At 36.7% G+C, this 57,671-nt stretch carries 61 protein-coding genes, 3 pseudogenes and 1 riboswitch (2 of these 65 running past the window's edge); of the genes and pseudogenes, 43 read left to right on the top strand and 21 right to left on the bottom strand.

What is annotated here, in order from left to right:
- The 10 genes and pseudogenes from CS937_RS01605 to CS937_RS01560 all read left to right on the top strand — a co-directional run.
- Positions 1 to 116, top strand: the final stretch of a protein-coding gene (locus CS937_RS01605) for a hypothetical protein (protein WP_099156734.1). The gene continues 469 nt to the left of window position 1, outside the view; 116 of the gene's 585 nt are visible here — the last part of the coding sequence; its start codon lies beyond the left edge, outside the window; the stop codon is at positions 114 to 116.
- A 166-nt stretch (positions 117 to 282) separates the two neighbouring features.
- Positions 283 to 498 (top strand): PF20097 family protein, encoded by a 216-nt coding sequence (locus CS937_RS01600; RefSeq protein ID WP_099156733.1) that lies wholly within the window; start codon positions 283 to 285, stop codon positions 496 to 498.
- A 189-nt stretch (positions 499 to 687) separates the two neighbouring features.
- On the top strand, positions 688 to 870 hold the full coding sequence (locus CS937_RS01595; RefSeq protein ID WP_245835672.1) for a hypothetical protein: 183 nt from the start codon (positions 688 to 690) through the stop codon (positions 868 to 870).
- 580 nt (positions 871 to 1,450) lie between these two features.
- The gene (vanR, locus tag CS937_RS01590; RefSeq protein ID WP_099156732.1) at positions 1,451 to 2,152 is read left to right on the top strand and encodes a vancomycin resistance response regulator transcription factor, VanR-F/VanR-M family; all 702 of its coding nucleotides are present in this window, start codon (positions 1,451 to 1,453) and stop codon (positions 2,150 to 2,152) included.
- A complete protein-coding gene (locus CS937_RS01585; RefSeq protein WP_099156731.1) occupies positions 2,145 to 3,242 on the top strand; it encodes a sensor histidine kinase in 1,098 nt (365 codons plus the stop codon). The genes vanR and CS937_RS01585 overlap by 8 nt, the downstream gene beginning before the upstream one ends.
- Positions 3,243 to 3,365: 123 nt before the next feature.
- Positions 3,366 to 4,259: a VanY-A/VanY-F/VanY-M family D-Ala-D-Ala carboxypeptidase gene (gene vanY / locus CS937_RS01580; protein WP_099156730.1), complete on the top strand. Its 894-nt coding sequence runs from the start codon at positions 3,366 to 3,368 to the stop codon at positions 4,257 to 4,259.
- Positions 4,260 to 4,664: 405 nt separating this feature from the next.
- A complete protein-coding gene (locus tag CS937_RS01575; RefSeq protein WP_425445444.1) occupies positions 4,665 to 4,940 on the top strand; it encodes a PadR family transcriptional regulator in 276 nt (91 codons plus the stop codon).
- A 139-nt stretch (positions 4,941 to 5,079) separates the two neighbouring features.
- A pseudogene (locus tag CS937_RS01570) lies at positions 5,080 to 5,406 on the top strand (DUF1048 domain-containing protein); the annotation flags it as partial.
- Positions 5,394 to 5,699, top strand: a pseudogene (locus CS937_RS01565) (DUF1048 domain-containing protein); the annotation flags it as partial. The pseudogenes CS937_RS01570 and CS937_RS01565, both read left to right, overlap by 13 nt.
- A gap of 549 nt (positions 5,700 to 6,248) precedes the next feature.
- A complete protein-coding gene (locus tag CS937_RS01560) occupies positions 6,249 to 6,380 on the top strand; it encodes a MerR family DNA-binding transcriptional regulator (protein WP_099156728.1) in 132 nt (43 codons plus the stop codon).
- 415 nt (positions 6,381 to 6,795) lie between these two features.
- Here CS937_RS01560 and CS937_RS01550 read toward each other — a convergent pair whose 3' ends face one another.
- From CS937_RS01550 to CS937_RS01525, 6 genes and pseudogenes are all read right to left on the bottom strand, one after another.
- Positions 6,796 to 7,545 carry an ABC transporter permease gene (locus tag CS937_RS01550; RefSeq protein ID WP_099156727.1) on the bottom strand — a complete coding sequence of 250 codons (750 nt, stop codon included), beginning with the start codon at positions 7,543 to 7,545 and terminating at the stop codon, positions 6,796 to 6,798.
- Entirely contained in the window at positions 7,546 to 8,307 is a 762-nt protein-coding gene (locus tag CS937_RS01545; RefSeq protein WP_099156726.1) for an ABC transporter ATP-binding protein, read from the bottom strand. It abuts the gene before it with no gap.
- A gap of 494 nt (positions 8,308 to 8,801) precedes the next feature.
- Positions 8,802 to 9,134, bottom strand: a pseudogene (locus tag CS937_RS01540) (DUF1048 domain-containing protein).
- A complete protein-coding gene (locus CS937_RS01535; RefSeq protein WP_099156725.1) occupies positions 9,131 to 9,484 on the bottom strand; it encodes a DUF1048 domain-containing protein in 354 nt (117 codons plus the stop codon). Before CS937_RS01535 ends, CS937_RS01540 begins: the two are co-directional and overlap by 4 nt.
- A gap of 42 nt (positions 9,485 to 9,526) precedes the next feature.
- Positions 9,527 to 9,859, bottom strand: a complete 333-nt coding sequence (locus tag CS937_RS01530) for a DUF1048 domain-containing protein (RefSeq protein ID WP_099156724.1) — start codon at positions 9,857 to 9,859, stop codon at positions 9,527 to 9,529.
- Between the two features lie 19 nt (positions 9,860 to 9,878).
- The gene (locus tag CS937_RS01525; RefSeq protein WP_099156723.1) at positions 9,879 to 10,199 is read right to left on the bottom strand and encodes a PadR family transcriptional regulator; all 321 of its coding nucleotides are present in this window, start codon (positions 10,197 to 10,199) and stop codon (positions 9,879 to 9,881) included.
- Positions 10,200 to 10,556: 357 nt separating this feature from the next.
- On the opposite strand from CS937_RS01525, the gene CS937_RS01520 reads away from it, so the two are divergent.
- Positions 10,557 to 10,967 (top strand): GNAT family N-acetyltransferase, encoded by a 411-nt coding sequence (locus tag CS937_RS01520; protein ID WP_099156722.1) that lies wholly within the window; start codon positions 10,557 to 10,559, stop codon positions 10,965 to 10,967.
- Between the two features lie 109 nt (positions 10,968 to 11,076).
- Here the strand turns inward: CS937_RS01520 and CS937_RS01515 are convergent, their stop codons facing one another.
- Positions 11,077 to 11,883, bottom strand: a complete 807-nt coding sequence (locus tag CS937_RS01515) for a YihY/virulence factor BrkB family protein (protein WP_099156721.1) — start codon at positions 11,881 to 11,883, stop codon at positions 11,077 to 11,079.
- A gap of 195 nt (positions 11,884 to 12,078) precedes the next feature.
- Between CS937_RS01515 and CS937_RS01510 the strand changes: the two genes are divergently transcribed.
- The 8 genes from CS937_RS01510 to CS937_RS01475 all read left to right on the top strand — a co-directional run bounded on the left by CS937_RS01510 (position 12,079) and on the right by CS937_RS01475 (position 21,752).
- Positions 12,079 to 12,606 (top strand): sigma-70 family RNA polymerase sigma factor, encoded by a 528-nt coding sequence (locus tag CS937_RS01510; RefSeq protein WP_099156720.1) that lies wholly within the window; start codon positions 12,079 to 12,081, stop codon positions 12,604 to 12,606.
- Entirely contained in the window at positions 12,599 to 13,639 is a 1,041-nt protein-coding gene (locus CS937_RS01505) for a DUF4179 domain-containing protein (RefSeq protein ID WP_099156719.1), read from the top strand. Before CS937_RS01510 ends, CS937_RS01505 begins: the two co-directional genes overlap by 8 nt.
- Before the next feature lie 299 nt (positions 13,640 to 13,938).
- Positions 13,939 to 14,253 (top strand): PadR family transcriptional regulator, encoded by a 315-nt coding sequence (locus CS937_RS01500; protein ID WP_099156718.1) that lies wholly within the window; start codon positions 13,939 to 13,941, stop codon positions 14,251 to 14,253.
- A 12-nt stretch (positions 14,254 to 14,265) separates the two neighbouring features.
- Positions 14,266 to 14,901 carry a hypothetical protein gene (locus CS937_RS01495; protein WP_099156717.1) on the top strand — a complete coding sequence of 212 codons (636 nt, stop codon included), beginning with the start codon at positions 14,266 to 14,268 and terminating at the stop codon, positions 14,899 to 14,901.
- A gap of 28 nt (positions 14,902 to 14,929) precedes the next feature.
- Positions 14,930 to 15,556, top strand: coding sequence for an undecaprenyl-diphosphatase (locus tag CS937_RS01490; RefSeq protein ID WP_099156716.1), 627 nt, complete (start codon positions 14,930 to 14,932; stop codon positions 15,554 to 15,556).
- Between the two features lie 195 nt (positions 15,557 to 15,751).
- On the top strand, positions 15,752 to 18,052 hold the full coding sequence (helD, locus tag CS937_RS01485; protein WP_099156715.1) for an RNA polymerase recycling motor HelD: 2,301 nt from the start codon (positions 15,752 to 15,754) through the stop codon (positions 18,050 to 18,052).
- A gap of 123 nt (positions 18,053 to 18,175) precedes the next feature.
- Positions 18,176 to 20,926, top strand: coding sequence for a UPF0182 family membrane protein (locus CS937_RS01480; RefSeq protein ID WP_245835671.1), 2,751 nt, complete (start codon positions 18,176 to 18,178; stop codon positions 20,924 to 20,926).
- 268 nt (positions 20,927 to 21,194) lie between these two features.
- Positions 21,195 to 21,752, top strand: coding sequence for an NADPH-dependent FMN reductase (locus CS937_RS01475; protein ID WP_099156713.1), 558 nt, complete (start codon positions 21,195 to 21,197; stop codon positions 21,750 to 21,752).
- Positions 21,753 to 21,794: 42 nt separating this feature from the next.
- Here the strand turns inward: CS937_RS01475 and pdxK are convergent, their stop codons facing one another.
- Positions 21,795 to 22,613 carry a pyridoxine/pyridoxal/pyridoxamine kinase gene (pdxK, locus tag CS937_RS01470; RefSeq protein WP_099156712.1) on the bottom strand — a complete coding sequence of 273 codons (819 nt, stop codon included), beginning with the start codon at positions 22,611 to 22,613 and terminating at the stop codon, positions 21,795 to 21,797.
- A 149-nt stretch (positions 22,614 to 22,762) separates the two neighbouring features.
- On the opposite strand from pdxK, the gene CS937_RS01465 reads away from it, so the two are divergent.
- Both CS937_RS01465 and brnQ read left to right on the top strand, forming a co-directional pair.
- Positions 22,763 to 23,527, top strand: coding sequence for a GNAT family N-acetyltransferase (locus tag CS937_RS01465; protein WP_099156847.1), 765 nt, complete (start codon positions 22,763 to 22,765; stop codon positions 23,525 to 23,527).
- A 192-nt stretch (positions 23,528 to 23,719) separates the two neighbouring features.
- A complete protein-coding gene (gene brnQ / locus CS937_RS01460) occupies positions 23,720 to 25,075 on the top strand; it encodes a branched-chain amino acid transport system II carrier protein (protein ID WP_099156711.1) in 1,356 nt (451 codons plus the stop codon).
- Positions 25,076 to 25,110: 35 nt separating this feature from the next.
- Here the strand turns inward: brnQ and CS937_RS01455 are convergent, their stop codons facing one another.
- On the bottom strand, positions 25,111 to 25,770 hold the full coding sequence (locus CS937_RS01455; protein ID WP_099156710.1) for a GntR family transcriptional regulator: 660 nt from the start codon (positions 25,768 to 25,770) through the stop codon (positions 25,111 to 25,113).
- A 207-nt stretch (positions 25,771 to 25,977) separates the two neighbouring features.
- On the opposite strand from CS937_RS01455, the gene CS937_RS01450 reads away from it, so the two are divergent.
- Entirely contained in the window at positions 25,978 to 26,274 is a 297-nt protein-coding gene (locus CS937_RS01450) for a heme biosynthesis protein HemY (protein WP_099156709.1), read from the top strand.
- 48 nt (positions 26,275 to 26,322) lie between these two features.
- On the opposite strand, the gene CS937_RS01445 is transcribed toward CS937_RS01450, so the two are convergent.
- Positions 26,323 to 27,909, bottom strand: a complete 1,587-nt coding sequence (locus CS937_RS01445; protein ID WP_099156708.1) for a catalase — start codon at positions 27,907 to 27,909, stop codon at positions 26,323 to 26,325.
- A gap of 178 nt (positions 27,910 to 28,087) precedes the next feature.
- Between CS937_RS01445 and CS937_RS01440 the strand changes: the two genes are divergently transcribed.
- The 8 genes from CS937_RS01440 to yfkAB all read left to right on the top strand — a co-directional run bounded on the left by CS937_RS01440 (position 28,088) and on the right by yfkAB (position 36,629).
- Entirely contained in the window at positions 28,088 to 28,678 is a 591-nt protein-coding gene (locus tag CS937_RS01440; protein ID WP_099156846.1) for a lysophospholipid acyltransferase family protein, read from the top strand.
- Positions 28,679 to 29,206: 528 nt separating this feature from the next.
- The gene (locus CS937_RS01435; protein ID WP_099156707.1) at positions 29,207 to 29,530 is read left to right on the top strand and encodes a PadR family transcriptional regulator; all 324 of its coding nucleotides are present in this window, start codon (positions 29,207 to 29,209) and stop codon (positions 29,528 to 29,530) included.
- A complete protein-coding gene (locus CS937_RS01430; RefSeq protein ID WP_099156706.1) occupies positions 29,523 to 30,083 on the top strand; it encodes an HAAS signaling domain-containing protein in 561 nt (186 codons plus the stop codon). Before CS937_RS01435 ends, CS937_RS01430 begins: the two co-directional genes overlap by 8 nt.
- Positions 30,076 to 30,876, top strand: coding sequence for a DUF4097 family beta strand repeat-containing protein (locus CS937_RS01425; RefSeq protein ID WP_099156705.1), 801 nt, complete (start codon positions 30,076 to 30,078; stop codon positions 30,874 to 30,876). Before CS937_RS01430 ends, CS937_RS01425 begins: the two co-directional genes overlap by 8 nt.
- Positions 30,877 to 31,065: 189 nt before the next feature.
- Positions 31,066 to 31,554 (top strand): MarR family winged helix-turn-helix transcriptional regulator, encoded by a 489-nt coding sequence (locus CS937_RS01420; protein WP_099156845.1) that lies wholly within the window; start codon positions 31,066 to 31,068, stop codon positions 31,552 to 31,554.
- Complete coding sequence (locus tag CS937_RS01415) at positions 31,547 to 33,271, top strand: ABC transporter ATP-binding protein (protein WP_099156704.1); 1,725 nt, start codon at positions 31,547 to 31,549, stop codon at positions 33,269 to 33,271. The genes CS937_RS01420 and CS937_RS01415 overlap by 8 nt, the downstream gene beginning before the upstream one ends.
- A complete protein-coding gene (locus tag CS937_RS01410) occupies positions 33,268 to 35,109 on the top strand; it encodes an ABC transporter ATP-binding protein (protein WP_099156703.1) in 1,842 nt (613 codons plus the stop codon). The genes CS937_RS01415 and CS937_RS01410 overlap by 4 nt, the downstream gene beginning before the upstream one ends.
- 395 nt (positions 35,110 to 35,504) lie before the next feature.
- Positions 35,505 to 36,629 (top strand): radical SAM/CxCxxxxC motif protein YfkAB, encoded by a 1,125-nt coding sequence (gene yfkAB, locus CS937_RS01405; RefSeq protein WP_099156702.1) that lies wholly within the window; start codon positions 35,505 to 35,507, stop codon positions 36,627 to 36,629.
- Positions 36,630 to 36,990: 361 nt separating this feature from the next.
- On the opposite strand, the gene uvrA is transcribed toward yfkAB, so the two are convergent.
- Positions 36,991 to 39,462, bottom strand: coding sequence for an excinuclease ABC subunit UvrA (gene uvrA / locus CS937_RS01400; protein ID WP_099156701.1), 2,472 nt, complete (start codon positions 39,460 to 39,462; stop codon positions 36,991 to 36,993).
- Between the two features lie 177 nt (positions 39,463 to 39,639).
- Between uvrA and CS937_RS01395 the strand changes: the two genes are divergently transcribed.
- The gene (locus tag CS937_RS01395) at positions 39,640 to 40,335 is read left to right on the top strand and encodes a MerR family transcriptional regulator (protein ID WP_099156700.1); all 696 of its coding nucleotides are present in this window, start codon (positions 39,640 to 39,642) and stop codon (positions 40,333 to 40,335) included.
- A 146-nt stretch (positions 40,336 to 40,481) separates the two neighbouring features.
- Here the strand turns inward: CS937_RS01395 and CS937_RS01390 are convergent, their stop codons facing one another.
- Positions 40,482 to 41,213 carry a pentapeptide repeat-containing protein gene (locus CS937_RS01390; RefSeq protein ID WP_099156699.1) on the bottom strand — a complete coding sequence of 244 codons (732 nt, stop codon included), beginning with the start codon at positions 41,211 to 41,213 and terminating at the stop codon, positions 40,482 to 40,484.
- A gap of 17 nt (positions 41,214 to 41,230) precedes the next feature.
- Complete coding sequence (locus CS937_RS01385) at positions 41,231 to 41,560, bottom strand: PadR family transcriptional regulator (protein ID WP_099156698.1); 330 nt, start codon at positions 41,558 to 41,560, stop codon at positions 41,231 to 41,233.
- Positions 41,561 to 41,777: 217 nt separating this feature from the next.
- Here CS937_RS01385 and CS937_RS19300 point away from each other — a divergent pair, with 217 nt between their 5' ends.
- Positions 41,778 to 41,918 (top strand): hypothetical protein, encoded by a 141-nt coding sequence (locus CS937_RS19300; RefSeq protein ID WP_176555706.1) that lies wholly within the window; start codon positions 41,778 to 41,780, stop codon positions 41,916 to 41,918.
- A gap of 36 nt (positions 41,919 to 41,954) precedes the next feature.
- Here the strand turns inward: CS937_RS19300 and CS937_RS01380 are convergent, their stop codons facing one another.
- The 3 genes from CS937_RS01380 to CS937_RS01370 all read right to left on the bottom strand — a co-directional run bounded on the left by CS937_RS01380 (position 41,955) and on the right by CS937_RS01370 (position 44,124).
- Positions 41,955 to 42,722: a TerC family protein gene (locus CS937_RS01380; protein WP_099156697.1), complete on the bottom strand. Its 768-nt coding sequence runs from the start codon at positions 42,720 to 42,722 to the stop codon at positions 41,955 to 41,957.
- Between the two features lie 293 nt (positions 42,723 to 43,015).
- Entirely contained in the window at positions 43,016 to 43,792 is a 777-nt protein-coding gene (locus CS937_RS01375; protein ID WP_099156696.1) for a DUF3891 family protein, read from the bottom strand.
- Between the two features lie 125 nt (positions 43,793 to 43,917).
- On the bottom strand, positions 43,918 to 44,124 hold the full coding sequence (locus CS937_RS01370; protein WP_099156695.1) for a CDGSH iron-sulfur domain-containing protein: 207 nt from the start codon (positions 44,122 to 44,124) through the stop codon (positions 43,918 to 43,920).
- Positions 44,125 to 44,236: 112 nt separating this feature from the next.
- Between CS937_RS01370 and CS937_RS01365 the strand changes: the two genes are divergently transcribed.
- The 4 genes from CS937_RS01365 (at position 44,237) to CS937_RS01350 (ending at position 49,517) form a co-directional block, all read left to right on the top strand.
- Positions 44,237 to 45,871: an acetolactate synthase large subunit gene (locus CS937_RS01365; protein WP_099156694.1), complete on the top strand. Its 1,635-nt coding sequence runs from the start codon at positions 44,237 to 44,239 to the stop codon at positions 45,869 to 45,871.
- Positions 45,872 to 45,904: 33 nt separating this feature from the next.
- Entirely contained in the window at positions 45,905 to 47,338 is a 1,434-nt protein-coding gene (locus CS937_RS01360; RefSeq protein WP_099156693.1) for an aldehyde dehydrogenase family protein, read from the top strand.
- A gap of 283 nt (positions 47,339 to 47,621) precedes the next feature.
- Entirely contained in the window at positions 47,622 to 49,034 is a 1,413-nt protein-coding gene (locus CS937_RS01355) for a glycoside hydrolase family 18 protein (RefSeq protein WP_099156692.1), read from the top strand.
- 117 nt (positions 49,035 to 49,151) lie between these two features.
- Positions 49,152 to 49,517 (top strand): VOC family protein, encoded by a 366-nt coding sequence (locus tag CS937_RS01350; RefSeq protein WP_099156691.1) that lies wholly within the window; start codon positions 49,152 to 49,154, stop codon positions 49,515 to 49,517.
- A 33-nt stretch (positions 49,518 to 49,550) separates the two neighbouring features.
- Here CS937_RS01350 and CS937_RS01345 read toward each other — a convergent pair whose 3' ends face one another.
- The 4 genes from CS937_RS01345 to CS937_RS01330 form a co-directional block, all read right to left on the bottom strand.
- Positions 49,551 to 50,375, bottom strand: coding sequence for a GNAT family N-acetyltransferase (locus tag CS937_RS01345; RefSeq protein ID WP_099156690.1), 825 nt, complete (start codon positions 50,373 to 50,375; stop codon positions 49,551 to 49,553).
- A 26-nt stretch (positions 50,376 to 50,401) separates the two neighbouring features.
- Positions 50,402 to 51,103, bottom strand: a complete 702-nt coding sequence (locus CS937_RS01340; RefSeq protein WP_099156689.1) for an MBL fold metallo-hydrolase — start codon at positions 51,101 to 51,103, stop codon at positions 50,402 to 50,404.
- A gap of 94 nt (positions 51,104 to 51,197) precedes the next feature.
- On the bottom strand, positions 51,198 to 52,418 hold the full coding sequence (locus tag CS937_RS01335; protein ID WP_099156688.1) for an MFS transporter: 1,221 nt from the start codon (positions 52,416 to 52,418) through the stop codon (positions 51,198 to 51,200).
- A gap of 69 nt (positions 52,419 to 52,487) precedes the next feature.
- The gene (locus tag CS937_RS01330) at positions 52,488 to 53,060 is read right to left on the bottom strand and encodes a DUF2087 domain-containing protein (protein ID WP_099156687.1); all 573 of its coding nucleotides are present in this window, start codon (positions 53,058 to 53,060) and stop codon (positions 52,488 to 52,490) included.
- A gap of 110 nt (positions 53,061 to 53,170) precedes the next feature.
- Positions 53,171 to 53,352: riboswitch (cobalamin riboswitch) on the top strand.
- Between the two features lie 130 nt (positions 53,353 to 53,482).
- Here CS937_RS01330 and CS937_RS01325 point away from each other — a divergent pair.
- Together CS937_RS01325 and CS937_RS01320 are read left to right on the top strand one after the other, a co-directional pair.
- Positions 53,483 to 53,953, top strand: coding sequence for an acyl-CoA thioesterase (locus CS937_RS01325; protein WP_099156686.1), 471 nt, complete (start codon positions 53,483 to 53,485; stop codon positions 53,951 to 53,953).
- Between the two features lie 52 nt (positions 53,954 to 54,005).
- A complete protein-coding gene (locus CS937_RS01320) occupies positions 54,006 to 54,602 on the top strand; it encodes an AAA family ATPase (protein WP_099156685.1) in 597 nt (198 codons plus the stop codon).
- Between the two features lie 15 nt (positions 54,603 to 54,617).
- Here the strand turns inward: CS937_RS01320 and CS937_RS01315 are convergent, their stop codons facing one another.
- A complete protein-coding gene (locus CS937_RS01315) occupies positions 54,618 to 55,070 on the bottom strand; it encodes a YaiI/YqxD family protein (RefSeq protein ID WP_099156684.1) in 453 nt (150 codons plus the stop codon).
- A gap of 172 nt (positions 55,071 to 55,242) precedes the next feature.
- Between CS937_RS01315 and CS937_RS01310 the strand changes: the two genes are divergently transcribed.
- The 5 genes from CS937_RS01310 to CS937_RS01290 form a co-directional block, all read left to right on the top strand.
- On the top strand, positions 55,243 to 55,605 hold the full coding sequence (locus tag CS937_RS01310) for a PadR family transcriptional regulator (RefSeq protein WP_099156683.1): 363 nt from the start codon (positions 55,243 to 55,245) through the stop codon (positions 55,603 to 55,605).
- Positions 55,592 to 56,596 (top strand): HAAS signaling domain-containing protein, encoded by a 1,005-nt coding sequence (locus CS937_RS01305; RefSeq protein ID WP_099156682.1) that lies wholly within the window; start codon positions 55,592 to 55,594, stop codon positions 56,594 to 56,596. Before CS937_RS01310 ends, CS937_RS01305 begins: the two co-directional genes overlap by 14 nt.
- A gap of 80 nt (positions 56,597 to 56,676) precedes the next feature.
- The gene (locus CS937_RS01300) at positions 56,677 to 57,177 is read left to right on the top strand and encodes a GNAT family N-acetyltransferase (protein ID WP_099156681.1); all 501 of its coding nucleotides are present in this window, start codon (positions 56,677 to 56,679) and stop codon (positions 57,175 to 57,177) included.
- A 22-nt stretch (positions 57,178 to 57,199) separates the two neighbouring features.
- The gene (locus CS937_RS01295; protein ID WP_099156680.1) at positions 57,200 to 57,448 is read left to right on the top strand and encodes a GNAT family N-acetyltransferase; all 249 of its coding nucleotides are present in this window, start codon (positions 57,200 to 57,202) and stop codon (positions 57,446 to 57,448) included.
- Position 57,449: 1 nt separating this feature from the next.
- Positions 57,450 to 57,671, top strand: partial view of a GNAT family N-acetyltransferase gene (locus tag CS937_RS01290; RefSeq protein ID WP_176555705.1) — the beginning only. It continues 273 nt past the right edge of the window; 222 of the gene's 495 nt are visible here — the first part of the coding sequence; the start codon lies at positions 57,450 to 57,452; the stop codon falls past the right edge of the window.

Below are 57,671 nucleotides of genomic sequence, written 5' to 3'. Positions count from 1 at the left end.
ATCCGGACGCATTTGGGTTTTCTGTTTTTCTTTATTTATTAGCCATTCTATTTTTATTTCTTACACCAATATTTTTAATTAAGCCTAAACGATTTAAAGAAATAGAAGACCGTTAATTATAGCCACTAGTTTTCGCCTGTAGAATGGATATGTTAAAAAAATCCACATACACAGGTTCATATTCTTGTATTCGAGGGGATTCTGTGCCTACTTGTGTTCGTTATGGAAGGTGCTTTATGTAGTGGGTTGTAAAGGGAAATGCGAAAGGTGGGGTGCCTAAATATGAACGATACTGTAAGATGTCCTGAATGCTGTAATGAGTTGAGGCAGGGGTATATTTTTTCTTCTCGCAGAATTTGTTGGTCAGAATCGGCTGATTCAATCTTCGCTGATTTTGGAAGTGAAGAAGTATTAATAGATGATGCAATTTTTAAAATAAGTAAAATCCCAGCATTTAGATGTGAAAAATGTAATTTAGTTATTTTTAAACACAAATAAATTATTAATATAAAAAAGTAGTTTGTTAAAGACTCACCTTATTAAACAATCGAAAGGGATTATGATATAAACTTCCCTTTAATTCTTCAACAATAGGTCGCGAATGTTTAATATGTGTATTCGCACCATTAAGGGGTAGAATAGGTTATATTTAGGAGGGATAAATTGCTTTCAAACATTCTTTGAGGGTTGTTTTTAGTTTTATTTGTTGCTCTAATAATATTTATAGATAAACGAAAACAAAAAAAGAAATTTCATACTCCTTATCGTGATAAAACAGAACAAGAAAAAGAAGTTGAAAGAGCTATTGAAAAAGAAAAGTCACATAGGAATGGTCCCCCAACAGGTGGAGGGTTTGGGAAAGGAATGTGACTTTACATAGCGGGAGTTTTAGTTCAACAAGACATAGTGAATAAGATCTTAGACAATCGAGTGCGATTGTTAGGTAGGAAAATGATCAAACTTTTTTATAAAAATATAATGAATTCACAAGAAAAAGAAACGGGGATGAACAACTCAGTTTAAATATCAGAATATTCTATAAAAAAAGATGGGTTATTTCGGGTGTTTTGGGTACAAACTTAGTTCTATTGTCACCAGGCGTAAAAATTTGGTCATTTTTTCGTAAGAGGTATGTGTAACTTCGAAATAAGGTTTGATAATTTTAAAATTAATATTGATCATTAAATTTAAAGTTCGATAATTTATAAAAAATTTTGATACAATTACGTTAATAAGTTGGATTGTGGAGGAACATTTTAAAATTGAAATTAGGTATTTATTGATGATATTGTAAAAGATTGTACTTAGAATTATGAGAAGCTTAAGTAGAAGAGTAGTGTTAATTTTATGTGCAACGATGAGACCGTATTTTTGAATAAGAGAAGAAAATAATAGAAAATAAATAGAACTTGATATATAGCTGTATGTTAACTTACTTAGGAGTGGGAAGATGAGGAATATTTCGATATTAATTGCTGATGATGAGGAGGAAATTGCTGATCTGATTGCTATTCATTTGGAAAATGAAGGGTACCATGTTTATAAGGTATCAGATGGACAAGAGGCTATTCGTGCTGTCGAGACTCAGGTCTTTGATTTGCTGATTTTGGATATTATGATGCCGAAAATGGATGGATATGAAGTAACCCGCCACATTCGTGAACAGCATAATATGCCTATTATATTTTTGAGTGCTAAAACATCTGATTTCGATAAAGTACAGGGACTGGTAATTGGAGCAGATGATTATATGACTAAACCATTCACCCCAATAGAATTGGTTGCTCGTGTAAATGCTCAACTCCGACGTTTTATGAAGCTAAATCAACATAAAACAGATACAGATAATACAACATACGTGGAGTATGGTGGATTAGTTATTTCTCCTGAGCAACGTACAGTTACTCTATATGGTAAAAACATTGAGCTAACACCGAAAGAGTTTGATATTTTGTATTTACTAGCGTGTAATCCAAAGAAAGTTTTTAATGTGGAAAATATTTTCAGGCAGGTGTGGGGTGAAGCATACTTTGAAGGTGGAAATACCGTTATGGTTCATGTACGTACGCTTCGGAAAAAGCTTGAAGAAGATACACGGAAAGACAAATGGATTAAGACAGTATGGGGAGTAGGATATACATTCAATGGTTAAAATGATGCACAGTTTTCGTTCAAAGATGGTTTTGTTTTTGGGTTTGAGTATGATTCTGGCTGGTACTATAACATATATAATCTTTAAAATACTTCAATATTATTATTATACTTGGGTTGATTATGGCGATTTATTAGCTCACTTCCGATTAATTATGAACAAAATTGGAGATATTAATTTCTTTTTACTTATCTTTATTCCACTTTCGATATTGTTTTTCTTTCTTCTTACGAAACGCTATTCCATTTATTTCAATGAGATTTCAAGTGGAATTCACTACCTTGCTCATGGCGACTTTCAACATCAGGTTGAAATCCATTCAAATGATGAGTTTGACGATATTGCGAAAGACATCAATCTCGCAAGTAAAACGTTAAAAGAGGCCATAGACAGAGGTGATTTTTCAGAAAGCAGTAAGGATCAGCTAGTAATAAACCTGGCACATGATCTCCGTACACCGCTGACTTCTGTTTTGGGTTATTTAGATTTAATCCTTAAAGATGAGAATTTGACAAAGGAACAAGTCCGACATTTTTTAACGATTGCCTTTACTAAATCTCAGACGTTAGAAAAGCTAATTGATGAATTATTTGAGATAACTAGAATGAATTATGGAATGCTGTCAGTTGAAAAAAAGAGAATAAATTTAACTGATCTGCTTAACCAATTAAAAGAAGAATTATATCCTGTCTTCGAAAACAATCATTTGATTGCAAGGATGAGTAGTACAATCCATTTACCCGTTTTGGGTGATGGAGATTTACTAGCACGTCTGTTTGAAAATCTTATCACCAATGCAATTCGTTATGGATATGACGGTCAGTATGTCGATATTAACGGTTTTATTGATGCAGATGAAGTGGTAGCTCAGATTGTGAATTATGGAGATAGCATTCCTCCGGATGAACTCCCGCATCTCTTTGATATGTTCTATACTGGAGACAAAGCACGAACCCATAGAGAGGATAGTACAGGGCTTGGCTTGTTCATTGCAAAAAATATTGTTGAGCAGCATAATGGATCAATTACTGCCGAAAGTAGCGTCATACAGACAATTTTTGAAGTCCGATTACCAAGGGAAAGTGAATAAAGTAGTTAAGAAAGATTAACCTAAAGTACATCATTTAAGAAAAATTTAAGATTTACCCCACTCTTTTTTTAAATAGTTTTAGTTATTCTTTTAAGCAAAGAAGAATAAGGAGGAAACTGACAAATGAAGAAGTGGGGATTTTTATTATTATTACTATTGTGCTTGTGTTTAACTTTCATATATATTAGGGCGTTTTTTGAACCAAAAGCAGATCTGCCAAATGTAGAAGTACAAGTACATGATCAATATAAAAATGATAAAGAAGAGAACAGAAGAGTTTCCGAAAATACCAAAAAAATAGAGATTGCAGTAGAACAAATCTATCAAGGAAATTTGCTTTTGGTTAACAGTGAGTATCCGGTTCACCAAGAAAGTATTAAATCAGATGTCGTCAATCTATTTACGCACAATGAATTGGTAAAAGGATATGGATTGTTAAATAACAAAACCTATTTGTCAAAGGATTTAGCGCGTAAATTTTCAGATATGGTGACTGCTGCAGGAAAAGATGGAGTTTCTAATTTCTTCATTACTAGCGGTTTTCGCAATTTTGATGAGCAAAGTAAACTTTATCAAGAAAAGGGATCTACCTATGCCTTACCGGCTGGCTATAGTGAACACAATTTGGGTTTATCGCTTGATGTCGGGTCTACTCAAATGAAAATGGCTGAAGCACCTGAAGGAAAGTGGATAGAAAAAAATGCTTGGAAATACGGATTCATTTTACGCTATCCAGAGGATAAATCGGACATAACAGGAATTCAATATGAACCTTGGCATATTCGCTATGTTGGTTTACCGCATAGTGCGATTATGAAAGAAAAGAATTTTGTTTTAGAAGAGTATTTGGATTATCTCAAGAGAAAAAAGAAAGTTTCTGTTGAGGTTGAAGGTGAAAAATATACTGTTTTTTATTACCCTTTTTCCGAAAACATGACCATTAAAATACAGGAAAATCACGTGTATGAGATTTCAGGCAACAATATGGATGGAGTAATTGTGACTGTGTACGAATAATAAGTAAAAAAGAAAATTTAATTTATATCCTAATCAAATGAATATAAGGATAAGATCATAGGTAATCATACTATATTGTAAAACATTTCACTAAAGCGAACGAGCAGTATTGTTGATTATAATTGTATAGGGGATTGAATAATGAATAGACAGATAACTCTTTTCTTTAGGAGTTATTATTACTTATTCATATTCCGGTCTACACAGGTTTTTTAGCGGAAAGTCCTATTGTTGACATGCGGCGCTATTCTGCGTTACTATATACCTGTATTTAGTAATACAAAATACCTGTGATACAGAGTACTAAAAAATATAAGTGAAATGCAAGTCGAGGAAAATAGTTGGAAAATATCACAGAAATGCTGAAAGGGGTACTTGAGGATTGTGTGCTTGAGATTATCAGCCATGGTGATTTATGGTTATGAAATCATGAAGCAGCTATGTGCACTGGACTTTAGCAACATTGTGGAGGGAACTGTTTACACCCTCATCATGCGGCTCGAAGAAAATAAACTCGTGGATATTGATTTCACGAGGGGCCCACCGCGCAAATTTTATCGGCTCAATGAAGCTGTCTCAGCAAGAACTGGCAAATTTCTTGGTCAAATAGAACTTTATCTCAAGCAAACTAAACGAATTAAAAGCAAAATAAAGAGTAATAAACATGAGTATTTTTGCTAAAGCTTTTGGGCAACCTTCTGTGGATTTCTCAACATTAATGCAAAATCGTGGGTTGATAAGCAACGACCATAAACTCAACGATGCGATTAAATAATAGAACTTTGCTGAACAGCTTAGTACCTTAAAGGAGGAGACTACAATGAACTTTTTGGAAAAAATTACCGGCAGCGATATGACTAAAGAAATGAAAGCTTTTGAAGCACGAGCAAAAGTCTTGCCAGCTGAATATCAAACTGCTTGGAAAGAAATTATAAGTAATCTTTGGGTACACGGAGATTTCACCGGTCGTAATCTGATGTCGATTCTTGACAGTGCTCTTGAACTGCTTGAAGTTACATCAGCAGACGACCAGAGCATCAAAGAAGTACTGGGAGATGATATTAAAGGCTTCTGCGCAGCACTTGTTGGTGACGAAGGTGCAAAAACTTATAGAGATAAATGGCGTGACCAACTCAACAAGAATGTAGAGCCCATGTTTCACGTGTCAAGGCGCTTTCACAAGATTACCAAATTGTCTATAAAGAAATCCAAAAATATCTCTTCAAAGTCGGTCCTGTTGAGCTAAACGAAGGTATAGGACTGCTCTCGGAAATTCTCAGCTTCTTTGAAGAAGGCGCAGCTACTGGGAAAGGTGTGCTTGAAGTCACAGGAACAGATGTTGCTGCTTTCTGTGATGCGCTGATTGAGGATTCAACAACTTACGCTGATCTCTATCAAGAATCGGTCAATCAAAAAGTCGATAAAGCTATGAAAAAATAGAAGGAACGTAGTACAGTGGATTTAAGAAAAGTGCGTACGAACCAATATGAATTCAGCATCTTAGAATCAATACAAACCAAGGCTGGATCCAATAGTAATCCAGCTTTTTTCCTTTTATCAGGGATCCCTTAACCCCTTGTCGAATAAGGGTTTCGGTTGTTTCTCAATACATAAATCCGTAATGCCTTGCAATAAAAATTCCCTTCCTTAGATAAAATATATTCCAGTTCCAAAGGTATTTCTCCAGCATTTTTTCGATTTTTTATGCTAAAATCAACAAGGCCCAATCGAAACTCAACGTTTTTCTCTTATGGTTATGATAATCTAGTTAATCTTGTATAGGATAATTAAGAAAAGCTGAAATATACAATCTTCTAACGGTTATATTTCAGCCTTCTTTTATTTTAGAGATTCTAAATGATGTAACAACACCTCTTCGATTACAGAGGGAGTAATCTTCTCTGGTATCATTGTTGACCCTAACGTTTGGTTTGCGTAAGGTTTTATATATATGTCTTGATGCAAAAGCTATACCGCCAGAGGGGATAGATGTATTTAGTAGGTGATCTTTCTAAGATTACAAATGTAAGTATAAGGCTCCTTCACTATTATGATGAAATTGGAATATTAAAACCGTCAGAAAAAACTGAAGCAGGGTACCGATACTATACAAAAGATTAGTATCAGGGTTATATTAAAAATAACGAGTTTGCTGCCTTAATATTTTTTCCATCAATCCAAAAAAACTATGAATCACATTGCAACTGAAATGTAATCCATAGTTCCATAAGTTAATGAGATTGATGACCAAAGTGATTTAGCTTTGAATCTACTTTTTACTGTCAATTGTATCTAATGGGCTTTATTCTTTTAATACCTCCTCCTGCGAAAGAGCACTACCCGCAGTAAATTCTTTTAAAGCATGTATGGGAAACCTAGCGTTGGGATAAGTGATCGAGCTGCCACCAATCACACCAATTTTGAAGGTTTCCATAGTTTGATCGATGGTTGCACCGACATTTAAGCTGCCTTCCATGTGATAGCAAATTCATCGTAGTGGCTAACTATTAATATGGCGAATCCCATAACGGTGTACTTACCCTAACTGGCGTTTGAATTTTTTACTGGCGAAAAAGTAAGCGATGACCATGATGCCGACGCACCAGGCAAGCGCGGTCCAGATACCATTGCCAACAGACCCTTCATATAAGAGGGCGCGAATCGCATTCACGATTGAAGTCACGGGCTGGTTCTCAGCGAACGCACGGACAATTTTAGGCATGGTTTCGGTAGGGACAAAAGCCGAACTGATAAACGGTAGGAAAATCAGCGGGTACGAGTATGCTGTCGCCCCTTCCATAGATCCTGCTGTTAATCCGGGGATGACCGCCACCCATGTCAGTGCCAGTGTAAACAGCCCAAGTATTCCAGCTACCGCGAGCCAATCCAGGATACCGGCACTGGAACGGAAGCCCATCACGAGTGCGACTAGGATAACCACCCCGACAGTAAGTGCATTGGAAACAAGCGAGGTCAACACGTGAGCCCACAATACCGAAGAGCGCTTAATGGGCATGGTAACGAAGCGCGCCATCAGCCCGCTCTTTACATCCGTGAACAGCCGCAAGGAAGTGTAAGCGACGCCGGATGCGATGGCCATCAGTAAGATTCCTGGTAATAAATAATTGACGTAGTTGTCCGTGCCTGTCTCTATGGCGCCGCCAAATACGTAGACAAACAACAGCATCATCATAATCGGCGTAATTGCCACCGTGATAATCGTATCCGGGCTGCGCATGATGTTGCGCATTAAACGCCCTAGTAATACCCCTGTTTTACTTTTCATTTACTTCTCCTCCTTGTTGCCGATGATCGCGAGGAAAATTTCCTCCAATGTCGGCTGCTTCTCGATGTACTCCACTTTCGCTGGCGGGAACTTCTCTTTGAGTTCGGTAAGTGTACCGGTTGTGATGATTTTACCGTCATGCAGGATGGCGATACGGTCCGCAAGTTGTTCTGCTTCCTCTAGGTACTGGGTCGTTAGCAAGATGGTTGTGCCACCTCCAGCAAGCTCCTTGACGGTGTCCCAGACTTCAATCCGTGCTTCCGGGTCAAGCCCTGTCGTCGGTTCATCGAGAAAAATGACTGCTGGTTTCCCGATCAGGCTCATGGCAATGTCAAGCCGGCGCTTCATCCCACCGGAATATTTGTCGGCTCGGCGGTTGGCTGCATCGGTTAGGCTGAATCTTGCTAATAGATCATCGGCGACTTGAGCGGGATTAGAAACTCCCCGCAACTTGGCGATGAGCAACAGATTTTCCCGCCCGGTGAGCATAGCGTCTAAAGCTGCGAACTGTCCTGTCAGGCTGATGCTTTGGCGAACATGATCCGATTGACGCTGGACGTCAAAACCGCGAATACCTACCTCACCGCCATCGGGCTTCATCAGCGTCGAGAGGATGTTGACAGTTGTCGTCTTTCCCGCTCCGTTTGAACCCAGCAGTGCGAATATTTCACCACTCCGCACCTCAAAATCGACCCCCTTTAAGACTTCCTTGTCTTTAAAGGATTTTTTTAACCCTTTTACTGAAATCGCTATATTGCTCATACTTGTTTCCTCCTTATAAAAAGTGCAGCAAGGCCGCTTGTGATATCCGGAAATTAGCGGGATTTGTCTGAGAAGCGAGTTGGGTTGCTCACCTTCTAACAAAGCGGGTAATTATCCTGCCGAGTGCCTTGCGGAGCCAGATTATCTATATTCCACTACTTAGTAAGACCGGTAACCTGTATAACCAACTACTAAGTTAAAATAAAACTGAATAGTAATGGTGGAAATTCACATTTGTAACCAGCTATTCAGTCGGTATCATCTATTGAATTCAGATTTGGAGGGTTATTTCACCCTATCGCTTTTCTGCCTCTGAGAGCTTTCTTTTCTTTGAAAGATTTTTTAATTCTTCAATTTTTTATTGTTTCCATTTTGATTCTTTCTTTCGCATCCGACACTTCTTGAACTCAAACGATACTTTCGAGTTTGGGATGTTAGCGCAGTACTTAGGCAAAAGTTATAATAGATTTTTGTCATCAAGTACTACGTTCCTTCTATTTTTTCATTGCCTTATCGACTTTTTGATTGACCGATTCCTGATAGAGATCAGCGTAAGTTTTTGAATCTTCAATGAGCGCATCGCAGAAAGCAGCAACGTCTGTTCCTGTGACTTCAAGCACACCTTTCCCAGCTTCTGCGCCTTCTTCAAAAAAGCTGATAATTTCCGAGAGCAGTCCGATACCTTCGTTTAACTCAACAGGACCGACTTTGAAGAGATATTTTTGGATCTCTTTATAGACAATTTGGTACTCTTGTGGAAGCGCTTTGACACGCGAAACATGTGCTCTCCATTCTTTTTAGCCTTCAATGATTTTTTTGATACTCATTTCAGTCCTCCTAGTTTTCTTGCTACGTTATTGTTGAGTTGGTCACGCCATTTATCTCTATAATTTTTTGCGCTCTCGTCACCAACAAGCGCTGTGCAGAAGCCTTTGATATCATCCCCTAGTACTTCTTCGACACTCTGTCCGTCTGCTGATGTAACTTCAAGCAGTTCAAGAGCACTGTCAAGAATAGGCATTAGATTACGACCGCTGAAATCCCCGTGAATCCACAGATTACTTGTAATTTCTTTCCAAGCAGTTTGATATTCACCTGGCAAGACCTTTGCTCGTGCTTCAAAACCTTTCATTTCTCTAGTCATATCGCTGCCGGTAATTTTTTCTAAAAAGTTCATTGTAGTCTCCTTTAAGATACTAAGCTGTTCAGCAAAGTTCTATTATTTAATCGTATCGTTCAACTTCGTGCGATATTTGTCTTTCCAAGTTTTCGCGTCCTTCACTAGTTCGTCGCAGAAATCGGCCACGTCCTCACCCGTTAGGTCAGTGACATTCTTGCCTTCTGCTGCACCTTCCTCGAAAAGGTCGAGAATGCCGCCAAAGATACGGCTAATGTCCTTCCAGTCGGAGGGACCACCAGCGGTCCAGATATATTTTTTGATAGCGTTGTAAGCGTTGCAGTACTCACTTGGAAGTGCCTTGGCACGTGCCTCCATTGCCTTCCATTCCCGCTTGTCATCCAGATTTCCGATAATTTTTTCAAAAATACTCATATTTCTTCTCCTTTTGATTTTATTTTAGTTTGAGTTCATTAAGTTTACTTGAGACGAATTCCCATTTTTCCCAAAAAAATTCAAGATGCTCTTGACCTGCTGCGTTGAGTGTGTAAAATTTTCTCGGCGGTCCCTTAGTGGACGGCTTTTTCTTGATGTCCACCAGATTGTTTTTCTCAAGCCGCATGGTAATCGTATAAACTGTGCCCTCAACCACATCAGTGAAGCCAAGTTCTCGCAGCTGTTGCGTGATTTCATAGCCGTAAGTTTCGCCGCGGCTGATGATCTCAAGCACACAACCCTCAAGCACCCCTTTCAGCATTTCTGTGATATTTTCCAAAGTTATCCTCCATTTGTATTTCACTATATTTTTCTCAGTATTTTGTGATACCGATACTAAGTAATACTGATTACTAGTATATAGTATCGCAGAATAGTATCATTTGTCAAGAATAAAAATTTTCGTCAAAATCCTGTTATTATGGATTAAAGCAAAAATCAAAGCAGGAAGTGACGAAGATATAGTTTTGGGTGATAATGGGGGGAGACTGAAAATAGACTAGGAGGGGTTCTATTATGCAGTGAAACTCACTTCAAAATTCTGCGTGAGGTTTGTTCGCTAGACAATAATGGATTACAGAATTTAGAATAAGAAATCTTGAAAACAATAAACCTGTTAAAACGGAGGAAAATAAGAATGAATGACAATTTCACAATTATCAATGAACCGCCGAATCCTAAAAAATATAATGATTTGCGATTAGAAGGTGGAATAAGCGGGAAGTCACAGGAAGCAGCAGTTGTTGGTTTGAAAAATTCATTGTTTGCAGTGAGTATTTACGATAAAACAACCTTAATCGGGATGGGGAGAGTTATCGGTGATGGCGGGGCCTTTTTTCAAATAGTCGATATCGTTGTAAAGCCAAGCTATCAAGGTCGAGGTCTAGGAAAGATGATTATGAAAGAACTCATGAAATATCTAGATGAACATACATATTCTGGTTCCTATGTAAGTCTGATAGCTGATGACCCAGCCAACAAACTTTATGAACAATTTGGATTTAGGTATACCTATCCTAGATCTCATGGTATGTGTAGAATGTATTAAGCTAACGAGGGTTCCGCAAATCGGGACCCTTTTAATGACGTAGAAGGACTTGTACACCATAATAGTAGTTCAAGTGACTGCCGATTCATTAACAAGAGAGACACCTCAATTATTTTCTTAGAACAGATGCATTAATTAGTCCTCCTATTAATAAAACAACAGCTGTTAGATAAAACCAGACCATTAATGCGACAATACTTCCGAGCTGACCGTAGAATTCAGTGTAGTTACTAATGCCGACATATTTTGAAAAGCCAATCGATACAACCTGCCAGCCAATTGCAGCAAAAATTGCCCCGGGAAAAACCATTTTCCATGGTACTCGAATACTGGGAACAACTTTGTATAAGGTTGTAAAGAAAAGGAGTAAAAATAATGTTCCTATTCCCCATCTTGTTAAAAACCATAAACGGTACCATAATTCATCAATTGTTACTTTAGTTAGTACAAAATTACGTACAATATCCTCCAGTATCGGAACTAGTAATGATAAAGACAAAATAATCATTAATCCTAGGGTGAGCAATAAATCACTAATAATTCCATGCAAAAAGAACAACTGCTTTCGTTTGATTTTATAAGCTTTGTTTAATGATCGGACAAGCGATTGGATAGCCATCGATGCTAACCAAAAGGTAGCTATCAGACTAAAAGATAATAACTCTCCTCGTCCCTTATCCAGTATGTTTTCCAATGTACTGCGGACGATCATATATGTATCATGAGGAGCAAATGGTTCGATCATTACTAGAATATTCTCCGGATTTACGTGCAGATAGCCAATAAGAGAAAAGAGAAAAATGAGGAAAGGAAACAATGACAACATTAGGTAATATGCCATTTGGGCTGATTGGTCATAAAAACGCTCGGTAAAAAATCGAATAAGTATGTGTTTGGTGCTTTTTATAACATTCACGAAAAATCCCCCTAATCTTGTTGACACCTTTATGCTTGTCCATTCAGTTTAATACTATGATTAAAAATTTTTTTTATCCATTACATTTAACCTAATAAGGAACAGCTTTGCATGTTTATAAGGTTTATTCCGTTTGCTTTTATTGAAACGTTTTACATATGTCGGTTGTCTAAGAGGATAGAAGGGAGGATGAGAATGGACTCGAAAAAAATCTTCAGGGCAGTCAAGGGAAACGATAAAGTTTTTCAGGAATTGATTCAACTAGAAAAAAACAAACTTTACCGTATCGCTTATCTGTATGTGAAAAACGAAAATGATGCATTAGATATTGTGCAGGAAACGATATACAAAGCGTTTCGGTCTAAGCAAAAGTTGAAGAACGCCGAATATTTTTCAACTTGGCTGACACGAATATTAATTAATAATGCTCTAAATTTTATTAAAAAGAATAAAAAAGTCATTCCGTTTGCAGAGGAAGAAATGGAAAGATTGCATGAAAGTCCTGAACATCCGTCAATTGAAAACCGGATTGATTTAGTGAATGCAATTGATTGTCTAGAAGAATCGTATAAAACAGTGATTATACTTAGATACTACAAAGATTTTACGATTAGGCAGATTGCAGAGTTTTTGAATTGTCCCGAGGGTACGGTGAAAACAAAAATACATCGGGCTACAAACCAATTAAAAAGAAATATTAAGGAGGATTGCTTCTATGAATGATTCGGATTTTAAAAAAGATATCGATCGTATTGAAGTACCCGAAGAACGACTGGATAAGGTAATTAAAACCGCAATGAAAGGTGAAAAGCCAAAAAGGAGTTTAGGTAAGAGAATTATCTATTTTACTAGTGCTGCTGCCATATTCGTTTGTTTGTTATTTGGTTCTGCACTTGTTTCACCAGCTTGGGCAGATACGTTATCAAAAATCCCTATCCTTGGATCAGTCTTTCAGCTTGGGGAGCCTGGGGAAGATATATTAAATAAATTAAATGAACAGGGGTACGATGTCAAAGATGTTAGTTTCACCTATCAACCGGAAAAGTCTGTTGAAATACGTGTTGGTGGATCAAAAGATTATTTGGCTGAAGTAAAAGATGATGTAAAAGGTATTGCAGAACGAATTTTACAAACAAAGCACTACGACGCATATAATGTAAAGATTATGGAATCATGGGAAGTTGATCCTGAAGAGGGTGACAAACTTGAGCCTGTAAGTAAGGAAGAGAAGGAAGAACAATTAATAGTACCTAACAAAATCATGGAAGCCTTGAAAAAAATTAATTACAAGAGTGAATTTTCTTTAATAGGATATTATTCTTCTAAAACCATTGAAATCCCTATTGAAGGCTCTGAAGCATACTACAATAAGATGAAAGATGTTGTGAAAAGTACCGTAAGTGAAGTGTTGCAAGAATCAAATATAGAAGGGTATACCGTGAAAGTTCCTCATCGACCTATAAAATTGATGAAAAAGGAAAGGTGGAAGGTTGATCTCATGCCCGTTGTTAATCAGGAATTGATGGGTAAAAAAGGTTACCATGTTACAAAGATCAAATCATCGATGGAAGAGAATCTCATGCAGTTGAATATTACATTGTCACTAAAAAGATCAGATTCCTCTATAAAAGAACTTGCTGAAGGTATAAAAGAAAATGTGACTAAAATCCTAGAATCGGATAGATTTAAACAAATAACTAGAGATTTTCCTTATGAAATTAACATCTATAGTAATGATGGTGAGAAAGTTAAATAAGTGATGTGAATGAATTAAAGAAGTCCATATCATGTTGCACCCAAATAGTTAGAGTGAAAAATCAAAGTGAAATATGGGTGCCTGTTTGGAAAAAGGTAACATCTGAAGCTATAAAACAATATAGTTATATTTAATTAGGGGCTAGATTCAATTGGATTTAGTCCCTTTTACCTATTTTGGGATATGATATGTTGTGTTTAAAAATTTTAGTTTTAATAATTACCTTGTATTATTAAGTAAAATATATTATTATTACATAGTACTTAATAATATTAAGTAATGTGGTTGGGGGTCCTAAATTGAATAAAGAAATGTTAAAAGGAAATATAGACTTACTTATTCTTTCGGTTTTGAAGAATAAAGAGAATTATGGCTATGAAATTTCCAAAACAATAAAGGAAAAAACAGAAGGTACGTTTGAAATACAGGAAGGTACCTTATATTTATCATTGAAGCGATTAGAGAAACAGAAAGCTATTTCATCTTTTTGGGGAACAGAAAGCCAAGGCGGCCGTCGAAAATACTATGCTATAACAGAAGATGGTTCCCAACAGTTAGAAAAGATTATTAACGATTGGAAGACTATGACGGAAATGGTTAAACGATTCATTTGAGGAGGAGCTGAAATGCAACATTTTATTAGGAAAGTTTTTAGTTTAAAGGATCTAAAATATAGTTGGTTATTACTGATTTCTGTTATCAGTTTTTATATAACGTATTATCTTGATCTCTTATATAATCCAGCACATGTTCCTATCATTGCTTTGATAGGTTATGGGGTTGCCTTTATTATTGCTGCTATATGGGGTGGGTTTAATTATATTGGACATATAAAAGTTAATGCGCTATATCAAAAACACAATGATATCCATGCTTTTGTCAGTCAGCTGGCCATGAGTTATGAAGAGAAAATGGAACTTCAAGCGTATCTGGAAGATTACACAACAGATCAAATAAACCAGGGAAAGTCGGAAAATGAAGCTGCCAGAGAAGCGATTAATCAGTTTAAGATAAAAGAATTCTCTTCTTTATTAAAAAATACAATGATTTTTAATTTACACGCTCATTATTATTTAGGTGGATATGTATTTATTGCAGTGATAACAGGTTTAATCTTGAAATTAATAAGTGTATTTTGTCCGTTTCTACCTTTACTTGTTATAGCATATACGTTATTTACCTTTGGGTTTGGTTTTATTGGCATGTTCTTTATTTATAAGTTGCTTGATGCTGTTTTATATAAAAAATTACGTGGCGAGTAATCGTTATCTTGAATAAGGAGAAATTTCAATGAGTTTGTCAGATTTAAATAGTTCTTTTTTTAGAGTAATTAATGATTTAGGGAAAGACTACACGGGATTAAACCCTATTTTTGTTTTCATTGCTGAATATATGGTATATTTTTTGGCTTTGGGTGTGGTCATATATTGGTTTACTCGAAGTAATAGGAATAGAATGATGATCATTTGTGGAACGATCACGTTTATTTTAGCAGAGATAATTGGAGAAATAGCTGGAAAAATTCATTCAAATAACCAGCCATTTGCTGAATTGGCAAATGTAAATAAATTAATTGATCATGCGGTAGATAATTCATTTCCAAGTGATCATACAATGTTGTTTTTTGCTTTTTGTTTGACTTTCTTGTTGTTTAAAAAACGGCTTGGTTTATTTTGGCTTGTTCTAGCATTTCTTGTTGCTTTTGCCCGTGTTTGGGTAGGTGTACATTTTCCTGGAGATGTCATTATGGGAGCAATTATAAGTTTCATTTCTGCTATAATTGTTTACCGATTTTTACCTCATTGGGGTTTTATTCATAAATTGATAGCTTTTTATGACGGGGTAGAACAACATATTCTTCCGGCAAAAAATAAGACAAAAATGCTAAACGAAAGAGATCAATCTAATTATTTATAAAAAGGGACGGAGGATTCCGTCCCTTTTGCACGCAAAAAAAGCTCGCGAAAAAAGGTTGCCAGCCGCGAACAGAAATGGTAAGCTATATAAGTTACAATACTTTTATATTTTATGTATAGTATTATCCAATAATATTATACCACTGGTAAAATAAGAAGTCAATCATTAAGCTAAAAAATGAATGGGGTTGATTTAATGAATCAAGAATCTAGCAATCGTGCGGAAGAACAGCAACGAGTTGATGATGTTATCCATGAAATTGATAAAAAAGAGGAAAAATTATATTCCAAGTCTTCAGGACTAAAAGAGAGTGTAATTGAACTCCGAAAAAGTTTTTGGGATGATGTTACGGTTAACTTAGATGAACCCGATGATGTAATTGAAACGCAAGCAAGTATAAAACAACAGGCGGAATTACTGTCTGAAAGAGAACGGACACACGGTAAAATAGGTGAAGAACTAAATACGTTAAAAAAATTAAAGGATTCTCCATACTTTGGACGAATTGATTTTATAGAAGATCCAGGTAGGGAAAAAGAGAAAGTCTATATTGGTATTTCTTCTTTGATGGATTATGATGAGGAAAATTTTCTGGTGTATGATTGGCGCGCTCCTATATCGAGCCTTTATTATGATTATCCTCCTGGTAAGGCGGATTATAAAACGATTGAAGGTACGATAACTGGTGAAATTTCATTAAAGCGGCAGTTTATTATCAGACAAGGATTGATTAAAGGTATGTTTGATACAGGGGTTACGATCGGTGATACTCTCCTGCAGCAGGCGCTTGGGAACAATGCAAGTACGACGATGAAAAGTATTGTAGCAACCATTCAAAGGGAGCAAAATAAAATTATTCGAAATGAACGCAGTGATCTACTAATCGTTCAAGGAGTAGCAGGAAGTGGAAAGACGTCTGCAGCCTTGCAACGTATCGCGTACTTACTGTATCGCTATCGAGAAGAGCTTCATGCGGAAAATGTTGTTCTTTTTTCACCGAATCCTTTATTTACGAGTTATATTGCTAATGTTCTTCCTGAGTTGGGAGAAACAAATGTTAGACAAACAACATTTTTGGACTTTTTGGAAGCGGGAATTGGCGAAGATTTTACAATTGAATCGCCATTTGAGCAAATGGAATATGTCCTAACGGAATTGGAACGTGAGGGTTATCCGATTCGAATGGACAGTATGGATTATAAATCTAGTGTGGATTTTAAATATATGATTGATGAATTTGTTTCACATTTGGAAGATGGCGGTATCAGATTTAAAAGTATTACATTTCGCAAACGTATCCTTATTTCGAAGGAGCAGATAAGTGATTATTTTTATTCCTTGGATAACGATATATCGATACCTAATAAAATGGAGTTTGTTAGAAAGTGGCTATTAAAAGAAATAGCTGTCCATCAGAAGAAGGAGAAGAATAAAGATTGGGTTATGGATCAAGTGGAGCTTTTAGCGAAAGAGGATTATTTAAAAGCATATTATAAGGATCAAGAATATGATGTTAATGATTCTGGATTGGAGGAGAAAATCCTGCGAACAGAAGTTGTGAAAAGAGTTTTTTCAAAAATAAAGAAACGTGTGAAGCGGTTAGAATTTGTTAATGTTACGGGGACATATCGAAATCTTTTTTCGGAATGGACCCCTGAAGAAAAACCTAAACATTGGAAGGAAATTTGTGAACAGACAGCTGCTGATTTAACACGTAAATTTTTAACATGGGAAGATGCAACGCCTTATTTATATTTTAAGGACAGTATATTAGGTGGGCATGCAGACCGGGCAGTACGTCATTTGTTTATCGATGAAGCGCAGGATTATTCAGCATTCCAGTTTGCTTATATAAAAGGTATTTTTCCATATACGAGAATGACTTTATTGGGTGATATTAACCAAGCAATATATGCCAATACGACAAAAGAAAATCCGTTGATACCTGAAGAAATACAGAGAGACCACGAACGAATTACCCTTACTAAAAGCTACAGGTCTACTAAACAAATTGTTGAATTCACAAAATACTTTGCTCCGGGTAAAGAGATGATTGAACCGTTTGATCGTGAAGGGAGTAAGCCGCAGCTTGTTAGAGTGGAAAATAAGGAAAAATTGTCTAAGACGTTGGTTGAGTATGTAATAAAACTTAGGGAAAAAGGACATGAAACAATAGCAATTATTTGTAAGACATTGCAAGAAAGTGAAAGGTTGTATCATTTATTACAGAATAAGGTATCTGTAAGGCAAATTGATGAGGAAACGTATGCTTTTGAAAAAGGGCTACTGGTACTCCCTGTCTATTTGGCTAAAGGAATTGAATTTGATGCAGTTATTATTCCTGATGCATCGAGATCACACTATGCTATGGAATCGGACAGAACTCTCTTTTATACAGCGTGTACAAGAGCGATGCATGACTTAATTATGGTGACTGGTGATGAGCCCTGTACTTTTATTGGAGAAGTTCAGGAAGATAAATACAAGGTGATTTAGAGAAAAAGTCGGGACAGGTCGCTTGTCCCATGGTTTCGCTGGGACGAAGGGACTGACCTCTTGTCCCGTGTGAAACCTTTTTCTTTATTGTTCGTATAGTTACTAAAGGGAGGGGGAAGAATTTTGGATTTTAATGGGGACCATGATAAAGAACAAAAAACAAAATGGAAAAAGCGATTTAATTGGATTGGTTACATAGTAATTGGAATTATTTTTATTTTAATATTAGGTGTATTTGCAAACCAATTAATAACAAATTACATTTGGATGGACTCGCTAGGGTTCTCAGAAGTGTATACTACTATATTAGGAAGCAAAGTATTACTTGGTGTGGTAGGGTTTCTGTTGTTTTTCGTTGGTACAATAATAACGTTATTTTGGATTCGCAGTTCGTATATTAGCCAATTAGACCAAAGTCAATTACCAAAAATTGTGTTAGAGAAAAAATGGAGTGGCGCTATTATTATGGGAATAGCACTATTGATTGGACTAATTGGCAGTAGTATCACTCAAGGATTTGGCTGGGAACGTACACTTAAATTTATGGAACACGCATCTTTTGGGCAAACAGATCCGCATTTTCATTTAGATATTTCCTTCTACATGTTTGTGTTGCCTTTTATAAAATTTGTTGTTTATCTTTTACTTGGATTAAGCATCTTTTTCTTATTGGTGGAAATTGGGGCTTACTCCATGTTTAAAATGTATCGGCTAAATCGTTATGCTCAATTACAAATGGGAATAACACTCGCTATTATGGGGTTACTTTTAGCATGTATTCATTTCGTTGCTCCATATGGGACGCTGTTTACAAATCAGGTAAATCTATTTCAAGAGAGCGTTGTTTATGGTTTAAGCTACACGGATGACGTGATTAATATTCCTAAATCGTATGTACTGGCAGCAGTTGCAGTAATTGGGACAGTTTGGGTGATTGTTGCATTGATTCGTGGTAAGTTACGGTCGATGTTAATTCCTTTCGTCGCATACGTAGGGTTAGTCATTGTTGGACAACTAACTTCTGTAGCTGTTCAGAACTTCATTGTTTCACCGAATGAGTTTTCAAAAGAACGCCCCTATTTGGAACAAAACTTAGCATACACAAGGGCTGCTTATAATATGGATAATATTAAACAGATGGAGCATCCTGGAAATGATTCTTTAAGTCAAGAGATGGTGAAACGAAACGAGAAGACAATTAGCAACATACGTATGAATGATTCAAGACCATTATTAGATGTTTATAATCAATTACAAACCTTTCGCACGTATTATGAATACAATGATGTCGATATTGATCGGTATAGGATCGATGGTGAATATGAACAAGTGTTTGTGGGAGCAAGGGAATTAAATACAGGTGATCTTCCTGACCAAGCCAAAACATGGGTTAACAAAAACTTGCGCTATACACATGGCTATGGAATTGCTATGAGTCATGTGAATCAAGTAACGCAGCAAGGTCAGCCAGAGTATATCGTTAAAAATCTTCCACCAGAAGGCTCGGTGGAAGTTAACCGGCCGCAAATTTACTTTGGTGAAGAACCTTATCAGAATGTGATCGTAAACAGCAAGGTTGATGAATTTGATTATCCTTCAGGTGAAAAGAATGTTGACACACGTTTTGAAGCGGACACAGGGATTCCTTTAAAAGGGATTAATCGGCTGTTTTTCGCTTTGAAAGAAGGCTCTTTTCGAATGCTTGTTTCTGATCAGATAAAAGAGGAAAGCCAATTATTAGAGACTAGAAATATTGTGGATCGTGTAAATCGGATTGCGCCATTTTTAACATATGACAAAGATCCTTACTTGGTTGTGCGTGATGACGGTAGTATTGTCTGGATTATGGATGCATATATGACAGCGGAGCGTTATCCATATTCCGAGCCTCATCAGGGAAATATAAACTATATGAGAAATCCGGTTAAAGTGGTTATTGATGCATATACAGGCGAAGTGAATTTTTATGTGGTTGATCCAGATAATCCATTGCTGCAAACGTATCAAAATATGTTCCCTGACTTATTTAAAGAAGAAATTCCTGAAGATATACAGGCACATTTTCGTTATCCGGAAAAATTATTCACAGTTCAGGCTTCTATGTATGGAACGTATCATATGTCAAATTTAGAAGTTTTCTATAATCGTGAGGACTTTTGGCAATTTCCAACAGAGAAATATTTTAATGAAGATACTACAATGGAACCGTACTACATGACGATGAAATTACCTGAACAAGATCAGGAAGAGTTTATCTTGATGCTTCCATATACACCGAAGGATAAGCAAAATATGATTTCCTGGATAGGTGTTCGTAACGATGGAGATCAGTATGGGGAGATGTTTGTTTATCGTTTTCCAAAACAAAAAAATATTTATGGTCCGCAGCAAATCGAAAATCGTATAAATCAAGACAGCAATATTTCCAAACAACTTAACCTATGGTCGCAAGGCGGATCACAGGTTATACGCGGGAATTTGTTGACCATTCCAATTGAAGATACGATTCTTTATGTGGAGCCAATTTATATTGAATCTTCAAATGCGACATCACTTCCTGAAGTGAAGCGGGTTATTCTTGCTTATGGTGATAACATAGTCATGGAGCAAACCTTTGATAAGGCTCTTGATGAAATGTTGAAGATAATCAATCCAGAAAGCGAAAATAATGAGAATAGAGAAGATGAAGAAGCTGAACGTGAATCGGATAAACCAGATGAACCGTCACAGCAGATTTCGGGCGCAGAAGAAAAGTTACGGGATTTTGCTGATCAATTTGATGCCTATCAAAAAGCTTTGTCTGAAGGAAACTGGGAAGAAGCTGGCAAAATAATGGCCGAAATTGAAGCTCAATTGAAGGAATATAATAAGTAATCTAGTATAGTAAAGCACTCTATCTCCTAGTATTGGGATGTAGAGTGTCTTTTTATTTTGGGACAGAGGGACTGACCCCATGTCCCGCTCTTATCGCTTGAAGGCGAATGAAGAAAAGAATAAATCACCTTATATAAGTTTATTACAAAAAGTAAGCAAATGAATTGCATATTCGTTTTGTTGTTGCTATTATACTTATGTTGAATTATACGTCTTGAATTAAAGATAAATGAATTCAAAATTTTATTACTATCAAGGGGGAATGGTCATGTTAAAAATAGGAATCATTCTAGGAAGTGTACGTCAAGGTCGTAACGGGGAAGCAGTTGCTAACTGGACATACGATTTTGCAACAAAGCGTAACGACGATGCGGAATATGAAATCGTGGATCTTGCTGATTACAAACTACCTTTTTTAGGTGCAGCATTAGCAGAAGATGTACAACAAAATGCGTTAGATACTATAAAAGCTTGGTCAGAAAAAATGGCGTCTTTTGATGGGTATATCTTTGTTACACCAGAATACAATCATGCCATAGGCGGGGCATTAAAAAATGCGCTTGACTACTTAAAAGCGGAGGTAAATAACAAGGCTGCTGGCTTTGTTGGCTATGGTAGCTTAGGAGGTACACGTGCACATGAAAATTTACGCCTAATTTTAGGAGAACTACAAGTTGCAGACGTACGTGCTGCTGTTACTTTTTCACTTATGACTGACTTTGAAAACATGAGCAAATTCAAACCAGCTGACCATCATGCAGATAATGCTAACCAAATGCTTGATCAAGTCCTTTCTTGGAGCGGTGCATTAAAAACAATAAGATAATATAAGAGGCTGCCTCCTAGGAGACAGCCTCTCTCAAAGCTGTTATTTAACATTGCTACCAAATTTTGCATAAGCACCGTGCATAACTGGCCCTACATGTTCGTTAAGCTTCCAGCCATGAGCGATTGCTGCAGTGACAAATTCTTTTGCTGCTTCAACAGATTCCTTAACTGATTTTCCGTCTGCGAGATTTGCAGTGACAGCAGCTGCAAATGTACACCCTGCTCCGTGATTGTATGTTGTATCAAGCTTTTCCTTTTCTAACAGTGTAAAATCTTTTCCATCATAAAATAAATCCACAGCTTTTTCGTGACCAAGTGCCTTTCCACCCTTAATTACTACATTCTTTGCTCCAAGGCTATGAATCTTTACTGCTGCTTCTTTCATGCCTTCAATTGTCTTGATTGGTCCAGTTTGAGCAAGCTGTCCCGCTTCAAATAGATTAGGTGTAGTAATTGTTGCACGAGGCAGAAGTAATTCTCGCATTGCATCAGTGTTTTCTGGTTGCAATACTTCATCTTCCCCTTTACATACCATCACCGGGTCGATAACTACTTTATCTAATTTAAATTCATCAATTTTTCTTGCTCCAAGTTCAATTATTTCAACTGAACCGAGCATTCCAGTTTTCATTGCATCAATGCCTACAGACAAAATAGTATCTAATTGTTTTGCTACGATGTCCACGTCAATTGGAAAGACACCATGATTCCAGTCATTATTTGGATCCATCGTTACAATTGAAGTAAGAGCATTCATCCCATAGACGTCATGCTCTTGAAATGTTTTTAAATCCGCTTGTATACCTGCTCCGCCGCTTGAATCAGATCCGGCGAGTGTTAACGTTTTTTTCATAGTCATCCAACTTTCCCCCAAATCATCATATAGTATATAAATTGGTATTATGCTTAATAGGATATAACAAATTTTATGACAATAAAAGAATTTTCTACTGTAGAATAGTATTAGCAAGATAAAGCTATTTAATAGGAAAAGGGGATATGATTGAAATGGAAAATATTACATTTAGGAACATTCATAATCTTGGACAAGTTGTTATAGAAAATGATCAATACAAACATATCCATTATCCGGATATGCTAATTCGATATGATAGTAATTATATTGAGTTTAAACGGACACCGTCAGTTGCTGAATTTAGAGATGCTGCGAATTATTTAAGGGAATTCCATAGAAAACATGGGCAAAAACATGTAAAGTTCACTTTCCCTGAAAATAAACAACCAGCTGAGGAACTAATGGGTTACTTTAGGGATTCAGGTTATGAAGTTGGATATAACGAATTGTATGTTATCCAACCTGATCAATTCCCTAAAGTGAATAATCATCCAGATATAGAGGTACAAGCTGTTACGGATGAAAATTTTGATGCATTTATATTATTACAATATGAGACAGATCTGGAGTTTGGTGAGGAATTCGCAAAACAAAAAGTGGATTTACATAAACGTAATTTCAAAGATCGTAATATATTGCAGTTTTTGGCACTTTATAAAAGATTTCCTGCAGGTTCTGTAGATGTTATTATTTCTGACAATACAGCGGAAATTGACGGATTATCTGTAAAGGAGTCGTTTCAGAAAAAGGGAATCGGAAGTAGGCTGCAAAAATCTGTTATGGACCATTTTCCTGACAAGACAATAATTTTAGTTGCTGATGGAGAAGATACACCAAGAGAGATGTATGTAAGACAAAACTATCAGTATTTAGGATTTAAGTATGAGGCTCAAAAGATTTATAATGAAGATGACTAGTTTATTTTTGTTTGAAGTAGAGATTCTTGTTTCGAATCGTCATAAAATTTTGTCGTAATATATTGCATTTTGCTCATAGGCGTAGTATTATATATTTCATCAATATATTGCATATTGAACAATAAAAATGAATCTATTAAAATCTGGAATATATAGAAATATAGAAATATACAACTAAGAGGAGCGAATATCATGAAGGACAAACTATCATTTTCAACTTATGCATTAATAGGACTCATGTTATTTGCCCTATTTTTTGGTGCCGGAAATCTAATTTTTCCGGCGCAGCTTGGTCAAAATGCGGGGACGAACCTTTGGCCTGCTATAATAGGATTTTTGATTACCGGTGTCGGATTGCCGTTACTTGGTATTTTAGCAATGAGTTTTTCAAGGAATAATAATTTACAAGATCTTGCAAGTAGAATTGATCCAGTTTATGCAGTCTTTTTCACTTCACTACTTTATTTAACGATTGGCCCCTTTTTTGCGGCGCCAAGGACAGGTACTGTTGCATATGAAGTTGGTATTGCGCCATTTGTGAGTGAAGGGTTTCAACAAGGTGGATTGTTTATTTTCACATTGCTTTTCTTTGCTATTACACTTTGGTTTTCGTTAAATCCTGCAAAACTTGTTGATAACGTAGGGAAGATATTAGCCCCTGGTATTGTTATTCTTTTAGGAATTCTTTTGTTAATGGTTATTGTTCAACCAATGGGATCAGTCCAATTGCCGCAAGAAGCGTTTGCGAGTGAGGCATTTGTACAAGGATTTCTAGAAGGATATAACACAATGGATGCACTTGCTTCCCTTGTATTTGGTATTATTGTCATAAAAGCAATTCGTTCATTCGGTATTTCGTCTACAAGTGGAATACTTTCTGCAACAGCAAAATCAGGAGCTGTTGCAATCACATTTCTTGGAGCTATTTATGTTGGCATTGCTTATTTGGGAGCAACAAGTACAGAGACTTTTGGGATTTTTGCGACAGGAGGACCGGTTCTCAGCAGTGCTGCATCCTATTACTTTGGAACATTAGGTTCTGTCATGCTGGCAATTGTTATGACGCTAGCCTGTCTGACTACGAGCATTGGATTAACTACAGCATGTGCAGAATACTTTCAAACATTATTTCCGAAGATCGGCTACAAAAAGTTTGTAGTTTTCTTTTCAACTATTACATTTGTGATTGCAAATTTTGGATTAGCAAACATTATTACGTATTCGGTACCGGTATTAATGTTCCTGTACCCACTTGCAATTGTTCTAATGCTATTAACGTTCCTTTCACCGTTGTTTAATCATTCACGTATCGTGTATGTCTCAGCAACAGCTGTTACGTTTATGATTAGTATAGTTGATGGTTTGAAGGCGCTATGTGACTCACTTGGATTTGGTTATTTTGGGTGGATGGTTCCGTTCGTTACTTTCTATGAACAGTCACTTCCGCTATACAATCAGGGTCTCGGTTGGTTGCTGCCAGCCTTAGTAGTGATTGTGATTACAGGCATAGTTGTCCGTACACAAAAATTATCCACCGCACATGCATAGTGAAAGCCGGTTTCCTTATTAAAAGGAACCGGCTTTTACTTTTTCAAATGTTTAAATTCATCTATTGCGCGGAGCCAATTATCTTTCATTATTGAGGAAACATTTGATGTGCTTCCTTCCTTCATTAGCTCAATAATCGTTGAATGTTCATCTATGGACTTTTCAGTTAAAACGATAGAGTTATGAAAAAATAATCGTCTAACATGTGCCTGGAGTGAGGTTACCATTGAATCAATGTATGGATTCCCCGCTATATCCACGATGATTTGATGAAATTCCTCATCGATTTTTAACGCTGAATAATAATTCTCTAAACGGATTGCTTCTGCAAATCGTTTGTTTGTATCTTTGAGTAATGAAATAATTTCAGTAGTTAAATTTGCTATAGCTAGTTCGGCAGATAATGCTTGTAAAGCTGCTAAGGGCGGTAAAAGGTCATTTATCGATTCTCTTTCAACATCAGTGACTTGTGTTGCCTTACCAGGGTACATTTTAACAAATCCTCTTACCTCGAGTAGTTGCAGGGATTCACGTATTGGAGTTCTACTGACACCTAACGCCTGGGCAAGTTCTGAATCGTTTAACTTTTCACCGGGTTGTAACGTACCATCTATAATCCATTGTTGGAGTTGATTGAATGCACTTTCTTTTGCTGATTGGCGAATTGGTTTCGAGTGATCAGTTGGTATTGGCATTTACTTCATCCCTTTTAACAAATTTATTATATGAACTAGTATACTATAAAAGATTAGGCATTGGTATATGCAATATATCAGATTAGATAAATAACAACATAATGTAAAACAAATTATTTGTCTAACGTAAAAAATCAAGGTTACTATATTATCTAGGAACATTGGATAGGATAGGAACTATACCAAAAGGAATAGGGGATTAAGAATATGAAATGTAAAATAAACCGAAATGCTGCTAAAGTATTGAAAAGGATGTTGGAAAGTGACGAAGCGGACGGAAAAATGATTCGTGTCTATGTCACACATCTTCATGGAGATCATGCACATTACGACATAAAATTGGATACTCCGACTGAAAATGATGAAATTGTAAAAACAGACAAGGATATTGATATAATTTTAGAAAAGGATAATGAATTTTTAGATGGCATATGGATTCAATATTTCTATGTCCCGCAAGAGGAAATGTTCATTACAAATCCAAAAAAGGGCCATCATCATTAATTAAAAAGAACAGGGATCACATCATAGTGTGAGCCCTGTTCTCTATAATCAATATGGGTCAGCATCGTGTCCTTTTTCGATTGCTTGATCTGGTGCCTTCTCACTGTCCTTATTTCCTAGCGGATTTTTACTTGATCCGTTCATTACTGCATTAGCTAAGCCTTCTCTTAAACGGCGCCCATATTCCTCATCTGCTTCTTCAGCAAGAGCAATCATTTTGTCTTGCAGTCTTTTATCGCATTGAGAAAGATCTCCAACAAGGTTTGAAATTAATTCATCCTTTTCCCATTCCTCAAACTCACGATATGTTTCGCCAGCCTGTTTTGTATTGCTCTGTCTATCAATGGATTGACGAACTAGTTTTCCTTCGACATGTGGTGTATATTCTTTTCCTATTTGCTCCGCTTCCTTTAATCCACCAAGAATCGATGGTTCATAATTAACGTGTGGATTTTTAGCGGGTGGGTGTTCTGCCTCATAACGCATTTGCCCACCTTCTTGATTTGTTGCCACACGCTTCTTTGCAGCATTAACAGGTAACTGTAAATAGTTTGCCCCTACACGATAACGTTGAGTGTCTGAATAGGAAAATGTTCGACCTTGTAACATTTTATCATCAGAAAAATCTAGACCATCAACAAGGACTCCTGTACCGAAAGCTGATTGTTCAACTTCTGAAAAATAGTCTTCTGGATTTTTGTTTAATACCATTTTGCCTACTGGTAACCATGGAAACTGATCTTTCGGCCATAATTTTGTATCATCGAGCGGGTCGAAGTCGAGTTCAGGATGATCGTCATCACTCATAATTTGAACAAACAATTCCCACTCTGGATATTCACCTCGTTCAATTGCGTCATATAAATCCTGTGTTGCATGGTTAAAGTTAGTTGCTTGAATATCGTTCGCCTCTTTTACTGTCAAATTCTTAATACCTTGTTTTGGCTCCCAATGATATTTAACAAGTACTGCCTCACCTTCTTGGTTTACCCACTTGTATGTATTTACCCCAGAACCTTGCATCAAGCGGTAGTTTGCAGGAATACCCCAAGGTGAGTAAACAAATGTAACCATATGAAAAGTTTCCGGTGAATTTGCACAAAAATCAAAGAAGCGTTCGCTATCCTGGATATTTGTTACAGGGTCAGGTCTAAATGCATGAATCATATCGGGAAATTTCATGGCATCACGAATGAAGAATATTTTTAGATTATTTCCAACCAAATCCCAGTTTCCATCCTCTGTATAAAACTTAACCGCAAATCCTCTTGGATCACGAACTGTTTCTGGCGAATGTAACCCATGTACTACGGTTGAAAAACGGACGAAAACTGGGGTCTTTTTCCCTTTTTGCTGAAAAACCTTCGCACGAGTATATTTTGAAACTGGCTCGTCTCCTACAGTTCCATATGTTTCAAAATAACCATGTGCACCAGCACCACGAGCATGAACGATTCGTTCGGGAACCTTTTCTCTATCAAAGTGACTAATTTTTTCAATAAAATCATAGTTCTCTAATGTAGCTGGTCCTCGATTTCCAACTGTTCGCGTGCTTTGATTATTCGTGACAGGATGACCCTGCCTGGTTGTTAATGTGTCTTCATTCTCAATATTTGTTTGGTGATCTTTATCCATCAAAACCATCCTTTATTAAAATTTTGATTACGGTAGTTACAATGCCCTGTATCAATAAAATAATTCTTGAATAAAAGCAAAGACTGAAAATAGTAAAAAATAATTAGTACCAGGTAATAATACTTTATGCTAAAATAGAATATAGATAGGTAAAGTACACGGGAAGAGGGAATGAATGATGTATTATTTTGCAGCTTATGTTTTAAAGATTTTTTTAAGTTTGTTTGGAAGAGTGAAAGCTTATCAAAAAGAAAATTTACCAGAATCAAGCGGTTACGTAATTGCTTGTACACATACAGGTTGGATAGATATATTATGGCTTGGAATATCGGTATTACCTGTAAAAATACATTACATGGCAAAGAAAGAATTGTTTCAAATACGTTCATTAAAATGGCTGATGCAACAGTTGAATGCATTTCCAGTAGATCGTGATAATCCAGGACCAAGCTCGATAAAAGTTCCTAGAAAGTTACTTTCAGAAGGGAAGGTAGTTGGTATATTTCCTAGTGGAACAAGGACTAGTGAAGAGGTACCTTTAAAAAGAGGAGCTGTAACAATTGCTGGATATTCCAAAGTTCCAATCGTTCCGGTTGCATATGTTGGTCCAAATAATTTCAAAGATCTTTTTAAGCGTAAACAGGCTAGAATTATTTTTGGCGAACCAATTTATTTACCTCAGAACATGCCAAGAAAAGAAGGAATGGATAGCATGATGAATGTGTTGAACGAAGAATTAAACAACTTACAGCGAAGACTACATCAATAGTATTGATAAAGCTGAAAGCAGTTCGATTCCTATCCCTTTGTAGTTGGAACGATTTATGGCATGGATGCTAATACTGGTTCTAATAATTATTACTATGGTCTTGGTGATTTTTGGTTTTATCGGATATAGACAGCGTGATATTCAAGGATAAATGTATGTAAAAAATTGAATAAGTGAGAGACAAATAGTGTCAGTCTAGACTGACACTATTTTATGTGAAAAGAAAGAATACAATATGGTCAAATTGGCGGGAGAGTGGAAACATCAGCACGAGAGCCCAAGATCATCTCGAAATCTAAAACATATCAACAGGAATTAAAAAAACAGCTAATTCGCCCCTGATCTCTTACCTCTAGAAGGACACTTTAGCGTTTTTTCATAAAATTTGTTTTCTTCTCATATAAATATATTATATATGGTACCTTGCATTGAATAGTACTATATGATATATTGCTATTGCTAGGTACTGTTCAATGTATAGTACCGTTTGTTAATTACTAGGGAGTAAGAAAAGATGAGGTGGTTTTAGTGGACGTACAATTTAAAAAAGGTGTCTTAAAACTTTGTGTTCTCGTTTTACTTGATAAACAAGACCGTTATGGATATGAGCTAGTTCAAAAAATTTCGAACCAAATTGAAATTTCTGAGGGCTCTGTCTATCCATTATTAAGGCGTTTAACAAAAGAGGAATACTTTACAACCTACTTACAGGAATCATCAGAAGGTCCCTCTCGTAAGTACTACAGGTTAACAGATAAAGGTAGAGAATATCTTCAAGAATTGTTGCAAGAGTGGAAGGATTTTTCGAGTGGTGTCAATCAATTAATAAAGGACGGTGTTACAAGTGACTAAAAATCAATTTATGAAAGAACTAGATTTATCATTAAAAGGACTTTCTTCAAATGAACGTCAAGATATTTTGCAGGATTTTCAAGAGCATTTCGCGATTGGAGTAGAAGAAGGTAAAACAGAAGAACAGATAGCTGATTCTTTAGGTTCACCTAAGCACATTGCAAAAGAATTACTTGCTACCTATCATATTGAGAAAGTAGAGACCACTGCAACGACGGGTAACATTTTCCGTGCGCTATGGGCTGTGATAGGGTTAGGCTTTTTTAACTTAGTAATCATACTCGGGCCGTTTGTTGCAATAGTCGCTTTAGTTGTTGCTGGCTGGGCATCAGGGGCGGCATTTATCGCATCACCACTTTTGGTATTAGTTAATGTACTATTTAATCCAAGGACGTTTGAATTTTTTGACTTATTCTTCTCGATCATGCTTAGTGGGATTGGTTTATTTATTGCAGTTGGGATGTTTGTTGCAACAAAAGTATTGACCAATTTATTTGTCCGTTATTTAAAATATAATGTATCACTTGTGAAAGGTGGTTTGAAGCATGATTAATATTAAAAGAATCTCAATCATTGCACTAATTCTTTTATTGGTTGGTGCGATTGGGAGCATTATCACATTCAATTCCATAAATAAACCTGTTTCTGTATCGGAAGAGAAAATAATTAATACCAACGATTTTACAGATATTGAAATTGAAGCAGATAACGAGAAAGTAGAAATTGTTTCAACAGATGATCAAACAACGAAGGTAGAACTAGTAGGAAGAAGTACTGAGCAAATTCAAAATCAATTAAAAGTTGAAATAGAAGAAAATACACTATCCATTACATTAGAGAATGAGAAGCTTTTTAACTTCTTTCATTTTATGGATTCAAATTTGACATTAAAAGTATCTTTACCTGAGAAAGTATACGAATCATTACAAGTTGATATTGACAATGGAACTGTCTATGCAGAACAGCTAAACATAAAAGCAGTCAAAGGGGAAACAAATAATGGTCATATTGAAATGGAAGATATTGTAGCAACGACAATAAATGTTGAATCAGATAATGGGAAAATTTCTCTTGAGAATGTTTCTGGTGAAATCAATGGTGAAACAAATAATGGAAAAATTTATCTGGAAACAAATGACTTAGATCGCCCAATTACATTGGAATGTGACAATGGTAGTATTGAAATTGAAACTGAAAATGAGCCGGCAAATGCGACATTTAATGTGCGTGTAGATAACGGACATATTAATATCTTTGACAAGTATAGTGGCAATGCTGTTTTCGGTAATGGTGAGAACTTAATTAAATTAACAACTAATAATGGAAAAATTAAGGTGACGAAATAGAAGTAGTTTTCTAGGGGGACAGTCCCACCTAAAAAGACATCTCCAATTCAATTGGAGGTGTTTTTTCTTTATATAAAAAAGATAAATAACATCTTGACTATTTGTAAAAGAAGCGGTAAATTTATATAGTTCTATAACGAACTGTTTGGAATGGAACAGTTTTTATAATGAAGGATTGGTGAGGTGAAAATGGATAATAATGTAAATCAAGATTTTATGCGCTCAGTGATACTATTGCGTTCATTTTCCGATATACAAAAAAACATGATGCTTTTTATTCAGAGGAATGCAACAGAAAATGGATTAACTGTTTCACAATATTCCATATTGATGACCATCATTCGTCATAAGGAAATTACTCAAAAAGTACTGGGAGAAGAAGCATTTCTGCCAAAAAGCACATTGAGCCAAGCAATTGATGGACTTGTTAAACGGGGATTGCTTCAACGTCATCAAGTGGATGGGAACCGGCGCGAGGTGCTGTTATCAACCAGCAAAAAAGGAGTGGATTTTATTAAATCAATTCATACCCAGGAAGGTGGGATTCACCAAATATTTCAGGCTGCAGTTGAAACACTGACGGAAAAGCAGTATGATGATTTGCTTGTGGCGCATCTTCAACTTTCAACCTTTTTAGAAAAATACCATACGGAACAAGGGGGTCTTGTAAGTGATTAAAATATTGAAGAACCTTTCCGTCTATAAGTGGATTGTACTTGCGGTTTTTGGCTTTATATTTGTTCAATCAATGTCTGATTTATATTTACCAACATTAATGGCAGACATTATTGATAAAGGTGTCGTGGTAGGAGACATTCCATACATTTGGAAAATTGGGGCTTTAATGCTGTTAGTAGCCGTATTGGGCGCTACTGCTTCCGTTATAGCTAGCTACTATTCATCGAAGGCCGCAATGGGACTTGGACGTGATGTCAGACGAAAGGTGTTTAATCATGTTGAGAAATTTTCACTTCAGGAATTTGATGAAGTAGGGACTGCATCACTAATTACTCGGACAACGAATGATATCACCCAAATTCAACAAGTAGTTATTATGATGCTCCGAATGGTTGTAACTGCGCCTATTATGTTAGTTGGTGGAGTAATCATGGCTGTGTCAAAGGATGCTAAATTGTCACTTGTAATTGTTTGTACAACACCATTTTTAGTTGGCTCTATTTTGCTTATTTTTTACAAGGGGATACCACTTTTTAAAAAGGTGCAAAAACGGCTGGATCGATTAAACCTTGTTTTACGCGAAAACTTAACTGGGATTCGCGTAATTCGCGCTTTTAATCGGGAAATTCCGGAGAAAGCACGTCTTAAGAAGGCAAATAAAGAATTAACAGATGTCTCGATAAAAGTAAATAAGATAATGGCGTTCATGATGCCGGCAATGATGCTTATCATGAACTTAACGATTGTTGGTGTCATTTGGTTTGGTGGGATTCGTATTGATAATGGCGGTATGCAGATTGGTGACTTGATGGCATTTATCCAATACGTGATGCAAATTTTGTTTGCCCTTGTTATGGCATCCATGATGTTTGTTATGATACCACGTGCTTCCGTTTCGGCTAAGCGTGTTAATGAGGTCCTCGAAATGAAACCGTCATTTCAAGATGATGGAACAAAAACAGCAAACAGCAACAAAGGTACATTGGAATTTGACCGTGTAACATTCAGCTATCCAGGAGCAGAAGAACCTGCATTAACAGATATTAGTTTTCAAGCAAATCCTGGAGAAATTACAGCAATAATTGGTGGTACAGGTTCAGGTAAATCAACACTAATCAATTTAATTCCACGATTTTATGAGATATCAAGTGGTGCAATTCGTGTTAACGGTGTCGATATCCGTGAGGCGTCGCAGGAGGATGTCCGTTCGAAAATCGGTTTAGTTCCACAGAAGGCAACACTTTTTACAGGTACAATCGCTGACAACATTCGCTTTGGTAAGCAAAATGCGACACAAGAAGAGATTGAACATGCAGCACAAATTGCTCAAGCCGATGATTTTATTTGTAAAATGAATGATGACTATAATGCAAAAATTGAACAGGGTGGCTCAAACGTTTCTGGTGGACAAAAACAGCGGCTCTCAATTGCAAGAGCCCTCGTTCGTAAACCTGACGTCTATTTATTTGATGATAGTTTTTCGGCGCTAGATTACAAGACTGATGCGAAACTCCGTGAGGCACTAAATGATGAAACAACGTACGCGACAGTATTAATTGTGGCACAACGTGTTAGTACGGTTGTCGATGCAGACCGGATCATCGTACTTGACAATGGACACATTGCAGGAATAGGTACTCACCAAGAGTTGTTAAAGACTAATGACGTATACCGTGAAATAGTCGAGTCACAGCTTTCAGAGGGGGAAATTGCATGAGTAAACGAAAAGGCACTCAAGGTGGCCCGGGCGGTGCTAGTATGATGATGGGGCAGCAAAAGCCAAAAGATTTTAAAGGGACCCTAAGACGCCTTATAACGTATTTAAAACCACGTCGTAAACGATTGATTACCGTTTTTATGGCGGCAATTATGAGCACTATCTTCATGATTGTTGGCCCAAAAATTATGGGGGACACAATTACAATATTATTTGAGGGTGCATACGGGAAATTACAAGGAATACCAGGTGCGGCTATCGACTTTGGGAAGATTGCTCAACTGCTGCTAGTTCTTGGGGGATTATATCTCCTCAGTAGTTTGTTCAGTTTTATCCAACAATACATTATGTCTACTGTGGCGCAAACCACTGTGTATGATCTCCGTGAAGACGTAAATAAAAAGCTTGAGAAACTTCCACTTAAATATTTTGATGGACGTCCAAATGGTGAAACACTTAGTCGTGTTACAAATGATATTGATATGATTGGTACGACACTTCAGCAAAGTTTGACACAGCTTATCACGTCCATTGTAACCATTATTGGGATAATCATAATGATGCTCTGGATTAGTCCAATATTGACGTTAATTTCGATTATTAGCATACCAGTTTCAATGTACGTAATTAAACCTATTTTGAAAAGGTCACAAAAATATTTTGCGGATCAACAACGTACACTTGGTCAATTAAACGGGCATATTGAAGAAATGTATACTGGTCATCAAGTCGTTAAAGCATTTAGCCATGAGAAAAAGGCTGTTGCCGAGTTTGATACGGTCAATGAAGAGTTGTATGATGCGGGGCGAAAAGCACAATTCATATCTGGGATTATTATGCCGATGATGTTTTTTATCGGAAATTTAAGCTATGTCTTGATTAGTGTTGCCGGTGGGATTTTGGTCACGCAACGCGCCATTTCAATTGGTGATATTCAGGCATTCATTACGTATTCAAAACAGTTTACACAGCCAATTACACAAACTGCTAACATCGCAAACATTATTCAATCAACAGTTGCGGCAGCTGAGCGTGTCTTTGAACTACTTGATGAGGAAGAAGAAATAAAGGAAAATACTCAAGAAAGTTTAACACGTGCACAAGGTGCTGTCACATTTGAACAGGTAGACTTCGGATATGGGGAAGACTTGTTGATTCAAGATATGAATATTAATGTATTGCCTGGTCAGACCGTTGCGATAGTTGGACCAACCGGTGCTGGTAAGACGACATTAATTAATTTATTGATGCGTTTTTACGAGCTTAAAGGTGGCTCGATAAAAATTGATGGGCGTGATATTCGGGATATATCACGGAGTAATCTTAGAAAAAGCTTTGGAATGGTGCTTCAAGATACATGGCTATTTAATGGGACGATTAAAGACAATTTGGCTTATGGCAAATCAGATGCTAGTGATGAAGAAATAATTGCAGCTGCTCGTACGGCACATGCTGATCATTTTATTCGGACGCTTCCAGACGGTTATGAGACTGTCTTGAATGAAGAGGCATCGAATATTTCTCAGGGGCAAAAGCAACTGTTGACAATAGCTCGGGCAGTACTTGCCGACCCACCAATCATGATTCTAGATGAAGCCACCTCAAGTGTTGACACAAGAACGGAAGTATTTATCCAAAAAGCGATGAACCAATTGATGGAAGGAAGAACTAACTTTGTCATTGCTCATCGTTTATCTACAATTAGGGATGCTGATTTGATTCTTGTAATGGATCAAGGAAAAGTGATTGAACAGGGAACCCATTCGGAACTTTTATCGAAAAAAGGATTCTATACAGATCTTTATAATAGCCAGTTTTCTAAAAGAGCTGCTGGCTAACGAATTAAGGCATCGAGCAACACATACAATGTAAAACAAAGGAGCTGCAAACTTTATAGAAAGTGCAGCTCCTTTTAATCTCATATTAATTTATCGAATCTTACCCGTTTATTTAAAGCATACATAACTGGTATACCGGTCTGCTAGTAAGTAAATATTTGTATATTTACATGCTTTTCTAGGTTCTTATAAATAAATTAGAATTAAAAAAGTCAAAAATAGTGTATTTCCGGAACGATAGCTCAAGCATAAATTTACGTCGCATTTTATGTTTTTTGAACAACAATATTTTAGAAAACTGCTTTATGTAAAGACATTATGTAGTATCACTTTATAAGAAGGTAAAACAGCGTTAGAATATACTTTGCGATACAACTAGAAAGGAAGTTTAATAGATGACGACAACGAGAAGTTTTCGAACAATCACTCCTTCCTATGATCCGTGGGAAGCATATATGGATGTTGAAGAACATGGCAAGATGACCTTATCAAATGTAGAATTTACGACGACTACACTTTGTAACATGCGCTGTGCACATTGTGCTGTCGGTTATACGTTACAAACTCAAGATCCAGAAGCGCTTTCAATGGATCTCATATTAAAGCGGTTAGATGAAATTCCACATCTTAGAACACTAAGCATTACTGGTGGGGAGCCAATGATGTCCAAAAAATCGGTCAGAAATTATGTTGTTCCCTTGCTTGAATATGCTCATAATCGTGGTGTGAGAACACAGATCAACTCTAATTTAACATTACCTTATAGTAGGTACGAATCCATTATTCCTTTTTTAGATGTCTTACATATTTCACATAATTGGGGCACAGAGGAAGAATTTGCGGAGACAGGATTTGCCCGTATGGAGCGAAAGCCATCAGAAGAAAACCGTAAAAAATATTTCGAACGAATGGTAGAAAATTCAAAAGCTCTTTCAAGAGAAGGTGTGATGGTATCCGCAGAAACGATGTTAAATAAGCGCACATTTCCTTACTTAGAGCAAATTCATGATCATGTGATGGAAATGGGATGTGCTAGACACGAAATTCACCCTATGTACCCAGTAGACTTCGCTAGCAATTTGGAAACTCTTAATTTAGAAGAGATTCGCACAGCTATTACACGTTTACTTGATTACCGAAATAACCAGGCATGGATGCTGTTTGGAACATTGCCTTTTTATCCGTGTAGTTCCTCTAAGGAAGATTTGGAATTGTTACAACGATTATATAGTGAACAAAATGTAACGGTAAGAAATGACCCCGATGGTCGCTCTCGTTTAAATATTAATATTTTTACAGGGGAAGTGATTGTCACTGATTTTGGTGATGAGCCTTCATTAGGTAATATTCAACATACATCTTTACCAGATGCCTATTCTCGTTGGATGGATACCAAAACAGCTAAAAGTTTAAACTGCCATTGTCCGGCTGTTAAATGTCTCGGCCCGAACATTTTAGTTAAAAATACATACTATCAGGATGTTGATTTTCAGCAACGAAAGGCTAATACTAGTCTTTAGGTATCCGAAGAGACGAAAGATTTTATAGTTTGGCTGTTTTCTAATTCCTATATGGGGTTTTAAAGCAAGCATAATATCAGTGGAGGAAATACACGGAGACTCCTGTCGGGAAGCCCCCACAGTGAGTGGTTTTCTCTCGGGGAGGTTCATCTCGAGCCCTTTGGTGCGCGAAGTGTATTTCCGAAACGGCAACCCAAGCATAAATTTACGTCGTAGTTTCTATATATGTGAAAAGTGTCTATAGTTTAAAAGGTATTAGGTGGCAAAGTTTCATGCCGCCTAATACCTTTTATTCATGTCAATTGCTGTTCTGCAAACTCACGATACAATGCGTGTGATTGTATTAGTTCTTGGTGATTTCTTACATTAAGTTCAGATAAGCGCCAGTATACGATTCTTTTACATTAGAAATTTCTTCAGGGGTACCTTGTGCAATGATTTTTCCTCCAGCGATTCCCCCCTCTGGGCCAAGATCGATCACCCAATCAGCTTCACGAATCAAATCACTATTATGTTCAACAATAATGACGGTATTCCCTGCATCTACAAGTCGATTTAGAAGTAAAAGTAATTGTTTTACATCTGTCGGGTGTAAGCCTGTTGATGGTTCGTCCAATAAATAGAGTGTATGGTTGGTCGTTTGTTTGTTTAATTCTTTTGCTAGCTTTAGTCGTTGTCCCTCACCACCGGATAACGTTGTGAGCGATTGACCCCATTTTAAATAGCCCAACCCAATCTCATTTAATAATTGAACAATTGGAAATAATTTTTTGTGATTGTGAAAAAGTGGCAAACTTTCCTCTATCGACATATCTAAGATGTTAGAAATGGAATATCCCTCGTAAGTTACTTGTAAGATATTTTCTTTGAAACGTGAGCCATGGCAAACAGGGCATTGTACTTCTATATCGGGAGAGAAATACATGGTTACCGACACAAATCCAAGACCTTGACAGTTCTCACATCTTCCACCAGGAGTATTAAAGGAAAAGTCTTTCGGCTTCAGTTTAGTTGCCTTCGCTTCAGGCAGACTAGCAAATAGGTTTCGAATTAATGTAAAAGCCTCAGTGTATGTAGCGACATTTGAGCGCTGCATACGACTTAAAGGTGATTGATTTACCGTAATTACTTTATTGATTGCTTCGAATCCAGTGATCTCCTCACAATCCTGATATACACCACTCTCACCGGAAGCAAGGACATCAAATATTAACGTTGATTTACCAGATCCTGATACACCTGTAACAGAGACAAGAGAACCAAGTGGAATAGACGCAGTTACGTTTTTTAAATTATGCTTAGTTGCATTATGAATGGTTAAAAATTGTCCAGTTCCTTCTCGACGCTTCTCTGTTGGAAAAGAATTATCTCTTAAAAACGATCCCGTGATAGACTGCTCTTGTTTCATTAACTCAGACAATGTACCTTCACCAACTACAGTCCCTCCATGCACTCCTGCACCAGGCCCTATGTCAATAATATAATCCGCCTCTTTCATCACATCCAAATCATGCTCAATAATAAGAATTGTATTTCCCAAGTCTCTAAGCTGCTTCATAATTGTTACTAATCCTTTTGTATCTTTTGGATGTAGTCCTAACGTTGGTTCATCGAGAATATAGAGAACTCCTGTTAGCCCTGAACCAAGAATGGATGCTAGCCGTAGGCGCTGTGCTTCCCCTCCAGAAAGTGTTATGGTCTGTCTGTCGAGTGACAAATATCCTAATCCTACATGGATAATTCGTGTTACTTTTGAAATTAAATCAAGTAAAAACGTTTCAACAACCACTAAATCTTCAGACGTAAGTGACTGTTGAAGCTCCATTAACCAAGAATACATGGCTTCGATAGATAAGGTTGAAACATCTGTTATTGGGGTTCCCGCTACTAGTACTTCTCTACTCTCCATTTTAAGCCGATTACCGTTACAATCGGGACATGGTTGGGAATAGAAATAAGCCGTTTCACCGGAATTCCCATTCTTTTCTTTGTATCTTCTCCACATCCCTGTAAGAATTCCTTCAAACTTACCTTTCCCAACAGTTTTAGGAGGTTTTACATCTGGAAAATGGGATGAAAAGATTTTGCTTTCCACACCGTAATATAATAAGTCTCGCTGCACATCATCGAAATGTTTTAAAGGAAGATTTTCATCGAACGGAATTCCGTAGTAATCAGAAGCCACTTTTAAAATATTCCTTTGGTAGTCACCGTACGATCCGTTCCAAATGCCAATCGTAACACAGCCTTCTTTTAGACTTAATTCTTCTTTGAACACAGATTCTAAATGAATGTCAACCACATTGCCAAGACCACCACACGTTGGGCACGCACCTTCTAGCGTATTATACGAAAAGTGTGAACGTGTTAGTTTTTCTAAACGTTGGTGACAATTTGGACAGTGAATATATTGTTTATAGTCAGTTGAATCTAGGTCTTCTCCCTTTTCAAAGGTAGGTTGAATTGTACTCTGGCAGTTAGGACAAATACGTTCTCCAAGTTTTTCATAAATCAATCGTAAATACGTGTACATATCCGATATGGTTCCAACTGTTGACCGTGGGTTTCGATTTGTAACATGCTGACCGACACTAATAGAGGGGGATAAGCCAACCATAGAATCAACTTTTGGTTTACTGAAACCATCTGTTGCCATCCCCATTGACTCCATATATTGCCTTTGGCTTTCTCTTTGCAACGTATCCATCGCCAATGTCGATTTTCCAGATCCAGATGGTCCGGTCAATACGACTAGCTTATGCTTGGGAACCGAAAGTGTAATATTTTTTAAATTGTTTTCACGTGCACCTTTGATTATGATTTTATCCTTCATGTTTAATTCCTCCTTTATCAAATAGTTTGTTTATAAGTTAATTGTATAACATTAATGCAAGAACAAAGGTTCATAAAAAGAAACTTTGTGATTATGGTATACCTAAGGAAAAAATCCGTCATGGTACTTTAAAGTTTTTTGATAATGTTTTAAAGTATTATAGAGGTGAATTTTATAATGGTTAAACCGATTGATATTGCTCGGAAATTAAATATTAGCACAAGTGCTTTACGGCATTATGAGTCATGGGGGATCGTTCCGGAAGCCGAGCGTGCGAAAAATGGATATCGAATTTATACTGAAGAGCATGTGGCCTATTTTGATTGTATTCGGGCAATGAATAGCGGGTTTGGTATGGATCTTGTTCGTAAAATTATGCCTTTAATACAAGAAAATAAAGTGACGGATGCACTCTGGCTTGTTAATGATGATCAGGTACAATTGTCTAAAGAAAGACGTAAGGTTGAGAAGGCACTTCAAGTACTAGAGAATGAGGGACTTGAACGCTTTTCCGCCAAAAATAATAAGGGATGGTATTCAATTGGGGAAGTGGCTAAAGAGATTGATGTAGCAAGCTCAACTCTGAGGCACTGGGAGAAAGAAGGGTTGATCGAACCACATCGTGACTTGGAAAGTGGGTATAGGAAATACAGTCATGCTGATGTTCACAAACTATTAATTATTCGTACTCTCCGTTTAGCTGTGTATTCACTTGATATTGTCCGTGAGGTTTTAGAAGAAGTCGATCAAAATAATATAGAACATGCTATAAAAATTGCGAGAGACTCTTTAATTCACATGGATAACTTAATTGTCGAACAGCTTCGAGGACTACATTATTTATATAGGTTGTGTACGTTTATTAAAAAGTAAAAAGCCAATGAGAAACATTTACAGTCTATCATTGGCCACATCCTATTAGTCCCCCATACTCATACCTTTAACGGTCACAACTGTTATAAACACAGTCACACAAATGATTGCAGTACATACGACTAGTGCTGTTGGTAAACTCATTTTTATCTTCCCCCTTTACGTATTGTTACATTGCTGAGGTCAACATCAGAACCCTTCAGAAAGTTATACGTTAGTTGATCCATTGTTGATCCATTAAAGTCAGCCTTTTTTAAATCGTTTGCTCGGAATTGGACATTTTTCAATGTTGTATTTCTAAATGAAGTCCTTTTTAATGTTGAACTTTCAAAAATAGTTTGATTAAACGTTTCACCGTCAAAAATCAGACAAGATAAATTACATCTTTTAAAGTGAGTCCTATTATAAATGCAATTATTAAAGGTAGCTTTGTTTAGATTTGAGTTACTAAATAGCGCTTTTGTCAAATTTACGTTTTCAAATATACATTCCGTTAAGTTACTTCCTTTAAATGTGCTGTTTTTCAAATCTGAATTACTGAAATTGGAGCGTCTTAAATTGCTATAATTGAATTTGCTATCGTGAACCGAAACGGATTGGAAATCGGATTCTGTTAATCGTTGTTTCGAGAAATTCATTTGAATTGTCCGCTCGAGCTCATCGTATGGAAGATTAAGTGTGTCAATAAGCTCTGATACATCCCCGATCGATTCAATGGACATTTGATAAGCCTCTTGATCATTGTAACCATTTTGTTTATGGTCATTATATTTCTCAAGTAAATTTTGCAACAGTTCTTCTTCAAGCTCATTTGCACTTTTTACATGTTGATAAGGTGCGAAAATAGTGTGGACATATGCCTTTAATTGTTCATTCATGTTTCAACTTTCCTTCCCTACAGGAGCTGTTCAAGAATTAACTTGGCTAGCTCCCAGTTTTCTTTATTTTGTTTATATGCTTGTTCGCCAATTGAGGTAATCTTGTAATATTTTCTTCGTCCACCTTGATTAGCGTCACCCCAATAGGAACTAATCTTTTTTTCCTTTTCTAAACGTTTTAGACTTGAGTACATTGTTGCTTCCTTTAATTCGTAAGTTTCACCTGAATTCGCGAAAATTAGTTTGGTAATTTGATATCCATATTTATCTCCACTAAGTAGGAGTTTTAAAATCATTGTGTCGGTATGCCCGCGAAGCAGGTCAGACGACAGTTTTCCTTGAACCAAATCATCATCTCCTTGCGAATAATATACAATATAATACTATGACAGTCAAGGTAATGTGTTAAATAATGCATTAAATCAGTCCAGAGTCGTAGAAGTTCTACTTTAGGAGTAGGGCTTTTTTGTGCTTGAATTTCAGTCATGAAGCCGACGACTAGGAGTTAAACTCGATGTATCATATCAATTGTAAGGAAGTTAAAGGTCGAGGAGGGAAAATTTCATGGTCTATAATGAAGAATTGTATAAAAGTATTGCTGAAGCGCGTATTGAAAAGATAAAAAAGATGACATATGGAAACAATAAGAATAGGAATAAGAAATGGAACTATGTTAATAGACGAAAAAAGAAAAGAACACCCTAACTAGAAAATGCTAAGCTAGGATGTTCAATAATAGGACTAATTACTTGTATCTTCTTTTGGACCAGTCTTACCTGAAACAAACCATCCAATTATAGCGATGGCGAGAAGGACTCCCCAGAAGGTAATTGTCCATCCTGTGGTGTGAGGGAAGTCTTCAGCTAAAATGCCTACATGACTTAGTGTAATAACAGCAAGTTTTACCCCAACCCAAGCAACAATCATGTAAGCGGTTGTTTCAAGGCCAGGTCGATCATCAAGAAGTTTAACAAACCAGTTTGCTGCAAATTTAATTAAAACTAATCCGGCTATTCCTGCAATCAATACAATTATGAATTGTCCTCCGTCCATTCCACCGAAATCTGGTAACGGTGTTTCTGGAAGAACGATTGCAAGCGCTACTGCCGCAAGAATCGAATCAATCGCAAAGGCAAGGTCCGCTAACCCAATTTTTGCAACTGTTGGCCAGAAGCCTTTACCAGCAGATTCTTCTTCTAGATCGTCTTTTTCATCCTTCTCTGAACCGAAGACGTTTCCAATTACATGCTTTAACCCTAAATAAATCAAATAAGCCGCACCTATTGCCTGAACCTGCCATACATTTGCTATAAATGATATTGCAAAAAGGGCAGCAAATCTAAAAACAAATGCCCCAATAATACCGTAATTTATTGCTTTCTTTTTTTGTTCATCTGGCAGGTGTTTCGCTATTACCGCCAGAACGAGTGCGTTGTCAGCAGACAAAATTCCCTCTAGTCCAATTAGTATTAATAATGTCCATCCATATTCTAGCCAAATTGATTCCACGTAGAATACTCCCTTCTAAAATAAAAAAAATAGAGGCTTTTACCAGTTAATGTTGGTAAAGGCCTCTAATTAAAAATAAGACCTTTACCATCATTGGCAAAGGTCTTGCTAACAACACCGTAAGTTGCCAGTAAAGCCGAGAGTGAAATGTGCACTCTGTAATGACGACTATACTGTTAAAGCTACTCCCCTTTGAAATTCTATTATTATTAAATCATTTTATTAATCATATGTCAATAATTATCAATGGTGAGTACCTTTCCCAATAAATATTTTTAGCCTTAAATTAAGTTTTATTCATTTTCTTCAGGGATAAGACGTATAGTCATTTCCTGCAAGGGACTGGCCTGATAGCACTCTAATAATCCATTATCTACAATATCTTTTTTAGAAATTACTTTCTGTTTTAGCTTAATCAAAGTTGGAGCCCTCAAAGGGAAATCATGCATAATAATTGTTTCTTTATTTATCCATTGTAATTGTAGATTACGTTGACCAAAAATGTTGAGTGAGGAGGGGATAGGAATCCCATCTTTATAAAAATGATGTTCGTTTTCTTTTGATATACCGGGTTCATTTAAACAAATATATAATGATAAACTATCACCGAGTTTTAGCAGCCCGTAATGAAATTCAAACAATTTTTTATTGAAATTCGGAATGGAACGAATGATACGTTGCTGACGACTTTCTTCCTGTTGAACAAATTTTTTTCCTTCCTGGGAGGTGTCATGTATGAGAAACTGCGTGTAATGGCGACTACATAAAAGTGCAGCATACGAATCAACGTTTTCTACTAAATCTATTCCATACTTATAAAACACAAGCTTTGATAAAGTGGGAAAGTCCATAAATGAATACGGTGATTTCTTTTGGTCATTCCAAAAAGGTTGTTTGTCAACCGGTTGCCAGCCACAATCATGTTTGAAAGTCGCGTATTCAACGGACTTCTTAAGCTCTTGTCCAAGAAAAAGAGAATCTTTCCAATTCGTTATGATTTGGCCAGAAATATGAGCGTGGTTATCTTGTTCAATCATGACAAAATCATTTTGACGCTCGCGTATAATCATCTAAGGTCATCCTTTTCGTTTCATAATATTATCAGTATATAAAGTATACGAAAAAATAAATAGAAAGACCAACTATATAACCGCCATTCTAATTGTAGAACAGCGGTTATAACTATTAAGAGAACTTAACTCATATCTGCACGTGGTGCGCTGTCGAAATCAATCTCTTTGTGTGTACCATCACAAAAAGGTTTGTTGGAGGAATGCCCGCAGCGACACAGAGAAACTGCCTTCTTCGTTTTAAATGTGTTCCCATCTGCATCTACTACCTCATACGATCCAGTCACAACATAAGGACCATTGTCACTCACTTTAATAGTTGAGTCAGCCATCATAACACCTCCTGTACATATTTTGTACCAAGCTTATCCATAATAAACAAAAACGTGTCTAGTGCTTTATTGACAAAATTGAGGAGCGTCAGGCACTAAAGGAGGCGAAGAAGTGAAGGCTTCTGATTTGGTTGTACGGTGTTTGGAAAATGAGGGTGTTAAGTATATTTTTGGTATTCCAGGGGAAGAAAATACGGATCTTATTGATTCACTTATTGGTTCCGATATTGAATTTATCGTGGTCCATCATGAGCAGGCTGCTGCATTTATGGCAGACGTTTATGGTCGTTTAACTGGGAATCCAGGTGTTTGTCTAGCCACACTTGGACCAGGCGCAACAAACCTTATGACTGGAATCGGTGACGCTTATTTAGACTACTCACCAGTAGTAGCTATTACAGGTCAAGCTGGTCTTGAACGCATTCATAAAGAATCGCATCAATATGTTGATATTGTAAGCATGTTCGAGGAGATAACAAAATGGAGCCAGCAGATTCGGGTTGCTCATACAATTCCAGAGATTATTCGTAAAGCATTTAAAAAGTCAGTCCTTGATAAACCGGGTGCCGTTCATATTGAATTACCGGAAGATATTGCGATGATGGATACAGAAGGTGAGCCACTTCCAGTTACACCAATGCCCATATCTAGTCCAGCTGAAGATGAAGTTAAAAAGGCAGCTCAATTAATCAATCGTGCAAAACGACCGATTATTCTTGCTGGTAATGGTGTAATTCGTGACGGCGCCTCAGACGCATTACGGGATTTTGCTGAGACTAAGAATATCCCAGTTGTAAATACATTTATGGCAAAGGGAGTATTACCATCTGATCATCCACTTACGTTATATACAGTTGGAATGCAAGCGAAAGATTATGTATTATGCGGTTTTGATCTAGCCGATTGCATCATTACCGTTGGATATGATTTTGTCGAGTATTTACCAAAATACTGGAATGATGAAGCAATGAATCCAATTGTTCATATTGACACTTTACCAGCTGAAATTGATGCCTATTATCCACTTGAGGCAGAATTGATTGGGGATGTAAAAGAGGCATTGGAAGCTTTAAATTCTCAAGTTAAACAAAAGCAGCTTTGGTCGGAAGTAAAACAATTAAAGTCACAACTTGTTGAAAAGCTACATGCGTCTGATGAGGCATCAGGTAGCCCGGTAAAACCACAGCGGATTATTGCAGATATAAAAAAAGCAGAGAAGGGTGAAGCAATTGTAATTTCTGATGTTGGTGCACATAAGATGTGGGTTGCTCGTATGTATCAGCCGGAAAAACCGAATCACACGATTATATCCAATGGCTGGGCGTCAATGGGTATTGCTGTTCCAGGGGCAATTGCGGCTAAATTAGCTAATCCGAATAATCCAGTCATAGCAGTGACTGGCGATGGTGGTTTTCTTATGAATGGTGTCGAATTGGCAACTGCAAAACGACTCGGAGTAGCTATGGTAATTATCATTTTTCATGATGCTAAATATGGATTGATTGAATGGAAACAACTGAATAAATATGATCGATCTAATGCAATTGAATTTACAGACCCTGATTTCTTAGAGTTTGCTAAAAGCTTTGGTGTTAAAGGAATTAAGGTAAAACATTCGGATGAATTATTACCCGCATTGGAAGAGGCACTTGCTAGCGAGGATATTGTATTAGTAGACGTTGATGTAGATTATTCGGAAAATGTAGAGTTATCCAAAACGCTTGGTGATTATATTTGTAAGTTATAGGTGTTTAAATCATTGGTTAAGGAGGGAATTCAGATGAAGGAAAAGTGGCAATTATGGATAGGCGGAAAATGGCGTGAAGCAAAATCATATGAGTCATTAAATAATCCTCATACAGAGGAGGAATTGGCACAAATCGGACAGGCAGAACCAGCAGACGCAGTAGAAGCCATTGTCGAAGCACATGCAGCATTTCAAAAGTTTAGGACGTATCCAGCTCATGCACGTGCTAAAATTCTAGCGAAAGTAGCAGCACTAATGGAAGAACGCAGTGAAGAATGTGCAAAAATTATTGCACTTGAAGGGGCAAAATCGATTCGCAATGCACGTGAGGAAATTAGCCGTACTGTGCAGACATATCGCTTTTCAGCAGAAGCAGCAAAAAGTAATTATGGTGAGCGTATACCAATGGATGCAGCAGAAGGAGGAGAAAACCGTTTTGGATTTACAAAGCGTACGCCGCTTGGAGTGGTGACAGCAATAACTCCTTTTAACTTTCCATTTAACCTTGTTGCACATAAGGTGGGACCAGCAATTGCAGCAGGAAATTCAATTGTTTTAAAACCTGCAGAACAAACACCATTAAGTTCACTATTTCTTGCGGAAGTTTTTAAAGAAGCGGGTCTTCCTGATGGTGTATTAAACATTATTCCTGGTAAAGGTGATGTTCTGAGCGAAGCATTAACAACCCATCCACATGTCAAAAAAGTTACTTTTACGGGAAGTGTTGAAGTGGGTCACCTTATCCAGCAGCAGGCAGGATTTCGCAAACTTACACTTGAGCTTGGATCAAATTCACCGTTTATTATTGATGAAGGAGTGGACATTGACAAGATTATTGAACGTAGTGTTATGGGGGCTTTTTCTTATAATGGTCAAGTATGTATTTCGATTCAACGAATTTATGTCCACCAATCACTTTACGAAGAGTTTTTAGAACGGTTTGTGGCTCGTACCAAACAGCTTGTGGTCGGATCACCAATGGATGAGAAGACAAATATAACAGCTGTTATTTCGAAAAAGTCATTAGAACGTTTGCAAAGCTGGTTGGAAGAAGCGATTCAGGAGGGGGCCAAGCTTGAATGTGGTGGTAAGGTCAAAGGAAATGTGATGAAACCCGCTGTATTAACGAATGTAAATCGTGATTCAAAGGTGTTTCGATATGAAGTGTTCGGTCCTATTGTCTCTATTTTCCCATTTGATACGTTAGATGAGGCTATTGAAGATGCTAATGACTCTCGATATGGATTGAATTCAGGATTTATGTCACCAAGCCTTGAACGTGCATTCTATGCTGCTGAACGGCTTGAAACGGGTGGAGTCATTATCAATGATATTCCAACATACCGGATAGATAACATGCCATATGGCGGCTGGAAAGACAGTGGTGTTGGAAGAGAAGGTGTCAAATATGCTATGAATGAAATGATGGAAGAGAAGTTTATCAGTATTAAGACGGGTGATGAATAAAATTTTTGATGAGAGGTATCTCCAAATGCTCTGGTGGAGATACCTTTTTTTAATACAAGAGGCAAAAGCCGAATTAATGGTTGTGAACGCTAAAAAAATAGAATAAGTACCGAATAATTGATATAAGTGCCGAAAAACCATCCCGAAAACCGAATTAACGGTCATAAACACCGGTTAATAATGAGGGTGGCTTGTATCTTATTATTATTTGACACCTCATTTATAACAGGACAAACAACTAAAGAATATCATATATATAGTTTATAAATGGGGGAGAATTTAGATGCAAATACATGTAGTGAGACGCGGTGAATCATTATGGCAAATAGCAAGGAGTTATGGTGCCGATCTGAATCAAATTATAGTAGTGAATGAGCTTCAGAATCCTAATATGCTCATAGTTGGTCAGGCGCTTGTCATTCCAGAAGTAAATCAGGAATATGTAGTTCAAGCGGGTGACAACTTATGGACCATAGCCAATAGATTTGGTGTGTCTGTTCAAGAGCTTGCGGCGGTAAATAATATTACGAATCCTTCACTAATTTTTGTTGGTGATATGCTAGAACTTCCATATTCTATTCACCAGGTACGGTTAGGTGAAACATTGTGGGGCATCGCTGAAACCTTTGGAGTGACGATTAATCAAATTCTACAGGTAAACAATATTGCGAATCCTTCGTTCATATATCCAGGTCAGACATTGAGAATTCCGATTGCAGAAAAAACAGTTACGGAGATTAATGCATATTCAACGCAAATTAATGAGCAAGGAAGTCAGGAAGTGTTTACAATAGGAAGACACTTAACATATCTATCACCATTTATGTATAGTATTCAAACTGATGGGTCTATTACAGAAATGCAAGAAGAACCATTATTGGAAGCGGCCAGAGCGACTAATGTTTCACCGCTTCTTGTAATCACAAATTTTCAAGAAGGGAATTTTAGCTCTGATTTAGTAGCAACCATTTTACGGAACCCAAGTCTACAAGAAACGTTAATTACGAACATATTAGAAGAAATACGTACGAAAGGTTATACAGGGTTAAATATTGATTTTGAATATGTCTATCCAGAGGACCGGGAAAATTACAATGCGTTTTTACGTCGGGTCGTTGCAAGATTACATCCAGAGGGTCTAAGCGTATCAACAGCCCTTGCACCTAAGGAATCAGGTGAAATGGAGGGCTTGCTTTATGAAGCCCACGATTACGCTGAACATGGTGAAATTGTTGATTTTGTAATATTGATGACTTATGAGTGGGGTTGGGCTGGCGGAAGGCCAAGAGCTATTGCACCAATCAATAAAGTTCGTGACGTCTTAGATTACGCTATAACGGTTATTCCTCGTAACAAAATTATGATGGGAGTGCCTTTATACGGACGTGATTGGGAGATTCCATGGGTAGAGGGTACTTTAGCTAGAACGATTAGTCCCCAGGAAGCAGTTGATCTTGCTGCAAGATACGGTGTAGCTATCCAATATGACGATACCTCTCAAGCACCATACTTCCGCTATGTAGATGAAGCGGGGCAGGAACATGAGGTCTGGTTTGAAGATGCACGTAGTATGCAGGTTAAATACGATACCATGAAGGATTATGGCCTAAGAGGTGCTAGTTACTGGTCCTTGGCTAATCCATTTCCACAAAATTGGCCAGTTCTACAAGACAATTTTAACGTTAGAAAGTGGTAAAATATACACCTCCTAAACGAGTTAATTTCGGAATGGAGGTGTTTCTTTGTGTTTTATGAAGGAATTTTGTATTGAATATCGAAGTAATGGAAGAGATGTATACGAGGAGGAGCGACAATGAAAAGTCCAATTAATAACAAGGTTAACACGGTTTTTATACCGGTAAGAGACATTGAGAAGGCGAAAGAATGGTATTCCAAGATGTTGGATATTGAAGATGGAGATGTAATGTTTGGGCATCTTTTTGTAGCAGATATGCAGGGGGCGGGAATGGTTTTGGATACAATGCCGATGTGGCGTGATGGAAATGGTGATATTGCTACGTTAAATGTACCTGCAATCCAATTTGGAACAGATGATATACATGCTTCGTATCAGTTTATGAAGGAGAATAACGTAGAATTGGTTACTGAAATTGAGTATAATCAATGGTTTGTGTTTAAGGATCTGGATGGAAATATGTTAATGGTGTGTCAGGACTAGTTAGAAATGAAAAATGACAAGGGACAGTCCCTGTCATTTTTCTACTTTGTAATAATCCTGTGAATGAAAAATTTGGAACCCACAAGATTCATAAAGTCCTAGGGCATGAGAGTTTTTAGCCTCAACCTCTAGAAAAATCGGATAACCTTTTCGGTTCTCAAGAATGATAGATTTGCTTAATGCCTTCCGTCCAATTCCCATACCTTGAAATTGTGGAAGGACTGCAAATCCATATATCCACGCTTCACCATCCGTGTGTGCTATGCGCAGTTTTCCGACGTTTTTTTTATGATAGTCGATCATATAAAATTGCTGTGTTTCATCATTTTTAATCCGTTCATTGTATTGTTTTGCATCGGTTTCAGAGAATCCGAAACATAAAACGTCTAAGCGAACCTCGCTATCAAGATCGTCTGGTTTAGCTTTTCTTAATGTAACCTCTTCATCTGAAAGGAGATCAGTTGTTACCCATTTCATTTGATATTCAGTAAAAGTGTATCTACATGGGTATTTTTCCAAAAAGTTTTGAGCGGTAAATGACGCTGAAGGTGCATTTAATAATATAGTTGTATTGTCATGCTTCGTTATTAGTTTCATAGAAACGGTTAGTAGCCTTGAAAATATACCTTTTCTTCTATAATGTGGGTGTACCATGCCACAGATCTCTATTTTACTTCCAAATCCATAAAGTCCCAGGAATCCAACTAATTCTCCATTTTCATAATGAAAAAAATCATTATTCTCATTATCTTCGCGTGTTCTGAGCATATCCCAGTTTAGCTTTAGCTGAATTTTATCGCGTGAATCGCAAATGCGTTGAAGCTCTTCAATGTCTTTTAATTGTTTCGTAGTAAGCATCATTTTTCCTCATCTCTGTAGATCAGTTATTCTAATTCTAATAAGTCTGCAATAAATTCATTTATATTTCCTTTCAAAACGACACTATGCCCCGTACACAAATATTCTATATTAAATTTGTTGATCGCATTTAAACCTTCGATAAACATATCAAAGTTGTGTTGACTTCTCATTTCCTCACTGTGAGACCAATCTGATACAAATTTCTTAGATTCTTCTATGTACAACTCATACCTCTCTACAACATTATTGCTGATTAATGGTTCTCCAAAGAAACAAATATGGTCACCACGAAATAATGCGTTGCTCCCGCTATGATATAGCAGGACAGAACCATTGGTATGATGTCCAAGGTGAACACATTCTAAATTGTTTATAGTAAAGCCGCTGTCTGGTAGATTCGGATTAATTTTGTTCCTAATTTTCTCTGGTAACAATTCTAAATCTTTTTTATGAATATAGCCTTCTATGTCTTCTAAAGATGAAAAGCCACCTATATGGTCTCTGTGACCGTGAGTAGCTATAAATTTAGAAACGTTTCTTTTGTCAATTCCAATACTTTTCATGGCAGCTTCAAGATGCTCGAAATGTTCTTCTTTACCTGAATCAATGAGCGTTACCTCATTATCTTCGATTAATATATAACAATTATTGTATGATTCCCAAGACTTATCCCAGAGTAAAAAACCGTACAAATTTTCAGTTATTTCCTGGAAATATGTATCCATAAAAAATCACCTTCCTAACTTTTGATATTATAATCTATTAATTCAGTTTAACATAAAATTTTCACAACATTTAATAATTTTATGGGACGAGGGGTCAGACCCTTCGTCCCGTTAACTTCCTTTTTTCTTTTATTAAATCTACTTTTAAAAACAGTAATGCATATAAAACAGTAAAGAAAACATACGTAATCCCTACAAGTAAACTCAATGTCCGTGGTTGAAACGCTTCCAATAAAAATCCTGCTGCCCCCATCGATATCCCTAGGGCAGTATTGGAGATCATCTCAGTCAAGCCAAAGAATGTGCCTTGCTTCGACTTTGGTATTATTTTCATTATTAATGTACTTAAGCAAATATTGCTGATTCCTCCAACAAAGGTGATAAACAAGACAGTAAGAAGTGCAATTCCGAAGTTAGGAACAATACTTAAAAGAATATGTCCGCTTCCTTCCAGTGCGATGAATATAACAATCAATGGCACGAGTTTCCGCTTTAGCATATTTGAAAAAAATGAGCTAAGTATAAACCCTAATCCTAGCGAGGCATAGATCAACCCAACGCCAATATCACCCATTTTAAAAATTTCTAGGGCATACACACTCATCAAAACATTATCTATTCCATTTGCTAAAGGCATAGTAAGACTGATTATAATAAAGGTAATAATAGCGGATGATCCAATTACAAATTTCCATGTTGATTGCCCCTCCTTTAAGGCTTGTGTTGTTTCATTTTTGCTATCTGGAATCTTAAGCTGTAACAAAAGAAGTACCGAAACAAAAAACGTTAAGCTATCTAAAATGAATGGAACATCCAAGCCAAATAAATAAGAAATAACACCACCAGTACTTGATCCAACGACAAGGACAACACCAACCATAATTTGTTCAATTGCATTTACATATAAAAGTCGGTCGTGTTTTACTAATGCAGGAATGGAGGACATTCTTGTTGGAGCGTACAATGCTTCACCAGCTGCAAGAAAGAAGGCACCAACATAGACAATCCATACGTGTTCAGGTTTCTGAACAAGTATAGGTGATAATGCAAATGGGATCCTGAGTAAATCAATTGTTATTAGTATTTTTTTCTTTGAGAATCGATCTGCCAGCATTCCACCAACAGGTGCTAGCAGTAAAAATGGTGCCATACGTATTGCGAAAAGAAGACCAATCGCTACACCCGAACCAGTAACTTGATAGAGTAATGTAAGGATGGCCACTTGGCTAAACCGGTTTCCAATTCCATTAACAATCCCAGACCAAAAAAGCTTCTGATAATTTTCTTCTTGTTTCCAAACAGACCAATTGGTCATCACACACACCTACTTTCAAATCAATCTAATTTAATAATTATCTAATTAGTTTTCCGAAAAAATGACTGACTATATCAGCCACATTTCTTTAGGATTTAATTCATATTCCCCGTTTTGTCTGAACATGAATTGGCATATAATAAATTCTCTTCTTATCGTTGCATAATCATCATGAAATTGCTTAATATGTTCATTAATCTCTTTCTCACTATATGTTCTGCCTTTTTCTAACCCCTTTACAAGGTGTTCTAAAATAATAAGCTTTTTCTTACGTTGAGCTGGGATTGATTTCAAATTGCCATTTGCATCAAGGAAATTCTTTATTACTTTAAACTTTTCCTCATCATCAACCTTAAATGAATCCAATTCTTTTTCGCCTCCAATCTTAATAATTGCCTGTGCCAGTAACTCGAGTTTTTTCTCGTTTAAATGAAAATAGATTGTATTTTTGTCTCGTCGTTGATAAATGACATCGATTTCCCGCAATTTGGTAATGTGATAGGAAATGGTAGGTGGAGTAAGACCTAATTTACCAGCAATTGCTTGCCCATGAAGGGCGCCATCTTTTAGTAAGGCAATAATTTGAATTCTTGTCTTGTCTCCAATTGTTTTGTGAAAATTAACGATCCGATCCAGTTGCATATATGTACCCTCCATTAATCATCTAATTAGATTATAATCTAATTAGATGATTATAACAATAGTTAAAATAATAAACTGCAACATAAAGAAAGTGATATACTAAATAAAATTGAATATTTTTGCCTTATGGTGACTTGTTTAAAAGTTGAAAAGGGAAGTTGGTGAAATTCCAACGCGGTCCCGCCACTGTAAAGAGGAGAATCCTTTTATAACCACTGTTTCAAAATGAGATGGGAAGGAAAAAGATTTGATGATCCCAAGCCAGGAAACCTGCCATAAGGAAGTACATTTAATCCTACGGGGAGATAGGAGGGTGTTACGTTAATTAAGATTTAAAGTAAATAAAAGTCTTTTTAGTGTGCCATTTTTAACATCTTCCAATTTCGGGGGATGTTTTTTAAATTTTTAAGGAGGAAGTAATAGTGGAAAAAATAGCAATACAGGAAACTAAAACCGTACAAACTCGTTTAGTACTACCACCAGATACAAACCATTTAGATACAATATTTGGTGGAAAGGTACTTGCTTATATTGATGAGATTGCAGCTTTAACTGCAATGAAGCATGCTAAAAGTGCTGTTGTGACAGCATCAATTGATTCTGTTGACTTTTTGTCTTCTGCAAAAGTGGGCGATTCATTGACATTGGAGGCTTTCGTAACCTATACAGGGACAAGCTCAATGGAGGTGTATGTGAAAGTGACAGCACATGATTTAATTAGAAGTGAGGAAAGGCTTACAACAGAATCCTTTCTCACGATGGTAGCGGTTAATGAGAAGGGAAAACCAATACCAGTGCCAAAAGTATTTCCAAAAACGGAAGAGGAAAGAAGATTATATACGACAGCACCATCCAGAAAAGAAAGTCGAAAAAGACGAGCAAAGATAAGGTGAAATAAACTATAATAGAATATATTGCTAACTGTTCGGATAAAGGGATGATTTCTTGATTATATGGATTAACGGTACGTTTGGATCAGGTAAAACCACTACTGCCTATGAACTGCATAAAAGATTAAAAAATTCATTTGTTTATGATCCGGAAAGGTTCGGATATGTATTAATGAAAAATGTACCACGAGCTATATCAAAGGATGATTTTCAAGATTATCCTTTATGGCGAGAAGAAAACTTCAAATTGTTGAAACAAATTTCTGAGGGGTATGCTGGAATTATTATTGTGCCTATGACAATTACAAGTGAGGTATATTTTGATGAAATAATTGGTAGGTTGAGAGAGACCGGGAGTTTGGTAAAGCATTTTACATTATCCACATCAATGCAAACGATTCAAAAACGGTTAAGAAAAAGACTTGAAGGTAGAAATTCCTGGGCATACCAGCAGGCTGAGAAACGAATTCAACATTTATCAAGTGACAAATTTAAAGAACATATAAAAACAGACACGATGCCAGTAGAAGAAGTTGTAGAAACTATTGGTACACTGGCTGGTGTTGATTTACTTCCTGACAATCGGACTACATTAAGAAGGACGATTGATAGGCTACGAATTAGTCTGAAGGAAATTGGATTGTTTAAATAGTATGGTTTAGGTTTCCTATCGCCCATCCATTTCACGAATCGTTTTTATAAAAAGCTCCCTAAACTTCTTTTCATCCTCAGCGGTAAATGCCTTAGGACCTTTTGTGCGTTTGCCGCTTTTTCTAGCCATTGCACTTGCATAGCGTGTTTGCAAAAGTTGATCAATGTTATCATTCGTATAGGTAAAGCCCTTGTGATGAAGGATTATACATCCCTTTGCTAATCCAAGTGAGGCGAGACCATAATCTTGTGTGATAATAATGTCTTTTTTTCGAGCCAATTTCATAATCCGATAATCTGCGGCTTCTGCACCAGTATCAACGTAGATTGTTTCTACACCTGGTGGTTGCTCGGTATTGGAAAAATGGGAAAAACTTTTCACAAGAATAACCTGAATATGGTAATCCTTAGCAATGGATATAATCGTATCTTTTACTGGACAGGCATCGGCATCAACGTAAATCTTCAATGTTTTTTCTCTCCTAAAATTGTTTGTTAGTGATAATAATAGCAGAAAATCCTTGTTAGCTCTAGGTTTTAGGTCCTGGAGCTTTTTATATTTAAATAAAATGCATAATATAATAATATACACTTTACAATAGTGTGTGACATACACTATAATGAAAACGGGAGTTGATAATATGAGTGATGCAAATGAACAAATTGATAAATTGATGCAGGAATTGCGGCGTGGAACCATTACGATTGGTGTACTTAGCCAATTGTCGGAACCTCAGTATGGTTATTCTCTTGTTTCTTTGTTAGGGGACAATGGAGTAGACGTGGAGCCTGGTACATTATATCCGCTTCTTAGAAGGCTGGAAAAGCAAGGGTTATTAGACAGTAAGTGGGATACGAATGAAGCACGTCCCCGGAAGTATTATTTACTAAGTTCAACAGGGAAAGAAGTGTATGACCAGCTTTGTGTTGAGTGGAGAAGTATTGTTTCAAGTTTAAATCATTTAATTGATGAAAAGGGAGGAAAGGAAAATGGAGATGATTGAAAGGTATATTTTTGCGGTTACACAAGGATTGCTACAATCACAACGTGAAGATATTGCAGAAGAACTTCGCGGCCTCATTGAAGATATGTTAGATGAGCGCACTCAGGGCAGGAAAGCTACGGATAAAGATGTGGAAGAAGTATTAATGGAATTGGGTAATCCAAAGCTATTGGCACAAAAATACCGAGGATCCAAAAAATATTTAATTGGACCGGAAATTTTTGATTCGTACATTATGGTATTAAAGATTGTTTTGATTTCTGTTGTTTCTACAATAAGTGTTGGATTCATTATACAAATAATACTAGATCCAATTTCTATTTTGGATCATTTCATCGAGTATATTGTTTCATTTGTTACAGTAATTCCAACGGCTTTTGGCTGGACCACGTTTGGATTTGTACTTGGAGAATACTTTGGAGGAGTTAAAGCGAAAGATTTACAATTCGATAAGGAGTGGAGTCCTTCAGACCTAGCGCCCATTCCGGATGAAAAACGGCAAATCAAACGATATGAACCAATTGTAGGTATTACATTTTATACGTTGTTAATGGTAATTCTTGCTTTTTCCAATGAATATTTCGGTGTTTGGGTTTTTCATGATGAATTCTCTGGTGTTGTCCCTTTCTTAAATGAAGAAACGTATGGTTCTTATCTGTTCTTTATTATTCTCATTTTTGGGTTTGGTATAATAAAAGAATGTTTAAAGCTCATTTATGGGAAGTGGACGTTTAGACTTGTCATCTATACTGTAATAGTCAATTTGATCTCATTAGTAACTGTAGTAATTATGATTAATGGTCCAGAATTTTGGAACCCGAATTTCATGCTTGAGTTAACACAAGCAGGCTTACTTTCTGAAGGTAGTGAGGCGTATGGGACAGTAAGTAAGATCTGGGAACAATCCACATTTTGGATTTTTATATTACTAGTAATTGGTTTAATATGGGATGCCATAGATGGGTTTATTAAAATTCGTAAAAGTAAATAAAAAAGTATTTTCAAGAAGCACGTTATTGATTGTGATAGTTTATAATCAATAGCGTGTTTTTTGGAAATGGGGGTATATTTATGAGATTAATCAGGCCATCAGTAGAGTGGGAAGATGAACATAGAAGCTATGTAGAAGAATGGGGCACATCCAGAATGGTACCGAGTAGTTTTGACTTATCGGTTAATGAGACGTATGACGCGTATTTACAGGCGTTAGCAATACGAGAAGCAGGTAATGAAAAATGGCTGCCGAGTACTAATTATTTTCTAGTCGATGATAATGACAAAATTGTTGCTATGGTTGACATTCGCCATAAACTGAATGACTTTTTACGGAATGTTGGCGGTCACATTGGGTATAGTACTCGTCCATCTGAACGAAAAAAAGGATATGCAACATTCATTCTAGCTGGAGCATTGAAAAAATGTAAGGAGTTAGATATTAACCAAGTGCTAGTAACGTGTGATGAAGACAATATTGGGTCGGCTAAAGTAATTATTAATAATGGTGGTATGGAGGATGAAAGTTTTACAGATACGGATGGAACGGTGAAGCGGAGATTTTGGATAGAAAATTAGAGTATTGAGGGAGAAACGGATCATGAAGGTAGATTTGAAGAAGTATCAGGGGAAGGGTTATGGTAAGCTTGCATTAATAGAAATGATTAAGTGGATAAAGGATAAGTTTCCGCAATGTGAAGAAGTACGATTAACGGTTTTTCCAGATAATTATGTTGCAAGGAAGTTGTATAAAAGCTATGGGTTTGTAGCCACTGGTCAAATTTTTGGAGGGGAAGAAGTTTTTAAATTAGTATTATCGAAAATACCATTACAAGATATAGGTGATTAAAATGATTTTAATAGATAAAATGCTAGACTCAGATTGGGTACAGGTTCGGGATATTTATATAGAGGGGATAAACACCGGGAATGCAACGTTTGAGAAGGAAGCACCGACTTGGGAGGAATGGGACAAAGGGCACATATTACAGTGCAGATTAGTTGCGCGTGAGAAAAGTAATGTACTGGGGTGGGCTGCGTTAAGTCCTGTATCAAGCAGATGTGCATACGCT

Source organism: Virgibacillus ndiopensis, assembly GCF_900187325.1.
Lineage (GTDB): Bacteria > Bacillota > Bacilli > Bacillales > Amphibacillaceae > Virgibacillus_E > Virgibacillus_E ndiopensis.
Note: the sequence above shows the minus strand (reverse complement) of the source record. Positions and strands in the feature narration are given on the sequence as shown.

Coding starts and splice junctions, on each gene's coding strand:
- CS937_RS01600 (WP_099156733.1), top strand. CDS start 283: ATGAACGATACTGTAAGATGTCCTGAATGCTGTAATGAGTTGAGGCAG.
- vanR (WP_099156732.1), top strand. CDS start 1,451: ATGAGGAATATTTCGATATTAATTGCTGATGATGAGGAGGAAATTGCT.
- CS937_RS01585 (WP_099156731.1), top strand. CDS start 2,145: ATGGTTAAAATGATGCACAGTTTTCGTTCAAAGATGGTTTTGTTTTTG.
- vanY (WP_099156730.1), top strand. CDS start 3,366: ATGAAGAAGTGGGGATTTTTATTATTATTACTATTGTGCTTGTGTTTA.
- CS937_RS01575 (WP_425445444.1), top strand. CDS start 4,665: ATGGTGATTTATGGTTATGAAATCATGAAGCAGCTATGTGCACTGGAC.
- CS937_RS01560 (WP_099156728.1), top strand. CDS start 6,249: ATGTATTTAGTAGGTGATCTTTCTAAGATTACAAATGTAAGTATAAGG.
- CS937_RS01550 (WP_099156727.1), bottom strand. CDS start 7,545: ATGAAAAGTAAAACAGGGGTATTACTAGGGCGTTTAATGCGCAACATC.
- CS937_RS01545 (WP_099156726.1), bottom strand. CDS start 8,307: ATGAGCAATATAGCGATTTCAGTAAAAGGGTTAAAAAAATCCTTTAAA.
- CS937_RS01535 (WP_099156725.1), bottom strand. CDS start 9,484: ATGAACTTTTTAGAAAAAATTACCGGCAGCGATATGACTAGAGAAATG.
- CS937_RS01530 (WP_099156724.1), bottom strand. CDS start 9,859: ATGAGTATTTTTGAAAAAATTATCGGAAATCTGGATGACAAGCGGGAA.
- CS937_RS01520 (WP_099156722.1), top strand. CDS start 10,557: ATGAATGACAATTTCACAATTATCAATGAACCGCCGAATCCTAAAAAA.
- CS937_RS01510 (WP_099156720.1), top strand. CDS start 12,079: ATGGACTCGAAAAAAATCTTCAGGGCAGTCAAGGGAAACGATAAAGTT.
- CS937_RS01505 (WP_099156719.1), top strand. CDS start 12,599: ATGAATGATTCGGATTTTAAAAAAGATATCGATCGTATTGAAGTACCC.
- CS937_RS01495 (WP_099156717.1), top strand. CDS start 14,266: ATGCAACATTTTATTAGGAAAGTTTTTAGTTTAAAGGATCTAAAATAT.
- CS937_RS01490 (WP_099156716.1), top strand. CDS start 14,930: ATGAGTTTGTCAGATTTAAATAGTTCTTTTTTTAGAGTAATTAATGAT.
- helD (WP_099156715.1), top strand. CDS start 15,752: ATGAATCAAGAATCTAGCAATCGTGCGGAAGAACAGCAACGAGTTGAT.
- CS937_RS01475 (WP_099156713.1), top strand. CDS start 21,195: ATGTTAAAAATAGGAATCATTCTAGGAAGTGTACGTCAAGGTCGTAAC.
- pdxK (WP_099156712.1), bottom strand. CDS start 22,613: ATGACTATGAAAAAAACGTTAACACTCGCCGGATCTGATTCAAGCGGC.
- CS937_RS01465 (WP_099156847.1), top strand. CDS start 22,763: ATGGAAAATATTACATTTAGGAACATTCATAATCTTGGACAAGTTGTT.
- brnQ (WP_099156711.1), top strand. CDS start 23,720: ATGAAGGACAAACTATCATTTTCAACTTATGCATTAATAGGACTCATG.
- CS937_RS01455 (WP_099156710.1), bottom strand. CDS start 25,770: ATGCCAATACCAACTGATCACTCGAAACCAATTCGCCAATCAGCAAAA.
- CS937_RS01450 (WP_099156709.1), top strand. CDS start 25,978: ATGAAATGTAAAATAAACCGAAATGCTGCTAAAGTATTGAAAAGGATG.
- CS937_RS01445 (WP_099156708.1), bottom strand. CDS start 27,909: ATGGATAAAGATCACCAAACAAATATTGAGAATGAAGACACATTAACA.
- CS937_RS01440 (WP_099156846.1), top strand. CDS start 28,088: ATGTATTATTTTGCAGCTTATGTTTTAAAGATTTTTTTAAGTTTGTTT.
- CS937_RS01425 (WP_099156705.1), top strand. CDS start 30,076: ATGATTAATATTAAAAGAATCTCAATCATTGCACTAATTCTTTTATTG.
- CS937_RS01420 (WP_099156845.1), top strand. CDS start 31,066: ATGGATAATAATGTAAATCAAGATTTTATGCGCTCAGTGATACTATTG.
- CS937_RS01410 (WP_099156703.1), top strand. CDS start 33,268: ATGAGTAAACGAAAAGGCACTCAAGGTGGCCCGGGCGGTGCTAGTATG.
- yfkAB (WP_099156702.1), top strand. CDS start 35,505: ATGACGACAACGAGAAGTTTTCGAACAATCACTCCTTCCTATGATCCG.
- uvrA (WP_099156701.1), bottom strand. CDS start 39,462: ATGAAGGATAAAATCATAATCAAAGGTGCACGTGAAAACAATTTAAAA.
- CS937_RS01395 (WP_099156700.1), top strand. CDS start 39,640: ATGGTTAAACCGATTGATATTGCTCGGAAATTAAATATTAGCACAAGT.
- CS937_RS01390 (WP_099156699.1), bottom strand. CDS start 41,213: ATGAATGAACAATTAAAGGCATATGTCCACACTATTTTCGCACCTTAT.
- CS937_RS19300 (WP_176555706.1), top strand. CDS start 41,778: ATGGTCTATAATGAAGAATTGTATAAAAGTATTGCTGAAGCGCGTATT.
- CS937_RS01375 (WP_099156696.1), bottom strand. CDS start 43,792: ATGATTATACGCGAGCGTCAAAATGATTTTGTCATGATTGAACAAGAT.
- CS937_RS01370 (WP_099156695.1), bottom strand. CDS start 44,124: ATGGCTGACTCAACTATTAAAGTGAGTGACAATGGTCCTTATGTTGTG.
- CS937_RS01360 (WP_099156693.1), top strand. CDS start 45,905: ATGAAGGAAAAGTGGCAATTATGGATAGGCGGAAAATGGCGTGAAGCA.
- CS937_RS01355 (WP_099156692.1), top strand. CDS start 47,622: ATGCAAATACATGTAGTGAGACGCGGTGAATCATTATGGCAAATAGCA.
- CS937_RS01350 (WP_099156691.1), top strand. CDS start 49,152: ATGAAAAGTCCAATTAATAACAAGGTTAACACGGTTTTTATACCGGTA.
- CS937_RS01345 (WP_099156690.1), bottom strand. CDS start 50,375: ATGCTTACTACGAAACAATTAAAAGACATTGAAGAGCTTCAACGCATT.
- CS937_RS01340 (WP_099156689.1), bottom strand. CDS start 51,103: ATGGATACATATTTCCAGGAAATAACTGAAAATTTGTACGGTTTTTTA.
- CS937_RS01335 (WP_099156688.1), bottom strand. CDS start 52,418: ATGACCAATTGGTCTGTTTGGAAACAAGAAGAAAATTATCAGAAGCTT.
- CS937_RS01330 (WP_099156687.1), bottom strand. CDS start 53,060: ATGCAACTGGATCGGATCGTTAATTTTCACAAAACAATTGGAGACAAG.
- CS937_RS01310 (WP_099156683.1), top strand. CDS start 55,243: ATGAGTGATGCAAATGAACAAATTGATAAATTGATGCAGGAATTGCGG.
- CS937_RS01305 (WP_099156682.1), top strand. CDS start 55,592: ATGGAGATGATTGAAAGGTATATTTTTGCGGTTACACAAGGATTGCTA.
- CS937_RS01300 (WP_099156681.1), top strand. CDS start 56,677: ATGAGATTAATCAGGCCATCAGTAGAGTGGGAAGATGAACATAGAAGC.
- CS937_RS01295 (WP_099156680.1), top strand. CDS start 57,200: ATGAAGGTAGATTTGAAGAAGTATCAGGGGAAGGGTTATGGTAAGCTT.